This window comes from Pseudomonas sp. GW821-FHT02C04 (assembly GCF_059421845.1).
Window position 1 is genome coordinate 684659 of record NZ_JBWKVT010000002.1, and the last position, 56704, is coordinate 741362.

Annotated in this window: 53 protein-coding genes and 1 pseudogene (2 of these 54 cut by a window edge); 30 read left to right on the plus strand and 24 right to left on the minus strand. The window is 60.7% G+C overall.

Annotation, left to right across the window (positions count from 1 at the left end; translation table 11 throughout):
* From dnaN to dinD, 4 genes are all read left to right on the plus strand, one after another.
* Positions 1-539: the 3' portion of a DNA polymerase III subunit beta gene (gene dnaN, locus AC07VV_RS11280; RefSeq protein ID WP_096822384.1), read on the plus strand. Its footprint begins 565 nt before the window's first position; the window shows 539 of its 1104 coding nt (coding positions 566-1104); the start codon falls outside the window, past its left edge; the stop codon is at positions 537-539.
* A 14-nt stretch (positions 540-553) separates the two neighbouring features.
* The gene (recF, locus tag AC07VV_RS11285; protein ID WP_007911886.1) at positions 554-1657 is read left to right on the plus strand and encodes a DNA replication/repair protein RecF; all 1104 of its coding nucleotides are present in this window, start codon (positions 554-556) and stop codon (positions 1655-1657) included.
* A gap of 5 nt (positions 1658-1662) precedes the next feature.
* A complete protein-coding gene (gyrB, locus tag AC07VV_RS11290; RefSeq protein ID WP_007954129.1) occupies positions 1663-4080 on the plus strand; it encodes a DNA topoisomerase (ATP-hydrolyzing) subunit B in 2418 nt (805 codons plus the stop codon).
* Between the two features lie 155 nt (positions 4081-4235).
* Entirely contained in the window at positions 4236-5072 is an 837-nt protein-coding gene (gene dinD / locus AC07VV_RS11295; protein WP_495036262.1) for a DNA damage-inducible protein D, read from the plus strand.
* A gap of 38 nt (positions 5073-5110) precedes the next feature.
* Here dinD and AC07VV_RS11300 read toward each other — a convergent pair whose 3' ends face one another.
* On the minus strand, positions 5111-5830 hold the full coding sequence (locus AC07VV_RS11300; RefSeq protein ID WP_493065568.1) for a response regulator transcription factor: 720 nt from the start codon (positions 5828-5830) through the stop codon (positions 5111-5113).
* Between the two features lie 166 nt (positions 5831-5996).
* Here AC07VV_RS11300 and AC07VV_RS11305 point away from each other — a divergent pair, with 166 nt between their 5' ends.
* The gene (locus tag AC07VV_RS11305; RefSeq protein WP_495036263.1) at positions 5997-7538 is read left to right on the plus strand and encodes a sensor histidine kinase; all 1542 of its coding nucleotides are present in this window, start codon (positions 5997-5999) and stop codon (positions 7536-7538) included.
* A 158-nt stretch (positions 7539-7696) separates the two neighbouring features.
* On the opposite strand, the gene AC07VV_RS11310 is transcribed toward AC07VV_RS11305, so the two are convergent.
* The 4 genes from AC07VV_RS11310 to glyQ all read right to left on the minus strand — a co-directional run bounded on the left by AC07VV_RS11310 (position 7697) and on the right by glyQ (position 12107).
* A complete protein-coding gene (locus AC07VV_RS11310) occupies positions 7697-8476 on the minus strand; it encodes a lysophospholipid acyltransferase family protein (RefSeq protein ID WP_273539397.1) in 780 nt (259 codons plus the stop codon).
* 82 nt (positions 8477-8558) lie between these two features.
* Positions 8559-9098, minus strand: a complete 540-nt coding sequence (gene gmhB / locus AC07VV_RS11315) for a D-glycero-beta-D-manno-heptose 1,7-bisphosphate 7-phosphatase (RefSeq protein ID WP_495036264.1) — start codon at positions 9096-9098, stop codon at positions 8559-8561.
* A gap of 4 nt (positions 9099-9102) precedes the next feature.
* Positions 9103-11157 carry a glycine--tRNA ligase subunit beta gene (gene glyS, locus AC07VV_RS11320; protein WP_495036265.1) on the minus strand — a complete coding sequence of 685 codons (2055 nt, stop codon included), beginning with the start codon at positions 11155-11157 and terminating at the stop codon, positions 9103-9105.
* Positions 11154-12107, minus strand: coding sequence for a glycine--tRNA ligase subunit alpha (gene glyQ / locus AC07VV_RS11325; protein ID WP_003187265.1), 954 nt, complete (start codon positions 12105-12107; stop codon positions 11154-11156). The genes glyS and glyQ overlap by 4 nt, the downstream gene beginning before the upstream one ends.
* An 81-nt stretch (positions 12108-12188) precedes the next feature.
* Between glyQ and tag the strand changes: the two genes are divergently transcribed.
* Positions 12189-12746, plus strand: a complete 558-nt coding sequence (gene tag / locus AC07VV_RS11330; protein WP_064592405.1) for a DNA-3-methyladenine glycosylase I — start codon at positions 12189-12191, stop codon at positions 12744-12746.
* A 40-nt stretch (positions 12747-12786) separates the two neighbouring features.
* On the plus strand, positions 12787-13674 hold the full coding sequence (locus AC07VV_RS11335; RefSeq protein ID WP_085713088.1) for a lysophospholipid acyltransferase: 888 nt from the start codon (positions 12787-12789) through the stop codon (positions 13672-13674).
* 51 nt (positions 13675-13725) lie between these two features.
* Here the strand turns inward: AC07VV_RS11335 and AC07VV_RS11340 are convergent, their stop codons facing one another.
* The 5 genes from AC07VV_RS11340 to def are packed head-to-tail and all read right to left on the minus strand — an operon-like array spanning position 13726 to position 18289.
* A complete protein-coding gene (locus AC07VV_RS11340; protein WP_495036266.1) occupies positions 13726-14040 on the minus strand; it encodes a tetratricopeptide repeat protein in 315 nt (104 codons plus the stop codon).
* 20 nt (positions 14041-14060) lie between these two features.
* Positions 14061-15437, minus strand: a complete 1377-nt coding sequence (gene trkA, locus AC07VV_RS11345; RefSeq protein WP_085713086.1) for a Trk system potassium transporter TrkA — start codon at positions 15435-15437, stop codon at positions 14061-14063.
* A 22-nt stretch (positions 15438-15459) separates the two neighbouring features.
* A complete protein-coding gene (gene rsmB, locus AC07VV_RS11350; protein WP_495036267.1) occupies positions 15460-16770 on the minus strand; it encodes a 16S rRNA (cytosine(967)-C(5))-methyltransferase RsmB in 1311 nt (436 codons plus the stop codon).
* Positions 16767-17726 carry a methionyl-tRNA formyltransferase gene (fmt, locus tag AC07VV_RS11355; RefSeq protein ID WP_273540099.1) on the minus strand — a complete coding sequence of 320 codons (960 nt, stop codon included), beginning with the start codon at positions 17724-17726 and terminating at the stop codon, positions 16767-16769. The genes rsmB and fmt overlap by 4 nt, the downstream gene beginning before the upstream one ends.
* Positions 17727-17782: 56 nt before the next feature.
* Entirely contained in the window at positions 17783-18289 is a 507-nt protein-coding gene (gene def / locus AC07VV_RS11360) for a peptide deformylase (protein WP_085733888.1), read from the minus strand.
* A gap of 169 nt (positions 18290-18458) precedes the next feature.
* Between def and AC07VV_RS11365 the strand changes: the two genes are divergently transcribed.
* From AC07VV_RS11365 to AC07VV_RS11400, 8 genes are all read left to right on the plus strand, one after another.
* Complete coding sequence (locus tag AC07VV_RS11365; protein WP_495036268.1) at positions 18459-19484, plus strand: LysM peptidoglycan-binding domain-containing protein; 1026 nt, start codon at positions 18459-18461, stop codon at positions 19482-19484.
* Positions 19485-19563: 79 nt separating this feature from the next.
* Positions 19564-20664 (plus strand): DNA-processing protein DprA, encoded by a 1101-nt coding sequence (dprA, locus tag AC07VV_RS11370; RefSeq protein ID WP_495036269.1) that lies wholly within the window; start codon positions 19564-19566, stop codon positions 20662-20664.
* Positions 20665-20718: 54 nt separating this feature from the next.
* Positions 20719-21276 carry an L-threonylcarbamoyladenylate synthase type 1 TsaC gene (tsaC, locus tag AC07VV_RS11375; RefSeq protein WP_007954101.1) on the plus strand — a complete coding sequence of 186 codons (558 nt, stop codon included), beginning with the start codon at positions 20719-20721 and terminating at the stop codon, positions 21274-21276.
* A 272-nt stretch (positions 21277-21548) separates the two neighbouring features.
* Positions 21549-22220: a GNAT family N-acetyltransferase gene (locus tag AC07VV_RS11380; RefSeq protein WP_495036270.1), complete on the plus strand. Its 672-nt coding sequence runs from the start codon at positions 21549-21551 to the stop codon at positions 22218-22220.
* A complete protein-coding gene (locus AC07VV_RS11385) occupies positions 22198-22932 on the plus strand; it encodes an iron-containing redox enzyme family protein (RefSeq protein ID WP_495036271.1) in 735 nt (244 codons plus the stop codon). Before AC07VV_RS11380 ends, AC07VV_RS11385 begins: the two co-directional genes overlap by 23 nt.
* A gap of 42 nt (positions 22933-22974) precedes the next feature.
* The gene (locus tag AC07VV_RS11390) at positions 22975-24069 is read left to right on the plus strand and encodes a DUF3419 family protein (RefSeq protein WP_495036272.1); all 1095 of its coding nucleotides are present in this window, start codon (positions 22975-22977) and stop codon (positions 24067-24069) included.
* Complete coding sequence (locus AC07VV_RS11395) at positions 24066-25334, plus strand: aminotransferase class I/II-fold pyridoxal phosphate-dependent enzyme (protein ID WP_495036273.1); 1269 nt, start codon at positions 24066-24068, stop codon at positions 25332-25334. The genes AC07VV_RS11390 and AC07VV_RS11395 overlap by 4 nt, the downstream gene beginning before the upstream one ends.
* Entirely contained in the window at positions 25324-26622 is a 1299-nt protein-coding gene (locus tag AC07VV_RS11400; RefSeq protein WP_495036274.1) for a phenylacetate--CoA ligase family protein, read from the plus strand. The genes AC07VV_RS11395 and AC07VV_RS11400 overlap by 11 nt, the downstream gene beginning before the upstream one ends.
* A 23-nt stretch (positions 26623-26645) precedes the next feature.
* Here the strand turns inward: AC07VV_RS11400 and AC07VV_RS11405 are convergent, their stop codons facing one another.
* Positions 26646-27623, minus strand: a complete 978-nt coding sequence (locus AC07VV_RS11405) for an NADPH:quinone reductase (RefSeq protein WP_192559390.1) — start codon at positions 27621-27623, stop codon at positions 26646-26648.
* 148 nt (positions 27624-27771) lie between these two features.
* On the opposite strand from AC07VV_RS11405, the gene hemF reads away from it, so the two are divergent.
* Both hemF and aroE read left to right on the plus strand, forming a co-directional pair.
* Positions 27772-28686: an oxygen-dependent coproporphyrinogen oxidase gene (gene hemF, locus AC07VV_RS11410; RefSeq protein ID WP_495036275.1), complete on the plus strand. Its 915-nt coding sequence runs from the start codon at positions 27772-27774 to the stop codon at positions 28684-28686.
* 9 nt (positions 28687-28695) lie between these two features.
* Complete coding sequence (gene aroE, locus AC07VV_RS11415) at positions 28696-29517, plus strand: shikimate dehydrogenase (protein WP_495036276.1); 822 nt, start codon at positions 28696-28698, stop codon at positions 29515-29517.
* Between the two features lie 7 nt (positions 29518-29524).
* Here the strand turns inward: aroE and AC07VV_RS11420 are convergent, their stop codons facing one another.
* From AC07VV_RS11420 to betC, 3 genes are all read right to left on the minus strand, one after another.
* On the minus strand, positions 29525-31093 hold the full coding sequence (locus AC07VV_RS11420) for a SulP family inorganic anion transporter (RefSeq protein ID WP_096822397.1): 1569 nt from the start codon (positions 31091-31093) through the stop codon (positions 29525-29527).
* Between the two features lie 93 nt (positions 31094-31186).
* Positions 31187-32104 (minus strand): choline ABC transporter substrate-binding protein, encoded by a 918-nt coding sequence (gene choX, locus AC07VV_RS11425; protein WP_495036277.1) that lies wholly within the window; start codon positions 32102-32104, stop codon positions 31187-31189.
* A 16-nt stretch (positions 32105-32120) separates the two neighbouring features.
* Positions 32121-33635 (minus strand): choline-sulfatase, encoded by a 1515-nt coding sequence (gene betC, locus AC07VV_RS11430; RefSeq protein WP_495036278.1) that lies wholly within the window; start codon positions 33633-33635, stop codon positions 32121-32123.
* 114 nt (positions 33636-33749) lie between these two features.
* On the opposite strand from betC, the gene AC07VV_RS11435 reads away from it, so the two are divergent.
* Positions 33750-34700, plus strand: coding sequence for a choline sulfate utilization transcriptional regulator (locus AC07VV_RS11435; protein WP_495036279.1), 951 nt, complete (start codon positions 33750-33752; stop codon positions 34698-34700).
* 22 nt (positions 34701-34722) lie between these two features.
* On the opposite strand, the pseudogene AC07VV_RS11440 reads toward AC07VV_RS11435, so the two are convergent.
* Positions 34723-34827: pseudogene (locus AC07VV_RS11440) on the minus strand (NADH-flavin reductase); the annotation flags it as partial.
* Between the two features lie 73 nt (positions 34828-34900).
* On the opposite strand from AC07VV_RS11440, the gene AC07VV_RS11445 reads away from it, so the two are divergent.
* Positions 34901-35227, plus strand: a complete 327-nt coding sequence (locus AC07VV_RS11445) for a DOPA 4,5-dioxygenase family protein (protein WP_495036280.1) — start codon at positions 34901-34903, stop codon at positions 35225-35227.
* Here the strand turns inward: AC07VV_RS11445 and AC07VV_RS11450 are convergent, their stop codons facing one another.
* Positions 35228-35629, minus strand: coding sequence for a GFA family protein (locus AC07VV_RS11450; protein WP_495036281.1), 402 nt, complete (start codon positions 35627-35629; stop codon positions 35228-35230). It abuts the gene before it with no gap.
* A gap of 323 nt (positions 35630-35952) precedes the next feature.
* Between AC07VV_RS11450 and AC07VV_RS11455 the strand changes: the two genes are divergently transcribed.
* The 9 genes from AC07VV_RS11455 to AC07VV_RS11495 all read left to right on the plus strand — a co-directional run bounded on the left by AC07VV_RS11455 (position 35953) and on the right by AC07VV_RS11495 (position 46147).
* On the plus strand, positions 35953-37260 hold the full coding sequence (locus AC07VV_RS11455) for a CitMHS family transporter (RefSeq protein ID WP_096822403.1): 1308 nt from the start codon (positions 35953-35955) through the stop codon (positions 37258-37260).
* 70 nt (positions 37261-37330) lie between these two features.
* A complete protein-coding gene (locus AC07VV_RS11460; protein WP_096822404.1) occupies positions 37331-38098 on the plus strand; it encodes a TerC family protein in 768 nt (255 codons plus the stop codon).
* Between the two features lie 213 nt (positions 38099-38311).
* On the plus strand, positions 38312-39970 hold the full coding sequence (locus AC07VV_RS11465; RefSeq protein WP_495036282.1) for a Na/Pi cotransporter family protein: 1659 nt from the start codon (positions 38312-38314) through the stop codon (positions 39968-39970).
* A 94-nt stretch (positions 39971-40064) separates the two neighbouring features.
* On the plus strand, positions 40065-41453 hold the full coding sequence (locus AC07VV_RS11470; RefSeq protein WP_495036283.1) for a M16 family metallopeptidase: 1389 nt from the start codon (positions 40065-40067) through the stop codon (positions 41451-41453).
* Positions 41454-41548: 95 nt separating this feature from the next.
* Positions 41549-42577 carry a DUF5924 family protein gene (locus tag AC07VV_RS11475; RefSeq protein WP_096822407.1) on the plus strand — a complete coding sequence of 343 codons (1029 nt, stop codon included), beginning with the start codon at positions 41549-41551 and terminating at the stop codon, positions 42575-42577.
* Positions 42578-42632: 55 nt separating this feature from the next.
* Complete coding sequence (locus AC07VV_RS11480; RefSeq protein WP_096822408.1) at positions 42633-43781, plus strand: ABC transporter permease; 1149 nt, start codon at positions 42633-42635, stop codon at positions 43779-43781.
* Between the two features lie 14 nt (positions 43782-43795).
* Positions 43796-44581, plus strand: a complete 786-nt coding sequence (locus tag AC07VV_RS11485; protein WP_173861375.1) for an ABC transporter ATP-binding protein — start codon at positions 43796-43798, stop codon at positions 44579-44581.
* Position 44582: 1 nt separating this feature from the next.
* On the plus strand, positions 44583-45521 hold the full coding sequence (locus AC07VV_RS11490; RefSeq protein WP_249484364.1) for an MlaD family protein: 939 nt from the start codon (positions 44583-44585) through the stop codon (positions 45519-45521).
* Complete coding sequence (locus tag AC07VV_RS11495; protein WP_495036284.1) at positions 45518-46147, plus strand: ABC-type transport auxiliary lipoprotein family protein; 630 nt, start codon at positions 45518-45520, stop codon at positions 46145-46147. The genes AC07VV_RS11490 and AC07VV_RS11495 overlap by 4 nt, the downstream gene beginning before the upstream one ends.
* A 3-nt stretch (positions 46148-46150) precedes the next feature.
* Here AC07VV_RS11495 and AC07VV_RS11500 read toward each other — a convergent pair whose 3' ends face one another.
* The 5 genes from AC07VV_RS11500 to AC07VV_RS11520 all read right to left on the minus strand — a co-directional run bounded on the left by AC07VV_RS11500 (position 46151) and on the right by AC07VV_RS11520 (position 50492).
* Positions 46151-47380 (minus strand): nucleoside recognition domain-containing protein, encoded by a 1230-nt coding sequence (locus tag AC07VV_RS11500; protein ID WP_495036285.1) that lies wholly within the window; start codon positions 47378-47380, stop codon positions 46151-46153.
* A 102-nt stretch (positions 47381-47482) separates the two neighbouring features.
* Positions 47483-48814, minus strand: coding sequence for a glutamate/aspartate:proton symporter GltP (gene gltP, locus AC07VV_RS11505; RefSeq protein WP_011331769.1), 1332 nt, complete (start codon positions 48812-48814; stop codon positions 47483-47485).
* 697 nt (positions 48815-49511) lie between these two features.
* Positions 49512-49976 (minus strand): inhibitor of vertebrate lysozyme family protein, encoded by a 465-nt coding sequence (locus tag AC07VV_RS11510; protein WP_096822412.1) that lies wholly within the window; start codon positions 49974-49976, stop codon positions 49512-49514.
* 2 nt (positions 49977-49978) lie between these two features.
* Positions 49979-50143, minus strand: coding sequence for a DUF1328 domain-containing protein (locus AC07VV_RS11515; RefSeq protein ID WP_003177151.1), 165 nt, complete (start codon positions 50141-50143; stop codon positions 49979-49981).
* Between the two features lie 67 nt (positions 50144-50210).
* Positions 50211-50492, minus strand: a complete 282-nt coding sequence (locus AC07VV_RS11520; RefSeq protein ID WP_495036286.1) for a hypothetical protein — start codon at positions 50490-50492, stop codon at positions 50211-50213.
* A 427-nt stretch (positions 50493-50919) separates the two neighbouring features.
* Here AC07VV_RS11520 and algB point away from each other — a divergent pair, with 427 nt between their 5' ends.
* On the plus strand, positions 50920-52266 hold the full coding sequence (gene algB, locus AC07VV_RS11525; RefSeq protein WP_096822414.1) for a sigma-54-dependent response regulator transcription factor AlgB: 1347 nt from the start codon (positions 50920-50922) through the stop codon (positions 52264-52266).
* Between the two features lie 10 nt (positions 52267-52276).
* Positions 52277-54067 carry a KinB sensor domain-containing domain gene (locus AC07VV_RS11530; RefSeq protein ID WP_096822415.1) on the plus strand — a complete coding sequence of 597 codons (1791 nt, stop codon included), beginning with the start codon at positions 52277-52279 and terminating at the stop codon, positions 54065-54067.
* On the opposite strand, the gene AC07VV_RS11535 is transcribed toward AC07VV_RS11530, so the two are convergent.
* From AC07VV_RS11535 to AC07VV_RS11545, 3 genes are all read right to left on the minus strand, one after another.
* Complete coding sequence (locus AC07VV_RS11535; protein WP_495036287.1) at positions 54064-55677, minus strand: EAL domain-containing protein; 1614 nt, start codon at positions 55675-55677, stop codon at positions 54064-54066. The two genes, AC07VV_RS11530 and AC07VV_RS11535, sit on opposite strands and share 4 nt — an antisense overlap.
* 74 nt (positions 55678-55751) lie before the next feature.
* On the minus strand, positions 55752-56531 hold the full coding sequence (locus AC07VV_RS11540) for an N-acetylmuramoyl-L-alanine amidase (RefSeq protein WP_495036288.1): 780 nt from the start codon (positions 56529-56531) through the stop codon (positions 55752-55754).
* Between the two features lie 95 nt (positions 56532-56626).
* Positions 56627-56704, minus strand: the 3' end of a protein-coding gene (locus AC07VV_RS11545) for a GGDEF domain-containing protein (RefSeq protein WP_495036289.1). The gene runs 2025 nt beyond the window's last position; 78 of the gene's 2103 nt are visible here — the last part of the coding sequence; its start codon lies off the right edge, out of view — the gene reads right to left on this strand; its stop codon occupies positions 56627-56629.

Below are 56704 nucleotides of genomic sequence, written 5' to 3' on the forward strand. Positions count from 1 at the left end.
AGGATCGCCATCAAGTGATCGTGCCGCGCAAAGGTATTCTCGAACTGGCGCGTCTGCTCACCGAGCCGGACGGCAACGTCAGCATCGTGCTGGGTCAGCACCACATCCGCGCGACCACCGGCGAATTCACCTTCACCTCGAAACTGGTCGACGGCAAGTTCCCTGACTACGAGCGCGTTCTGCCGAAGGGCGGCGACAAGCTGGTACTGGGTGATCGTCAGGCGCTGCGCGAAGCGTTCAGCCGTACCGCGATTCTGTCCAACGAGAAGTACCGTGGTATCCGTCTGCAACTGGCCAACGGTCAGCTGAAGATCCAGGCGAACAACCCGGAACAGGAAGAAGCGGAAGAAGAAGTAGGCGTGGAATACAACGGCGGCTCCCTGGAAATCGGCTTCAACGTCAGCTATCTGCTCGACGTGCTGGGCGTGATGACCACCGAGCAGGTTCGCTTGATCCTGTCCGACTCCAACAGCAGTGCGCTGGTGCAAGAGTCCGACAATGACGATTCGGCTTACGTTGTCATGCCGATGCGTCTGTAATCAGCTGACTCTGGATGTCGCTAAGTCGCGTCTCGGTCACCGCGGTGCGCAATCTGCACCCGGTGACCTTCTCCCCCTCCCCCCGAATCAACATTCTTTACGGCGCCAACGGCAGCGGCAAAACCAGTGTTCTGGAAGCCATTCACCTGCTGGGGCTTGCCCGTTCGTTTCGCAGCACGCGGCTGTTGCCGGTCATCCAGTATGAGCAACTCGCCTGTACCGTATTCGGTCAGGTGGAGCTCGCCGAGGGCGGCCACAGTGCATTGGGGATCTCTCGCGACCGTCAGGGCGAGTTCCAGATCCGCATCGACGGCCAGAATGCCCGCAGCGCCGCGCAACTGGCGGAAATCCTGCCGCTGCAGTTGATCAACCCCGACAGTTTCCGTCTGCTGGAAGGTGCGCCGAAGATTCGCCGGCAGTTCCTCGACTGGGGCGTGTTCCACGTCGAACCGCGGTTCATGGCCACCTGGCAGCGTTTGCAGAAGGCCTTGCGCCAGAGAAACTCCTGGCTGCGGCATGGTACACTTGACGCCGTTTCGCAAGCGGTTTGGGACAGGGAACTGTGCCAGGCCAGCGCTGAAATCGATGAATACCGCCGCGCTTACATCAAAGCCTTGAAACCAGTCTTTGAACAAACCTTGAGCGAACTGGTTGAGCTCGAAGGTTTGACGCTCAGCTATTACCGAGGCTGGGACAAGGACCGGGAATTGAGTGCCGTACTTGCCGGATCCCTGCAGCGGGACCAGCAAATGGGTCATACCCAGGCCGGACCGCAACGCGCTGACTTGCGTCTTAGATTGGGCGCTCACAATGCCGCGGACATCTTGTCCCGGGGTCAGCAGAAGTTGGTGGTTTGTGCCCTGCGCATTGCCCAGGGGCATCTGGTGAGCCAGGCCCGACGCGGCCAGTGTATTTATCTGGTGGATGACTTGCCGTCCGAGCTGGACGAAAGCCACCGTCGCGCGCTGTGCCGCTTGCTGGAAGACTTACGCTGCCAGGTCTTTATCACCTGTGTAGATCACGAATTATTGAGGGAAGGCTGGCAGACGGAAACGCCAGTCGCTCTGTTCCACGTGGAACAGGGCCGTATCACCCAGACCCACGACCATCGGGAGTGAAGGCATTGAGCGAAGAAAATACGTACGACTCATCGAGCATTAAAGTGCTGAAAGGCCTGGATGCCGTGCGCAAACGTCCCGGTATGTACATTGGTGACACCGACGATGGCAGCGGTCTGCACCACATGGTGTTCGAGGTGGTCGACAACTCGATCGACGAAGCCCTCGCCGGCCATTGCGACGACATCAGCATCATCATCCACCCGGATGAGTCCATCACCGTTAAAGACAACGGCCGTGGCATCCCGGTAGACGTGCACAAAGAGGAAGGCGTTTCCGCCGCCGAGGTCATCATGACCGTCCTCCACGCCGGCGGTAAGTTCGATGACAACTCCTACAAAGTATCCGGCGGTCTGCACGGTGTAGGTGTTTCTGTTGTGAACGCGCTGTCCGAAGAACTGGTCCTGACCGTTCGCCGCAGCGGCAAAATCTGGGAACAGACCTACGTCCACGGCGTACCTCAGGCACCGATGGCGATCGTTGGCGACAGCGAAACTACCGGTACCCAGATTCACTTCAAGGCTTCCAGCGAAACCTTCAAGAACATTCACTTCAGCTGGGACATCCTGGCCAAGCGCATTCGTGAACTGTCCTTCCTCAACTCCGGTGTCGGTATCGTCCTCAAGGATGAGCGCAGCGGCAAGGAAGAGCTGTTCAAGTATGAAGGCGGCCTGCGTGCGTTCGTTGAATACCTGAACACCAACAAGACTGCGGTCAACCAGGTGTTTCACTTCAACATCCAGCGTGAAGACGGCATCGGCGTGGAAATCGCCCTGCAGTGGAACGACAGCTTCAACGAGAACCTGTTGTGCTTCACCAACAACATTCCGCAGCGCGACGGCGGCACCCACCTGGTGGGCTTCCGTTCCGCACTGACGCGTAACCTGAACAACTACATCGAGCAGGAAGGTCTGGCGAAGAAGCACAAAGTCGCCACCACCGGTGACGATGCCCGTGAAGGCCTGACCGCGATCATCTCGGTGAAAGTGCCGGATCCGAAGTTCAGCTCCCAGACCAAGGACAAGCTGGTGTCTTCCGAAGTGAAGACCGCGGTCGAACAGGAAATGGGCAAGTACTTCTCGGACTTCCTGCTGGAAAACCCGAACGAAGCCAAACTGGTTGTCGGCAAGATGATCGACGCCGCCCGTGCCCGTGAAGCGGCGCGCAAGGCCCGTGAGATGACCCGCCGCAAAGGCGCGCTGGACATCGCCGGCCTGCCGGGCAAACTGGCTGACTGCCAGGAAAAGGATCCTGCGCTGTCCGAACTGTACCTCGTGGAAGGTGACTCCGCGGGCGGCTCTGCCAAGCAGGGACGTAACCGCAAGACCCAGGCCATCCTGCCGCTGAAGGGCAAGATCCTCAACGTCGAGAAAGCACGTTTCGACAAGATGATCTCGTCCCAGGAAGTGGGCACCCTGATCACCGCACTGGGCTGCGGTATCGGACGCGAAGAGTACAACATCGACAAGTTGCGCTATCACAACATCATCATCATGACCGATGCTGACGTCGACGGTTCGCACATCCGTACCCTGCTGCTGACCTTCTTCTTCCGTCAGCTGCCTGAGTTGATCGAACGCGGCTACATCTACATTGCCCAGCCGCCGCTTTACAAGGTCAAGAAAGGCAAGCAAGAGCAATACATCAAAGACGACGACGCCATGGAAGAGTACATGACGCAGTCGGCCCTGGAAGATGCGAGCCTGCACCTGAACGAAGACGCCCCGGGCATTTCCGGCGAAGCGCTGGAACGTCTGGTGAACGATTTCCGCATGGTGATGAAGACCCTCAAGCGTCTGTCGCGTCTGTACCCGCAGGAGCTGACCGAGCACTTCATCTACCTGCCGGCCGTGAGCCTGGAAATGCTCGGCGACCACGCCAAGATGCAAGACTGGCTGGCCCAGTACGAAGTCCGTCTGCGTACCGTCGAGAAGTCCGGTCTGGTCTACAAGGCCAGCCTACGTGAAGACCGTGAACGTGGCGTGTGGCTGCCGGAGGTCGAACTGATCTCCCACGGCCTGTCGAACTACGTCACCTTCAACCGCGACTTCTTCGGCAGCAACGACTACAAGACCGTTGTCACCCTCGGCGCTCAACTGAGCACCCTGCTCGACGACGGCGCGTACATCCAGCGTGGCGAGCGCAAGAAAGCGGTTACAGAGTTCAAGGAAGCCTTGGACTGGCTGATGGCCGAAAGCACCAAGCGCCACACCATCCAGCGATACAAAGGTCTGGGCGAAATGAACCCGGATCAGCTGTGGGAAACCACCATGGACCCAAGCGTGCGCCGCATGCTGAAAGTCACCATCGAAGACGCCATTGGCGCAGACCAGATCTTCAACACCCTGATGGGTGATGCGGTCGAACCTCGCCGCGACTTCATCGAGAGCAATGCTCTGGCGGTGTCCAACCTGGATTTCTGATCCCTTTCAGATTTCGGATGGAATTGAAGCCCCTGCTGACAGAGCGTCAACAGGGGCTTTTTGTTAGCAGATAAGTCCCTACTGGCTGTGCAAAAGCAAAACAGTGACTATTGGAGTTGCACTCAATACTTAACGGCCAGCTGGGAGATTCTGAGATGAATGAGCGGCACGAGTCATTTGAAGAGCTGAAAATGACGGATCACCAAGGTGCGGAATATTGGTCTGCACGACGCTTGGCCAAGCTGCTTGAGTACTCAGAATATCGGCATTTTCTACCGGTTCTGGCTCGAGCCAAAGAAGCTTGCCAAAACAGTGGTCAGGAAGTCGAAGACCATTTCGAGGATTCGCTCGGAATGGTTTCTATTGGTTCTGGTGCTCAAAGGGAGTTACAGGATGTAAAGCTTTCGCGCTATGCCTGCTATCTAGTGGTCCAGAACGGAGATCCCTCCAAGCCGGTAATCGCTGCAGGGCAAACGTACTTCGCCGTTCAAACTCGTCGCCAGGAATTAGCTAACGATGGTTCGTTCCAGCAGTTGCGTGAAGACCAGAAACGGATTTTGTTACGTAATGAGCTAAGAGAACACAATAAACAGCTCGTGGAGGTCGCGCAGCAAGCAGGTGTCGAGTCGGGTCTGGATTTCGCCATCTTCCAGAATCACGGTTATAAAGGTCTTTATGGTGGACTCGATCAGAAAGCGATCCACCAGCGCAAAGGTTTGAAGAAAACCCAGAAAATTCTTGATCACATGGGATCTACGGAGCTCGCCGCCAATCTATTCCGAGCAACACAAGCTGAAGATAAATTGGTTCGTGACAACGTTCATGGAAAAGGAAATGCCAACCAAGTGCACTTTGAGGTTGGCAGGAAAGTCAGGGAAACCATTGCTGAGCTGGGGGGCACCATGCCTGAGGACCTCCCAGTCCCGGAAAGCAGCATCAAACAAATTGAATCAGCAGCGAAGAAGCTTAGAGATCCATCTTCGGATGAATGATTTAAAAATGAGAAGGTAAGGATCCCGCGGCCTCCTACTTATGGGGAGACTGCCGCCACACTCTCCAACCGATACCCATACCCATAAATCGTCAGCAACTGCCAACCCCGATCCGCCGTCAGCCCCAGCTTGTTCCGCAGCCGATAGATATGAGTATCCAGTGGTCGCGATGAAGCCATTTCTTCGTGGGGCCAGAACCTTTCGTATAGATAGTCCCGTGACAGTGGCCGGCCGAGGTTACTGAACAGGCAATGCGCAAGCCGGTACTCGCGCTCGGTCATCATGATCGGCTTGCCTTCGCGGGTGACGGTCAGTTCGGCGTCGTCGAACACCAGATCGTTGAAGCGCAGAACGTTGGCTACTGATGGGCGCTGATGGCTGTGCCGGCGCAGTACGGCGGTGACCCGGGCCTTCAACTCATTCGGCCGAAATGGCTTGCTCACATAATCATCGGCTCCTGCATTCAACGCCTGGACGATATCGCTCTCGCCGTCACGGCTGGTGAGCATGATGGCGGCCGGTGGCGCTTCCATGTGCTCTCGGGTCCAGCGCAGCAGCGCCAGGCCGGTGAGGTCGGGCAGTTGCCAGTCGAGGATCAGCAGGTCGAAGGTTTCCCGGCGCAGCTGCCGCAGCAGGTCTTCTCCGCGTTCGAAACTGTGCAGCGACCAGGGCTGTTCGCCGGCCTCGGCCATTTGTTGCAGGGTCTGCTCGACCCGGCGCAGTTCGGCGGGTTCATCGTCCAGTATCGCAACGCGCATACGCGGGATTCCTTGTCGCTTGGGTAATGGGTGGTCGACACCGGCGGTTCGACCAAAGCAGTGAAAGTAAGCGGCACGCCGTGGGGCGAGCCGCTATGATTCTTCGGGTCTACGTCCTCAGACCTGTCGCCTATGAAACCATTCAACCCGCCCTGCCCTGTTTTCCATGATTAACCGACGCCGCCACGAAAGCCGTGTGCAAAGTCAGGTTCAACGCCTGTTTCGGCAACTGGTGCGCGAGTGGGTGTGGATAAGTCTAGTGCTGTTGCCGCTGACTGCATTGTTGTCGTGGCGTGCGCAGGTCAATCTGCATGATCCGGCGCCAGTCGCCGGCGCGATGGTGTCGGTCGCTCTGGTGGCTTGCGTGCTCGGGTTGCTGTTGTGGCGACCGCGTCTGGCGATCTGGGTGACGCTCGGCGGGATTGCCTGCGTGCTGCTGACCAGTGCCGGCCTGGCTGAAGTGCGGCGTTGGTGGTCGCCGACGCCTGCGGCGCTGGGCATGCTGTTCGGCTATCTGATCTGGAACTGGCGGCGCCTGAGTGTGGTGCTCACTTACTTCGGCTGGGAGCTGTCGCGGCTGGACAGTGAACCGAAGGTGTTTCCCGAACGGCGTCGGGCGCAGTTCCCCAGCGCCGACCGTTTGCAGGGGCAGATCATGGCCCTTGAACAAGCCATGAGCCGCACCCGCGATACTCGCCGTTTCATCGCCGATGGGTTGGAGTATCTGCCGGTGGCAACGCTGATCAGTGATCCTCGAGGGCAGGTCTTGTTGGGCAATCGCAAGGCCCGGAGCCTGTTTGATCATAATCTGGTGGGCGAAGACGTCCTCGATCAACTGGCAAGCCTGGGTTATCCGGAGTTGTCCACAGAGCCACGCCCACCTCTGTCTGATCTGCCCCTGCTGGAATTCCGCGATCACAAGGAACGTAGCCTGCGCCTGGAACGCGCCGCATTGTTGCCGGTGGACGGTGACACGCCGATCGGCTGGTTGCTGAGCCTGACCGACCTGAGTGCCGAGCGCGCCGCCGAAGAACAGCGCGGCGTTTTGCTGCGCTTTCTGTCCCATGACCTGCGAGCGCCACATTCAGCGATCCTCGCCCTGCTCGACGTCCACCGGCATCAGGCCGGGACGGATTCACCGCTGTTCGAGCAGATCGAACGCCAGGTGCGTCGGGCGCTGGAACTGACCGATGGTTTCGTTTTACTGGCCCGGGCCGAATCCGAGGCGTATCAGTTCCAGCCGAGTCTGTTTGCGATGCTGGTGATGGACGTCCTGGACCAGGCACTGCCTATCGCCCAGCAAAAGCGTATCGAACTGCTGAACGATATGGATGAACAATCCCAGGAACGCCTGGTGCTGGCGGATCAGGGCCTGCTGACCCGGGCGCTGTTCAATCTGCTGGAAAACGCGATCAAGTACAGTCCGGTCGGGTCCACGGTCAGGTTGTGTGTTCGATGCCACGATGACTGGCTGCATTGTGAACTGACCGATCAGGGCAAAGGCATCGGGGCTGAAGACCTGCCCGACCTGTTCAGCCAGTACCGTCGTTTTTCTTCGGCTCAAGGCATCGATGGCGTGGGATTGGGGCTGTCGATGGTCAAGGCCGTGGTGGATCACCATGGTGGGCGGATCGAATGCATCAGCGTCATCGATCAGGGCACCACATTCCGTCTTGAGCTGCCGCTGATCGCTGAAGAGCAGGCATAAAAAAACCGGCTATATCAGCCGGTTTTCTTACTTCCGAAAAAAACTTATGCACCTTTTACGGTGATTTATCAGCTTCAGAAATATATAAATAAATCAGTCACTTAATCTTTGATTTCGACGCTTTTCCAACAATCCGTACACAGGTTATCCACAAAATTTCAGACAACCACCTGATCATTGGCAGCAGGTGCCTGCGGAGCCGGTGGCAGCGAACCCATTTCCCGCTGCGCCTGCTCGTTCCACGCTTGCACGCGGTCGTTCAGATCGGCGATGGCACGTGGGCCAGTGCCTTCGGCGTACATCGGCTGACCGATAACCACAGTGATCACACCCGGTTTTTTACCCCAACCGATTTTCGGCCAGAACTTGCCGGCATTGTGCGCAATCGGCAATACCGGAAGCGCCGCATTCACGGCCAATGCGCTGCCACTGCGGGAGAACTTGCCGATGGTGCCGTGGGGAACGCGAGTGCCTTCAGGGAAGATCAGCACCCAGACATTGTCCTTGAGCAGCTCATCACCCTTTGCCGCGACTTGCTTGAGCGCAGCTTTCGGGTTGTCGCGATCAATGGCGATCGGCCGCAGCATGGCCATGGCCCAGCCGAAGAACGGCACGTACAGCAATTCGCGCTTGAGCACCTGGCTCAAGGGCGAGAAATAGGCGGAGAGAAAGAACGTCTCCCAGGTGCTCTGGTGGTTCGACTGAATCACGCAGGGCCGGTCAGGCACGTTTTCCGCGCCTTTGACTTCGTAGCGGATACCGAGGAACACCTTGGTCAACCACAAGGCGCAACGGCACCAGTACACGTTGATAAAGCGATAGCGCGCCTTGAACGGCAGAAAGGGCGCGATAAAAAAGCTCAGGCTGCACCACAGCAGGGACGTGGTGCCCAGCAGCAGGTAAAAGAGGAAGATTCTGATGGCCTGCAGTATCGACATGGCGACGTTTACCGTTACGGGCGATGCCCGACTGTTCAAGCGCACTCCCGATCAATCCCTGGTCAGGAACTTCAGAAGTACTCTAGTTGTGGATAAGTTCTGCGGCAATCGCCGCCAGATCGTCAAAAATCAGGGTGCCGACCGGCAAGGTCTTGGCCTGAGTCTTTTCGCCTTTCCCGGTCTTTACCAAAACGGGCTGTGAATCGACGGCTTTGGCAGCCTCCAGGTCACCAAGGCTGTCGCCGACGAACCAGACATTCGTCAGTGCGACATCGTAATGCTGCGCAATGGTTTTCAGCATGCCGGGTTTCGGCTTGCGGCAATCGCAACCCTCGTCCGGCCCATGCGGGCAATACACGATCAACCCGACTTCACCGCCCTGCTCCGCCACCAGCGTGCGCAGGCGCGCGTGCATGGCATCGAGGGTAGCGAGATCGTAGTAGCCGCGAGCAATGCCCGACTGGTTGGTGGCGACCGCCACCGTCCAGCCGGCCTTGCTCAACTGCGCAATCGCTTCGATCGAGCCGGGCAGCGGAATCCACTCCTCCACCGACTTGATGTAAGCGTCGGAGTCGTAATTGATCACTCCGTCCCGATCGAGAATCAGCAGTTTCAACAGCAATCCCTCAACCCAGCAGCGAAATGTCGGCAACACCCAGGAACAGGCCACGCAGACGCGCCAGCAGCGCGTAACGGTTGGCCCGCACATTGGCGTCTTCGGCATTGACCATCACCGCGTCGAAGAACGCGTCTACTGGTTCGCGCAGTGCAGCCAGGCGTGCCAGCGATTCGTTGTACTGACGCGCCGCGGCCATTGGCTGTACAGCCTGGTCCGCTTGCTGGATCGCCGAGTACAGCGAAAACTCGTTGGCGTTGTCGAAGTACTTGGCCTGAACGTCGGTCGGCACGGAGCCTTCTACCTTGCTCAGCAGGTTCGACACACGCTTGTTCACCGCCGCCAGCGCCGCCGCTTCCGGCAGTTTGCGGAAGGCCTGAACCGCTTGCACACGCTGGTCGAAGTCCAGCGCCGAACCCGGCTTCAGGGCACGTACCGACAGGTAGGTGGCGACATCCACGCCTTCGTCTTCGTAACGCGCACGCAGACGGTCGAAGATGAATTCCAGCACCGCGTCGTTCAGGCCGGCAGCCTTGACCTTGGCACCGAACGCATTCACGGCGAAAGCCACGGCGTCGTTCAGGTCCAGATCCAGTTGTTTCTCGATCAGGATCCGCAGCACACCCAGTGCCGCACGGCGCAGGGCATACGGGTCTTTGCTGCCGGTCGGCAGCATGCCGATGCCGAAGATGCCGACCAGGGTGTCGAGCTTGTCGGCGATGGCCACGGCCGCACCGGTCAGGGTGGCAGGCAGTTCAGCGCCGGCGCCGCGTGGCATGTACTGCTCGTTCAGTGCCAGAGCGACGTCTTCCGGCTCGCCGTCATTGAGGGCGTAGTAGTAGCCGGCGACACCTTGCATCTCCGGGAACTCGCCGACCATTTCGGTGGCCAGGTCGCACTTGGACAGCAAACCTGCACGGGCAGCCCACGAAGCGTTGCCGCCGATGCGTGCGGCGATGTACGCGGCCAGTTTCGAAACGCGCTCGGCCTTGTCGTAGACGCTGCCGAGTTTTTCCTGGAACACCACGTTCTGCAGGCGATCGTTGAACGCTTCGAGCTTCTGCTTCTTGTCCTGCTTGAAGAAGAACTCGGCGTCGGTCAGACGTGGGCGAACCACCTTCTCGTTACCGGCGACGATCTGCTGCGGGTCTTTGGATTCGATGTTGGCCACAGTGATGAAACGTGGCAGCAACTTGCCGTCGGCATCCAGCAGGCAGAAGTACTTCTGGTTGTCCTGCATGGTGGTGATCAGCGCTTCCTGCGGCACGTCGAGGAAACGTTCCTCGAACGAGCACACCAGCGGCACTGGCCATTCGACCAGCGCAGTCACTTCGTCGAGCAGCGCCGGCGGCACGATCGCGGTGCCTTCCTGACGGGTCGCCAGCTCTTCGGTGCGCTTGCTGATGATCTCGCGACGCTCGTTGGCGTCGGCCAGCACGTAAGCGGCGCGCAGGTCGGCCAGGTAGCTCGACGGCGAACCGATGCGCACGTTTTCCGGGTGGTGGAAACGGTGGCCACGGGATTCACGGCCAGCCTTCTGCGCGAGGATCGTGCAGTCGATGACCTGGTCGCCGAGCAGCATCACCAGCCACTGGGTCGGACGTACGAACTCTTCCTTGCGTGCACCCCAACGCATGCGTTTCGGGATCGGCAGGTCGTTCAGCGAGTCTTCGACGATGGTCGGCAGCAGGCTCGAAGTCGGCTTGCCGGCGATGTTCTGGCTGTAGCGCAGTTTCGGACCGCTCTGGTCGATTTCGCTCAGCTCGACGCCGCACTTCTTGGCGAAGCCCAGTGCCGCTTGAGTCGGATTGCCGTCGGCATCGAATGCAGCCTGACGTGGCGGGCCGTCGAGGTTGATGCTGCGATCCGGTTGCTGGGTGGCCAGCGCGGTGATCAGCACAGCCAGACGACGCGGCGCGGCGTAGACAGTTTTGGTCTCGTAGCTCAGGCCGGCGGCTTGCAGGCCCTTGTCGATACCGGCCAGGAACGCTTCGGCCAAGGTGTTCAGGGCTTTGGGTGGCAGTTCTTCGGTGCCCAGTTCAACCAGAAAATCTTGAGCACTCATTGTGCAGCCTCCAGCTTGGCCAGTACTTCGTCACGCAGGTCCGGGGTTGCCATCGGGAAGCCCAGCTTGGCGCGGGCCAGCAGGTAGGCTTGGGCGACGGAACGCGCCAGGGTGCGCACGCGCAGAATGTATTGCTGACGCGCAGTCACCGAGATCGCCCGGCGCGCATCCAGCAGGTTGAAGGTGTGCGAGGCCTTCAGGACCATTTCATAGCTTGGCAACGGCAGCGGCTGGTCGAGTTCGATCAGGCGCTTGGCTTCGCTTTCATAGAAGTCGAACAGTTCGAACAGCTTGTCGACGTTGGCGTGTTCGAAGTTGTAGGTGGATTGCTCCACTTCGTTCTGGTGGAACACGTCGCCGTAGGTCACTTTGCCGAACGGACCGTCAGCCCAGACCAGGTCGTAGACCGAGTCCACGCCTTGCAGGTACATGGCCAGACGCTCGAGACCGTAGGTGATCTCGCCGGTCACCGGGTAGCACTCGATGCCGCCCGCCTGCTGGAAGTAAGTGAACTGGGTCACTTCCATGCCGTTCAGCCAGACTTCCCAGCCCAGACCCCAGGCGCCGAGGGTCGGCGATTCCCAGTTGTCTTCGACGAAGCGGATGTCGTGGACCAGTGGGTCCAGGCCGACATGCTTGAGGGAGCCCAGGTACAGTTCCTGGAAGTTGTCCGGGTTCGGCTTCAGGACTACCTGGAACTGGTAGTAGTGCTGCAGACGGTTCGGGTTTTCGCCGTAACGGCCGTCAGTCGGACGGCGGCTTGGCTGTACGTAAGCGGCGTTCCAGGTTTCCGGGCCGATGGCACGCAGGAATGTCGCGGTGTGGAAAGTGCCGGCGCCTACTTCCATATCGTAGGGCTGAAGTACCACACAACCTTGCTCGGCCCAGTATTGCTGGAGCGCGAGGATCAAGTCTTGGAAGGTACGCACGGCTGGCGTAGGCTGGCTCACGAAATTCACCTGTTTCTTGGGCTGCGATTTAAAGAGCGGGAGTATACCCGATTCAGTCGCACCTCCACCCCCTGGAGCCTTATGCCACGCTGCTTTTGGTGCAACGAAGATCCGCTGTACATGGCTTACCACGATCAGGAGTGGGGTACGCCGCTACGCGATGCGCAGGGTTTGTTCGAGTTGCTTTTGCTCGAAGGGTTCCAGGCCGGGCTTTCGTGGATCACCGTGCTGCGCAAACGCGAGCGGTATCGCGAGGTGTTGTTCGGCTTCGACGTACAGCGCGTGGCGCAGATGAGCGACGCTGAAATCGATGAATTGATGCTCGATCCGGGGATCATCCGCAACCGCCTCAAGCTCAATGCCGCCCGGCGCAATGCCCAGGCGTGGCTGGCGCTGGAGGATCCGGTGGCCTTCCTCTGGTCGTTTGTGGATAACCGGCCGGTGATCAATCATTTCAAGGATCGCAGCGAAGTCCCGGCCATCACCCCGCAAGCCGTGGCCATGAGCAAAGGCCTGAAAAAGGCCGGTTTCACCTTCGTCGGTCCGACCATCTGCTATGCGCTGATGCAGGCCTCGGGCATGGTCATGGATCACACGCAGGACTGCGACCGCTACGCGCAGCTCGTCAACGGCGGTTAGAATGGCCGCCTCGCGCACAGCACAAGATCAGGAGTGACCTGTGGAAAAGTTTAAAGGCGCCATGCTGGTTGGCGCTCTGCGGCTGTTTGCCCTGCTACCGTGGCGGGCCGTGCAGGCCGTGGGTTCGGCGATCGGCTGGATCATGTGGAAAACCCCCAACCGCTCCCGCGATGTGGTGCGGATCAACCTGGCCAAATGTTTTCCACAGATGGACCCGGCTGAACGTGAGCGTCTGGTCGGGCAGAGTCTGAAAGACATCGGCAAGTCCCTGACTGAAAGCGCCTGCGCCTGGATCTGGCCGGCCCAGCGTTCCATCGACCTGGTGCGCGAAGTCGAGGGCCTCGACATCCTCAAGGACGCATTGGCGTCCGGCAAAGGCGTGGTCGGCATCACCAGCCACCTGGGCAACTGGGAAGTGCTCAACCACTTCTATTGCAGCCAGTGCAAACCGATCATTTTCTACCGTCCGCCGAAGCTCAAGGCTGTGGATGAATTGCTGCGCAAGCAGCGGGTGCAACTGGGCAACCGCGTGGCGGCGTCGACCAAGGAAGGCATCCTCAGTGTCATCAAGGAAGTGCGCAAGGGCGGTCAGGTGGGGATTCCTGCGGACCCGGAACCGGCCGAATCCGCCGGGATCTTCGTGCCGTTCTTCGCCACCCAGGCCCTGACCAGCAAGTTCGTGCCGAACATGCTCGCCGGTGGCAAAGCCGTCGGGGTGTTCCTGCATGCGCTGCGTTTGCCGGACGGTTCCGGCTACAAGGTAATCCTGGAAGCGGCGCCGGAAGCGATGTACAGCACCGACACCGAAACCTCCTGCGCAGCGATGAGTCAGGTGGTCGAGCGTTATGTGGCGGCTTATCCGAGCCAGTACATGTGGAGCATGAAGCGCTTCAAGAAGCGTCCGCCGGGTGAGGCGCGCTGGTACTGATCGGCGATGTGCAATTGTGGATAACCTGACCAAACGGGTTATCCACAGCCGTCACGGCTTCTGACGTTCAAGCTTCTTCAAAAACACCGTCATTTCCTTCTCCGCCTGCTTGTCTCCATGGGCCCGGGCCGCTTCCAGCCCCTGTTCCCACGCCTGCCGCGCAGCCGCCAGATCACCCAGCGCCAGTTGCGCCTTGCCCAACAGTTTCCACGCTGCCGAGTATTTCGGATCGAACCCGACGCAACGCTGGAAATGCTCGGCCGCCTTCGCGTTCTCCCCCAGATCCAGATAGCCCTTGCCCAAACCGAAGCGCAGTAAAGAGTTATCCACACCCTTGGCGAGCATTTTTTCCAGGGATTCGAGCATCGGTCTCGCCTCTTGGTCGGTCAGAAGAAACTCAGTCCCACGTGGAACAGCTTCTCCACATCGCGAATGTGTTTTTTATCCACAAGGAACAGAATCACGTGGTCACCCGCGGCGATCACCGTGTCGTCGTGGGCGATGATCACTTCTTCATCGCGGATAATCGCGCCAATGGTGGTGCCTGGCGGCAGGGCGATGTTTTCGATGGCCTTGCCGATGACCTTGCTCGACTTCGAATCACCATGGGCCACCGCTTCGATGGCTTCCGCCGCGCCCCGGCGCAATGAGTGCACGCTGACGATATCGCCACGCCGCACGTGGGCCAGCAAGGTGCCAATGGTCGCCAGTTGCGGGCTGATGGCGATGTCGATGTCACCGCCCTGGATCAGGTCGACGTAGGCCGGGTTGTTGATGATTGTCATCACCTTCTTCGCGCCCAGACGCTTGGCCAGCAGCGAGGACATGATGTTGGCTTCGTCATCGTTGGTCAGCGCGAGGAAGATGTCCGCGTCGGCGATGTTCTCTTCCAGCAGCAAGTCGCGATCTGAAGCGCTGCCCTGCAACACCACGGTGCTGTCGAGGGTATCGGAGAGATAACGGCAGCGCGCCGGGTTCATCTCGATGATCTTCACCTGATAACGGCTTTCGATGGCCTCGGCCAGCCGCTCGCCGATCTGCCCGCCGCCGGCGATGACGATGCGCTTGTAGGTTTCGTCGAGGCGGCGCATTTCGCTCATCACGGCGCGAATGTTCTCACGGGCGGCGATGAAGAAGACTTCGTCGTCGGCCTCGATCACCGTGTCGCCCTGAGGAAGAATCGGTCGGTCACGGCGGAAAATCGCCGCCACTCGCGTTTCCACATTCGGCATGTGTTCGCGCAACTGGCGCAGTTGCTGACCCACCAGCGGCCCGCCGTAATAGGCGCGCACCGCCACCAGTTGTGCCTGGCCTTCGGCGAAGTCGATTACCTGCAAGGCGCCGGGATGCTGGATCAGGCGCTTGATGTAGTTGGTGACCACTTGCTCGGGGCTGATCAGCACGTCGACCGGGATCGCTTCGTTCTGGAACAGTTGCTCCTCGCGGGTCAGGTACGACGCCTCGCGTACCCGGGCGATCTTGGTCGGGGTGTGGAACAGGGTATGGGCAACCTGGCAGGCGACCATGTTGGTTTCGTCGCTGTTGGTCACCGCCACCAGCATGTCGGCGTCGTCGGCACCAGCCTGACGCAGCACGGTCGGTAGCGAACCACGGCCCTGCACGGTGCGGATATCGAGACGGTCGCCGAGGTCGCGCAGACGGTCGCCATCGGTGTCGACCACGGTGATGTCGTTGGCTTCGCTCGCCAGATGTTCAGCCAGCGAACCGCCGACCTGCCCTGCACCGAGGATGATGATTTTCAACCCGTCACTCCATTGAATCCGTTTAGCCGCGTGCGGCAGCGATCTTGATCAGCTTGGCGTAGTAGAACCCGTCATGCCCGCCCTGCTGGGCCAGCAATTGGCGACCATGGGGCTGCTTGATCCCGGCGGCGGTGGCCAGATCCAGCTCCCGGGCACCTGGTGTGCGCTCAAGGAATGCGCCGATGACTTCGGTGTTCTCGGTCGGCAAGGTCGAGCAGGTGGCGTACAGCAGGATGCCGCCCACTTCGAGGGTTTTCCACATCGCGTCGAGCAACTCGCCTTGCAGTTGTGCGAGGGCGGCGATGTCGTCGGCCTGACGGGTCAGCTTGATGTCCGGATGGCGGCGGATCACCCCGGTGGCCGAGCACGGCGCGTCGAGCAGGATGCGCTGGAACGGTTTGCCGTCCCACCACGCTGCCGTGTCGCGACCGTCGGCGGCGATCAGTTCGGCGTTCAGGCCGAGGCGTTCGAGGTTTTCCTTCACCCGCACCAGACGCTTGGCTTCCAGGTCCACCGCCACCACGCCGGCCAGTGCCGGTTCGGCTTCGAGGATGTGGCAGGTCTTGCCGCCCGGCGCGCAGCAGGCGTCCAGCACTCGCTGACCCGGCGCGAGGTCGAGCAGGTCGGCGGCCAGTTGCGCGGCTTCGTCCTGCACGCTGATCCAGCCTTCAGCGAAACCCGGCAGGCTGCGCACATCGGCGGCAGCGTCGAGGATGATGCCGTCGCGGCTGAAGGTGCACGGCTGCGCGGCGATGCCCGCTTCAGTCAGCAGACCGAGGTAGGCGTCACGGCTGTGATGACGGCGGTTGACCCGCAGGATCATCGGCGGATGCGCGTTGTTGGCTTCGCAGATGGCTTCCCACTGTTCAGGCCAGAAGGCCTTCAGGGATTTTTGCAGCCAGCGCGGGTGGGCGGTGCGCACTACCGGATCGCGCTCCAGTTCGGCGAAGATCGCCTCATGTTCGCGTTGGGCGTTGCGCAGTACGGCGTTGAGCAGACCTTTGGCCCACGGCTTTTTCAGCTTGTCGGCGCAACCGACGGTTTCGCCGATGGCGGCGTGCGGCGGGACTCGGGTGTAGAGCAACTGATAGAGACCGACCAGCAACAGCGCCTCGACATCGGCGTCCGCCGCCTTGAACGGCTTCTGCAGCAGTTTCTCCGCCAGCGCCGACAAACGTGGCTGCCAGCGGGCGGTGCCGAACGCCAGATCCTGAGTGAAACCGCGATCGCGATCCTCGACCTTGTCCAGTTGCGTCGGCAGGGAGCTGTTGAGCGAAGCCTTGCCGCTCAGGACGGCGGCGAGTGCCTTGGCGGCGGCCAGACGCGGGTTCATTGCGCGTCCACCGCTGCGCCAAGCACCGTGCCGGTGGCGAATTTTTCACGACGGCTGTTGAACAGATCGCTGAAGTTCAGCGCCTTGCCGCCGGGCAATTGCAGGCGGGTCAGGCACAGCGCCTGTTCGCCACAGGCGACGAGCAGGCCGTCCTTGCTGGCGCCGAGGATGGTGCCCGGTGCGCCCTTACCTTCGGCCAGCGTCGCCGCCAGCACTTTCAGGGCTTCGCCGTTGAGCGTGCTGTGGGTGATCGGCCATGGATTGAAGGCGCGAACCAGACGTTCCAGCTCGATAGCCGGACGGCTCCAGTCGATGCGTGCTTCGTCCTTGTTCAGTTTGTGCGCGTAGGTGGCGAGTTCATCGTTCTGCACTTCGCCTTCCAGGGTGCCAGCGGCCAGACCGGCAATTGCCTGCACCACGGCAGGCGGGCCCATTTCGGCAAGGCGATCGTGGAGGCTGCCGCCGGTGTCTTCGGCGCTGATCGGGGTCACGACTTTAAGCAGCATCGGCCCGGTATCGAGGCCCGCTTCCATGCGCATCACGGTCACGCCGCTTTCGGCGTCGCCTGCTTCGACGGCGCGCTGGATCGGCGCCGCACCGCGCCAGCGTGGCAGCAGGGAGGCATGGCTGTTGATGCAGCCCAGGCGCGGAATATCCAGCACCACTTGCGGCAGGATCAGGCCGTAGGCGACCACCACCATCAAGTCAGGCTTGAGCGCTGCGAGCTCGGCCTGAGCGTCAGCGTTGCGCAGAGTTGGCGGCTGCAACACCTGGATATTGTTTTCCAGGGCGAGCTGTTTGACCGGGCTCGGCATCAGCTTTTGCCCACGACCGGCCGGACGATCCGGTTGGGTGTAGACCGCAACGATCTCGTAAGGGCTGTCCAGCAGGGCCTTGAGGTGTTCGGCGGCGAATTCCGGGGTGCCGGCAAAAACGATGCGCAGTGGCTCAGTCATGGGGGAGTCTCATAAAAAGAAAAAGGCTTGCCGCAGCAAGCCTTTGGAGAGGGGCATCAAGCGTTCTGGCGGTGCTGCTTTTCCAGTTTCTTCTTGATCCGGTCGCGTTTGAGCGTGGACAGGTAATCGACGAACAACTTGCCGTTGAGGTGGTCGCATTCGTGCTGGATGCACACGGCGAGCAGGCCTTCGGCGATCAGTTCGTAAGGCTGGCCGTCACGATCAAGCGCCTTGATCTTGACCTTTTGCGGGCGGTCGACGTTTTCGTAGAAGCCCGGCACCGAGAGGCAGCCTTCCTGGTATTGCTCCATTTCGTCGGTCAGCGATTCGAACTCGGGGTTGATGAACACCCGGGGTTCGGTGCGGTCTTCGGAAAGGTCCATCACGACGATACGTTTGTGCACGTTGACCTGGGTCGCGGCAAGGCCGATGCCCGGCGCTTCATACATTGTTTCAAACATGTCATCGACCAGTTGACGCACTTCGTCGTCCACTACAGCCACAGGTTTGGCGATAGTGCGCAGACGCGGGTCCGGAAATTCGAGGATGTTCAAAATGGCCATAAGCTTGATTGCTGCACGTGTGAGGTAAAGTCGGGCGATGGCCTGGCGGGTCCGAAGATGCAGGCTACCGTTGTGAAACGTAGCTCCTTGCTTTTCAGCATAGAGCAGGGAGCGAGCCACGGGGGCTCTGGCGTTTCACGCGAACGCACATAATAAAGGGATTCACCGCATGAGGAAATCACTACTCGCCCTGCTGTTTCTGGCCTCGGCCGGCGCCGCGCACGGGCAAGTGCAACTCAAGGAAGGTTTTCCACAGCAATACACGGTGGTTTCGGGGGATACGCTCTGGGACATCTCCGGTAAATATTTGCGCGAACCCTGGCAGTGGCCGCAGCTGTGGCGGGCCAATCCGCAGATCGAAAACCCCAACCTGATCTATCCGGGCGACACGCTGACCCTCAGTTACGTCAACGGCCAGCCACGCCTGACCCTCAATCGCGGGGCGTCGCGCGGCACCATCAAGCTGTCGCCACGGATTCGCAGCAGCCCGGTGGCCGAAGCGATTCCGAGCATTCCGCTGAAATCCATCAACAGCTTTCTGCTAAGCAACCGCATCGTCGACAAGGTCGAGGACTTCGACAAGGCGCCGTACATCGTTGCCGGTGATGCCGAGCGCGTGCTCAGCGGCACTGGCGACCGGATCTTCGCCCGAGGCCATTTCGATCCGAACCAGCCGGTCTACGGCATCTTCCGCCAAGGCAAGGTCTACACCGATCCGCAGAGCAAGGAGTTTCTGGGGATCAACGCCGACGACATCGGCGGCGGTGAGATCGTCGCCACCGAAGGCGACGTCGCCACCCTCGCCCTGCAACGCACGACCCAGGAAGTGCGCCTCGGCGACCGTTTGTTCAGCGGCGAAGAGCGTTCCATCAATTCGACCTTCATGCCCAGCGCTCCCACCACCGACATCAACGGCCTGATCATTGATGTGCCGCGCGGTGTGACGCAGATCGGCGCGATGGACGTGGTGACACTGAACAAGGGCAAACGCGACGGTCTGGCCGAGGGCAACGTGCTGGTGGTGATGAAAACCGGGGAAACCGTGCGCGACCGGATCACTGGCCAGCCGTTGAAGATTCCCGATGAACGCGCCGGATTGCTGATGGTGTTCCGCACCTACGACAAACTCAGTTACGGCCTTGTACTCAACGCATCGCGCTCGCTGGCGGTGCTGGACAAGGTGCGAAATCCTTAGCTGGCTTCACAAGTTACCAACAGACTTATCCACAGCTTGTTCCGAAAGGTTCGGGGCTTATAACGATCAAGGATGATCCATGATGATGCCTGTCTGTACGCCGGTTTCCCCTGCGGAACTGGAAGCGCGTATGCGCCTGCACCGTTTGCCGGAAATCGGCCCGAAACGTTTTGCCCGGTTGCTCGAAGCGTTCGGCTCCGCCTCCAAGGCCATCAGTGCGCCGGCCAGTGCCTGGCGTTCGCTGGGCTTGCCGGTGGCGAGCGCCGAAGCTCGTCGTTGTCCTGAAGTGCGTGACGGCGCGAGCCGCGCATTGGCCTGGCTAGAGCGCCCGGGCCAGCATTTGCTGATGCTCGACCAGCCGGACTACCCGGCATTGCTGGCGCAGATTGCCGATCCCCCACCGCTGCTGTTTGTTGCCGGTGACCCGCTGATCCTGGAAAAACCGCAGCTGGCGATGGTCGGCAGTCGCCGCGCCTCACGTCCGGGCATGGACACCGCCACGGCGTTTGCCCGCAGCCTGGCCGGAGCCGGTTTCGTCATCACCAGTGGTCTGGCGTTGGGCATCGATGCCGCCGTGCATCAAGCCGCGCTCGACGTTGGCGGGCAAACCGTCGGTGTGCTGGGCACCGGCCTGGAAAAATTTTATCCACAGCGCAATCGGCGAGTGGCGGACACGATGATTGCCTCTGGCAGTGCGGTGATTTCGGAGTTTCCACTGGACGCCGGGCCGACGGCGAGCAACTTCCCCAGGCGCAACCGGATCATCAGCGGTTTGTCCCTCGGCGTACTGGTGGTCGAGGCCAGTGTGGCCAGTGGTTCGTTGATCACCGCGCGACTGGCGGCGGAACAGGGGCGCGAGGTGTACGCGATTCCGGGCTCGATCCACCACCCCGGCGCGCGCGGTTGCCATCAACTGATCCGCGATGGCGCGGTGCTGGTGGAAACCATCGAGCACATCCTTGAGGCCCTGCGTGGCTGGCAGCACTTGCCGGTATCCACCACTGCACCGGCTACGGACAATCCGTTATTGCGCCTGCTGCATGCCGCGCCGCACACAAGCGAGGGCCTGGCCGACAGCAGTGGCTGGGCGTTGCCCAAAGTCTTGGCTGCGTTGACCGAACTGGAGATGGATGGCCGCGCGGTGTGCGAAAACGGCCGCTGGTTTGCGCGGGTAAGCTAGGTTTTACATTGAAGATCGGTAAACTGCGCGAAACCTGTTTGCGGAGAGTTTTTCATGGTCAACAGTTGGCGTGTGCAACAAGCCGCACGAGAGATTCGCGCCGGGGCGGTGATTGCCTATCCAACCGAAGCCGTCTGGGGGCTGGGGTGCGATCCGTGGAATGAAGAAGCGGTGGATCGCCTGTTGGCGATCAAGAACCGTTCGGTGGACAAGGGGTTGATCCTGGTCGCCGACAACATTCGTCAGTTCGATTTCCTGTTCGAGGATTTCCCCCAGGACTGGATCGATCGCATGGCCAGTACCTGGCCAGGGCCGAACACTTGGCTGGTGCCGCATCAGAACCTGTTGCCGGAATGGGTGACCGGGGTGCATGACACCGTGGCTCTGCGGGTCAGTGATCATCCGCAGGTGCGGGACTTGTGCTCGCTGGTGGGACCGTTGATTTCGACCTCGGCGAATCCGCAGGGGCGTCCGGCGGCGAAGAGTCGCTTGCGGGTCGAGCAGTATTTCCGTGGTCAGGTCGATCTGGTACTCGGCGGAGCGCTTGGCGGTCGCAAGAACCCGAGTCTGATTCGGGATCTGGCCACCGGCAATATTGTGCGTCCGGCCTGATATCACCCTTGTTTAATTCTTTGAGTACTCCTCGGCTTCCATAGCGAGGAGTACTACGCATGCCTGCGATTTTTCCTTCATGTAACTGAAAATACAACCCGGTTTTTCGGCTTAAATTTTTCCTTTCTATGTCAGATGAATCGGTAAGTATTCATTTGTTGTAATTTTTCCGACGTAATTCTCAGAAGTCGCGCAGTGGCGATTTTTCTAAAAACATTCATTATTTCAATGCGCTCAGAAAACTTCGACAAGTTAACGGCTGCGGAGAAGAAATGGATATCAGGGATTTGCAATTAACGGACTGTCTGCAGGCACTACAGGCGACCTTGAAAAGTCGTTATGAAAGTTATCGTATCGTTACTCTTGAAGCAGGATCAGATACGCGAGAGTTTGAACAGTTTGTTGCTCGCCATTTTCGACTGCGATTGCAGCACTACATGTTGACACCCAAAGCCAGGTTGTTTGAGACACGACTGGCTATTACCTCGCGCAGCACCCACTTTTTGCTTTATCTGCACGATAAACCCATGGCGGTATTGAGAGTGACCCCGTCGCCGTTCGAATGGGCATCTCTGGCGCAGCAGCATGTTTCTCCTACCGTGGCACTGTCGCGCCATGTCGAGTTCAGCCGCCTGATCAGCCACTCGCTAAATCAATTCCCGATGTCGGTCAACGGCCTGCTGGCGGCCGCCACCGAATGGGCGATCAAGCACGGTTATGAAGGCGTTACCGCCCTCTGCCGATCACCGCAACGGCGATTCTTCCAGCGCTTCGGCCTGACACCGATCACTACCGACGCTCTACACATCGAACATCGCAAACGCGGTGATTACTGGCTGCTGTCAGCTCAATGGCAGCAGATTTTCGCCGCGCTTGAACAACCCACCCACCTGCTCGCCAACCCATTGGAGAAACACGTTGATGAATGCGCCCCTCAGTTTTAACCAACATTTGAGCTTGCTCGATGAGCGAATCGAAAAAACATGGGCCGATATTCTGGAGAATTCGCGGCTGGTAAAAGCCATTCGCGAGGGCTGTGTTTCCAGAGCGTTATATGCGATCTACATGATCGAAACCTTTCACTACACGGCACACAATGCGCGAAATCAGGGATTGGTGGGTGTTCGACATGCGGATAATCCGGTGTATGCAAAGTTCTGTTTTGAACATGCAGCGCAGGAAGTCGGTCATGAAAAAATGGCATTGCACGATGTCATGAGCCTTGGTCTGAAGAATGAAGTGTTCGATATTCCACCTGCACTTCCAGAGACTGAAGTGTTGATTGCCTATTTGTACTGGATTTCCTTTACCGGTAATCCACTACAGCGGCTGGGTTATAGTTATTGGGCAGAAAATGCCTACCAGTTCATCACCCCGCTTATTGACAGTCTGAGTGAAACGCTGGAGCTGAAATCCTCTCAGTTGACATTCTTCGTTGCACATTCCGATATCGATATCGAGCACTTCAACGAAATCAAACTCATGCTGCAGCGCACCTGCAAGCGTCAGGAAGACTGGGATGCCATTGCCACGGTGATGGAAACCAGTCTGCGCCTGACCGGGAACATGCTTGAGGCCGTTTATGAGCAGTACGAGGCCTGGCAAAACGGGCTGGCGCCCCGCTATGACTTCCTCCACGCCTTGGGCAAGCAATGAAGACCTCACGCCCATGTTCATATCAGGTGGCTGGAGGCAGACATGGCTGACTATTTCGACCAGCTCAACTACACGCTGGGGGATGAGGACACAGCGCTTGAGTACGCGATCCTGCCCAGGCATGCCAGACACGTGCTGGGGATTGCCGGATGCGGCGGGCGCCTGTTGCCGCTGCTGGCCGCGACCCCGTCACGCATGACCTGTACCGATATCAGTGCACCGCAACTGGCGTTCACCCGGTTGCGCCTGGCGCTGCTGGAACAGACCGATCACGAGTCGTTCATGGAATTCATGGGCTATCGGATGGAAAGTCTGAGGGCACGGCGCCGATCCATTTTTCAGCAATTGATTTTGCCGCCCGCGGATCGTCGCTGGTTGTCCGGGTTGTTCCAGTCCCGGCACTGGGAAGCGCCGATCTACATGGGCGCATTCGAGCAGACCCTGAAGCGGTTGGCGAAGATCACCGGGCTGTTTACCGGCAAAGCGGGCCGGGGCATTTTTCAGTACGGCTGCCTTGAAGAACAAACGGAATACTACCGAAAGCGCTTTCCACTCACGCGCTGGAAGGCCGTGATCGCTTTGCTGGGCAACGCAGCAGTACTCAATTCGCTGCTGTACAAAGGCTCGTTTCCACCCAACAACCTCGGTATCAGTTCCCGCGCGGCCTATCTGGAAATTTTCCAAAGGCTGTTCACCTCTCACGTGGTCCGCGAGAGCTTTTTCCTGCAAATGCTGTTTTTCGGTGAGCTGCGCTATCCGCAAGGCTTCCCGCTGGAGTGCAATCCGGAGGTTTTCCAGCGTGCCCGTGAGGGGCTTCAGCAATGCGAGTTACGCGTGGTGCAGGCTGACATCCTCGACTGTGTTGCAGGGGAGACCGCGATCGATTTCGTGTCGCTGTCGGATGTGCCTTCCTTCATGCCTGAAACGGCCGGTACCCATGTTCTGCAACGACTGGCCCCGGCGCTCTCGGACGACGCGCGGGTGGTCATACGCGGCCATTTGCATGTGGTTCAACCCGATTGTGCGGGCTTCTGCGATATCACCCATCAGTATCAGACAGAGATCGCACGAGAAAAAACCCAGCTCTGGCGTGTGCAGGTCTATCGCCGGACAGCCGCCTTGCAGGTATCCCGATGAGCACCTTTCAACCGACCGTCAATTGGGTCAAAAACCGTGTCCGGCAATCTCGTGACGATCAGCAGCAGTTATTCGATGCCGGGTTGAACGGTCTGAAGCTGGTCAAGCGAGAAGGCAAAGAGATCGAACTCGACAGCGGCGAACGGCTGACCGAATTTCTCTCATGCTCTTATCTGGGGCTGGAATGTGATCCACGCTTGATTCACGGTGCCGTGAGCACCGCTGTAGCCTTCGGCGTGCAATTCGCTGCCGCGCGAACCCGAGTCCTGTTGCCTCCCATGCGTGAGCTGGATGAACTACTGAACCGGATATTTCAGGGGTATACGGTCACCTTCAACTCGGTGGGCAGTGCGCATCTCGGCTGCCTGCCACTGCTAGGCTCCGGTGAGATGCCCTCCTACCCCATGCGTCGCAGCCCCTGCTGGATTGTCGACCGCGCGGCGCATGCCTCGATGCAGGTGCTGCAAGGCATTCTCTGGCAGTTCGGCCCGGTACAGCGCTGCGATTGCAGCGATGTGGCGCAAGTGGAAGAAGCGTGTTCGACGGCAGTCGCAGCGGGTAACACGCCCGTCATCCTGACCGACAGCATTGGCTCGATGCGTGGTCTGTATCCGGTCAACCGCCTGCTGCAACTGGCGGAGCGTTTCGAGGGGTATCTCTATGCGGATGACGCTCACGGTACCTCGATCCATGGCGTGGCCGGGGGTGGATACGCGCTGGTCGCGGCGGATGAACGACAGCGCGGCCGGCTGATCCTCCTGTCGTCGCTGTCCAAGGCGTTCGGTGCAACCGGTGGCGCGATCACTGTGCGCACGGCGGCCGATGCCGAGCTGATACGCAGCCACGCCTCGACTTATACGTTTGGCGGGCCACTTTCCATGGCTGGAGTGGGCGCGGCAGTCGCCTCCGGGAAAATCCACCTGTCGCCGGAACTGGGTCAATTGCAGGCTGGCCTGTGGCGAAATATCGCCGTGATCGACGGTCTGCTTGGGCCGGTGCTGGGCAATCATCAGGTCGAGTCCCCCATTCGTTTTGTCCGCGTCGGGGCCGAGAGAGACGCGATCTGTCTGGCGCAGCATTTGCGCCGGCAGGGCATGGCGGTTACTACTGCGCTGTTTCCGGTGGTGGCCAAGGGTGAGGCGATTCTGCGCCTGGCCATCAGCGCGAGCCACAGTCAGCTCCAGCTGGAAACTCTGGCGAACGCCGTCCGTAGCGGATTCGATGAGCTGGGCATTCGTCAGGGAGGTCGGGGCAATGAGCAATGAACACATAACGGATGTATCGGCCGCGGCCCTCGCACAAAAATTGGCTCACGCGCGCTCATTGCCATGGTTTCGTGCGCTGTACCCCCGGATCATGGAGGTGCAGACATTGGCTGATCTGCATCGACTGCCGGTTCTGGCAGTGGAAGACGAGTCTGGCGGCGTGCTGTTTTCCGCGCTGGGTGAAGCCTCGCACCGAACGCCCGGTGGCGGGCTGACCCTGACCTCGGGAGGCAGCACCGGCAATCGCAAACAGATCACCCACTCCTGGGCGTTCAACGCTGCAATAGTGCACCTTGGGGCACGGATGTTCGGTGAGACGGACGAGCGCCCAGAGGTGGTCATCAACGGCCTGACGGCCGGGGAAATGCAGGGTGCGTTTCAATACGCGACAGCCCTCGTCCAGCACATTGGTGCACGTTTGTTGCCCGCAGGCTCACAGATGGGGGTTCAGCGCATTGCCGAGCTGATTCAATCGCAAGCGGTCGATGCCCTGATATGCACCCCCTCCTTTGCCGCAGCGCTGTTCAATCATGAGAACGTCGGCCCTGAGCAGTTGGGCAGCCTGAAGTGGCTTTACTACATCGGGGAACCCTGCGGTAAAACATTGCGCGACCAATTGGCCCGGGATTGGCCGAAGCTGAAAATTCGCTCGTTAGGCTACAGCTCGACGGAAACGGGCCCCATCGGCTTTCAGTGTGCATACCTTGAGCACGGTTTTTATCATCTGCATGCCGACGCCATGCTGCTCGAAGTGGTTGATCCTTTGACCCTGCAAGCTGTCGCTGAAGAGCAAACCGGTGAATTCCTGCTGACGCCCCTGCTGCCCGATCATGCGCCGCTGTTTCGCTACAGGATCGGGGATCGTGGGCGAATCCTGCGTACGGTCACGAAATGTGCGTGTGGCAGTTCCATGCCGGTCCTGGCGCTCGAGGGGCGGGTCGAAACATCGATCAAACTGGGTGGCGCGATCATCACTCAGCGGCAGGTAATGCACGCACTCCGACAGCTCTTGCCTGATCTGAACCCTGCAGATGTCCAGGTGCAGATTGATCGACAGCCACGTGGTGCACGCCTACGTCTGGCTATCGCTGAGGACAGACTGTCAGCCGTCACGCAAACCTTCATCGAAGGTGCGTTGCAGGTCGAAGGCCAGGCAAGTGCACTGCTCAGGCTGCCCGGCGTGTTGGGGCTGGAGGTGAAGCGTCTTGCCCGTCAGGCGTTTGAAACGACCCTGACCGGCAAGACACCGTTTTTTGCAGAGTTGCCGCAGGCTCCGAGCACGTCATGAAGATTTGCCGGAGAAGTCTGTGGTCAGGGCAGCAGAACGGTGGAGCCGGTGGTGCGCCGCGCCGACAACTCGGTCTGCGCCTTCGCCGCATCCGCCAGCGCGTAACGCTGGCTGATATCCACTTTCAGCTTGCCGCTGGTGATCATCCCGAACAGCTCATCGGCCATGCGTTGCAGGTTTTCGGCGTTGTTGGCGTAGGTCGCCAGCGTTGGCCGGGTCACGTACAGCGAACCTTTCGCCGCCAGAATCCCAAGGTTCACGCCGTCCACGGCGCCGGACGCATTGCCGAAGCTCACCACCAGGCCACGGGGTGCTGCGCTGTCCAGGGAGGCCGGCCAGGTGTCCTTGCCGACGCCGTCGTAGACCACCGGGACTTTTTTCCCGTCGGTCAATTCCAGCACCCGCTGGGCGACGTTTTCATGGCTGTAATCGATGGTTGCCCAGGCGCCATGGGCCTTGGCCAGTTCGGCTTTCGCTGGCGAGCTGACGGTGCCGATCAGCTTCACCCCCAGCGCTTTCGCCCATTGGCAGGCCAGCAAACCGACGCCGCCGGCCGCTGCGTGGAACAGAATGGTTTCGCCGCCCTGCAGTTCATAGGTCTGACGCAGCAGGTACTGCACGGTCAGGCCCTTGAGCATCACCCCGGCAGCGGTTTCGAAGCTGATGGCGTCCGGCAGGTGCACCAGATTTGCCTCGGGCAAGACATGCACGTCGCTATAGGCGCCCAGCGGGCCGCTGCCATAAGCCACACGGTCACCGACCTTGAACCGGGTGACAGCGCTGCCCACCGCCTCGACGATGCCGGCGCCTTCCGAGCCTACGCCCGACGGCAATGCCGGTGGCGCGTACAGACCGCTGCGGTAGTAGGTGTCGATGAAGTTCAGGCCGATGGCCTTGTTGCTCACACGAACCTGCTGCGGGCCGGGCTCGGCGGGTTGATAGTCAACATACTCGAGCACTTCGGGGCCGCCATGGGCGCGGAACTGGATTCGCTTGGCCATCTGCCTACTCCTTGGGATGTTCTGAAAGGCCCCTATCGAACTCCCATGCTTGATCTTCGTCAACTGCGGCGTGCCGGCCTGCGATGGTATGCTACGCGCCCATTTGCGCGGGGCGCCGCGCAGTTACGCCCCGATCCAAGGTGATGCCATGACGACCCGCACCGACGCCGTAAAGGCCTATCTGCTCGACCTGCAAGACCGCATCTGCGCCGCGCTGGAAACTGAAGACAGCGGCACGCGCTTCGTCGAAGACGCCTGGAACCGTCCGGCCGGCGGTGGCGGTCGCACCCGGGTGATCGAGAACGGCACGGTCATCGAAAAGGGCGGCGTCAACTTTTCCCACGTCTTCGGCAGTGGCCTGCCACCGTCCGCCAGCGCCCATCGACCAGAACTGGCCGGCCGCGGTTTCGAAGCCCTCGGCGTGTCGCTGGTGATCCACCCGCACAACCCGCATGTGCCGACGTCCCACGCCAACGTGCGCTTTTTCATCGCCGAGAAGGACGGTGAAGAGCCGGTCTGGTGGTTCGGTGGCGGTTTCGACCTGACGCCGTACTACGGCAATGAAGAAGACTGCATCCACTGGCACCGCGTCGCCGAGCAGGCCTGCGCGCCGTTCGGCCCGGACGTCTATCCGCGCTACAAGGCCTGGTGCGACACCTATTTCCACATCAAGCACCGCCACGAACCACGGGGCATCGGCGGTCTGTTCTTCGATGACCTGAACGAGTGGGACTTCGACACCAGTTTCGCCTTCATGCGCGCCATCGGTGATGCGTACATCGACGCTTACCTGCCGATCGTGCAGCGCCGCAAGAACGATGCTTTCACCGCCAAGCAGCGCGAGTTCCAGGAATTCCGTCGCGGCCGCTACGTCGAGTTCAACCTGGTTTACGACCGTGGCACCCTGTTCGGCCTGCAATCGGGCGGGCGCACCGAGTCGATCCTGATGTCGCTGCCGCCGCAAGTGCGCTGGGCCTACGACTGGAAAGCCGAGCCGGGCAGCGAAGAAGCGCGGCTGACCGACTACTTCCTGCAAGATCGCGACTGGTTGGCCCAGGCCTGAGGATTTCTGATGGATCGTTATGTCGTTTTCGGTAACCCGATCGGCCACAGCAAATCGCCGATGATTCACAAGCTGTTCGCCGAACAGACCGGGCAGAGCCTCGACTACAGCACCCTTCTGGCACCGCTCGACGATTTTTCTGGCTGCGCCACGGCGTTTTTCCAGGAAGGTCGCGGCGCCAACGTGACCGTGCCGTTCAAGGAAGACGCCTATCGCCTGGCCAACAGCCTGACCGCCCGTGCCCAGCGCGCGGGCGCGGTGAACACCTTGAGCAAACTCGCCGACGGCAGCCTGCTCGGCGATAACACCGACGGTGCCGGGCTGGTGCGGGACCTGACGGTCAACGCCGGGTTCAGCCTCACCGGCAAACGCATTTTGCTGCTCGGCGCCGGTGGCGCGGTGCGCGGTGCACTAGAGCCGTTGCTGGCGGAGAAACCGGCCTCGGTGATCATCGCCAACCGCACGGTGGACAAGGCTGAGCTGCTGGCCGAACTGTTCTGCGACCTGGGGCCTGTCTCGGCCAGTGGTTTCGACTGGTTGCGTGAGCCGGTGGACGTGATCATCAACGCCACCTCCGCCAGCCTCACCGGCGACGTGCCGCCGATTGCCGCGAGCCTGATCGAGCCGGGCAAGACCCTTTGCTACGACATGATGTACGGCAAGGAACCGACCGCGTTCTGCCGCTGGGCCAGCGAGCATGGTGCGGGTGTGGTGATGGATGGCTTGGGCATGCTGGCGGAACAGGCGGCGGAAGCCTTCTTCCTGTGGCGCGGCGTTCGTCCGGATACGACGCCGGTTCTGGCTGAATTGCGTCGGCAGTTGGCGCTGTAAGGCGCCTTCAGTCCTCGAAGCGGATCGGGCATTTCTCCGGCCCTTCGAGTTTGCGCAATTCCTCCACCACCTGCGGTCGCGCCTGACGCAAGGTCAGGCTGCGATCCTGGCGCAGCAGGCGCCGGGCTTCCTGATGGAGCATTTCCACACCTGAATAGTCGATGAAGTTGATCTGCTGCGCCTCGATCACCACCCGCGCGCCGTGCATCCGTTGCAGGCGCACTTGCAGGTAGTGGCTGGCGCCGAAAAAGATCGAGCCGCCGACCCGCAGCACATCATCTTCGCCATCGCGCCAATGCTGCACTCTCGGCTGCGAAGTGCGCTTGAGGTAGAAAAACAGCGAGGCCAGCACACCGGCGTAAATCGCCGTCTGCAATTCCAGCAGCAACGTGGCGACGCAGGTCAGCCCCATCACCACGAACTCGGCCCGGCTGACCCGCAGCAATGCACGAATGCCGCGATGATCCACCAGCCCCCAGGCGATCAACAGAATGCTGCCGGCCATGGCCGGAATCGGAATGTGCGCAATCAACCCCGCACCGAAAATCGCGAACAGCGCCACCCACAACGCCGAAAACACTCCGGCCAGCGGCGAACAGGCCCCGGCCTCATAGCTCAGCCCGGAACGGGTGAACGAACCGGCGGACAACGATCCCGAAAAAAACGCCCCGACAATGTTCGAAAGCCCCTGTGCACGGACTTCCTGATTGGCATCCAGCAACTGTTGCGAGCGTGCGGCAATCGAGCGGGCAATCGACAGGCTGGTGACCAGCCCGAGCATGCCCACCGCCACGGCGCTGGGCAGCAGGCGCAGAACCAGATCCATATCCAGCGGTAATCCACTGAACGGCGGCAAGCGCCCGACAAAAGCGCTGACCAACTGAACATGGCCGAACATCGCCGGCCACAGCCACACCACCAGGCTGCCGAGTACCAGGGTCATCAACAGCGTCGGCCAACGCGGCAGCCATTGTTTGAGCAGCGCACCGATCACTACTGTGGCGACACCGAGGGCCAGCGACGGTTTATCCACAGCCCCGAGATGACGCAGCAAGTCCATCAGGCTGGCCAGCGCCGTCGCCTTGGCCGGCAGATCCAGCCCCAGCAGGTTCGGCAACTGGCCGATGGCAATCACCACCGCCGCCCCGAGGGTGAAGCCCAGCACCACCGAGTGCGAGACGAAATTCACCAGCGCGCCGAAGCGCAACAGGCCGAGCAACCACTGGAAAATCCCCGCGAGGAACGTCAGCAGCAGAATCAGGGTGATGTAGTCCTGCGATGCCGGCACGGCCAGTGGGCTGACACTGGCGAACAGCACAATCGAAATCGCCGCCGTCGGCCCGCAGATCAGGTGCCACGACGAGCCCCACAGGCAGGCGATCAGTACCGGGATGATCGCAGCATAGAGGCCGTATTCGGGTGGGAGGCCGGCGATCAGGGCGTAGGCAATCGATTGGGGCAACGCGAGAATCGCGCCGCTGAGTCCGACAACCAGGTCCCGCCCGACGCTGGCGCGGGTCTGCCGGGGCAGCCAGGTCAGGAAGGGAAACAGTGAGCGGCGGCTGGGGAGGGCCATGGATCCTCTCGGGTGAAATTTTGCGCATTGTACGCAGATCGTTCCCACGTCGAGACGTCGAACGCGCCTGTGTGGGAACGACCCGTGTGAGGGCTAGAGTTTCGCCTTGACGGCCGGCAATGCGTCTTTTCCATCCACGGTTTTCACACCATCGAGCCACTTATCCAACACCGCCGGATTCGCCTTGATCCACGCCTTCACCGCCTCCGCATTGCTGACCTTCTTGTTCACCACCTCGGCCATGATGCTGTTCTCCATCTCCTGAGTGAACGAAAGATTGGTCAGCAATTTACCCACATTCGGGCAGGCCTCGGCGTAGCCCTTGCGGGTCAGGGTGTAGACGCTGCCGGTGTCGCCGAAGTATTTCTCGCCGCCCTTGAGGTAATGCATTTTCAGCTGCACGTTCATCGGGTGCGGGGTCCAGCCGAGGAAGGTGACGAATTTCTGCTTTTTCACTGCCCGCGAGACTTCGGCCAGCATCGCCTGTTCGCTGGACTCGATCAGCTTCCACTGGCCGAGGTCGAAGTCGTTCTTCTTGATGATCTCTTGCAGCGAGATGTTCGCCGGCGCGCCAGAGCCGATGCCGTAGATCTTCTTATCGAACTTGTCCGCGAATTTGTTCAGGTCGGAAAAGTTATGCACACCCGCATCCCACACGTAATCCGGCACGGCCAGGGTGAATTCGGTGCCGTCGAGGTTCTTCGCCAGTTGCGTGACGTCGCCGGTGGCCACGAACTTGTCGTAGAAGCCCTGCTGCGCCGGCATCCAGTTGCCGAGGAACACGTCGACCTGGCCATCCTTCAAGCCGCCGAAGGTGATCGGCACCGCGAGCGTGTCGACCTTGGCCTTATAGCCCATGCCATCCAGCAGAAACCCGGTGATGGCGTTGGTCGCGGCGATGTCGCTCCAGCCGGGGTCGGCCATTTTCACTGTGTCGCAGCTCTCGGCGAACGCGGATGCGCTGCCCAGTGCCACCAGGCTGACCGTCACGATTGTGGATAACTTGACCATGGACTTCCCCTTAACGTTATTGGTTTTGGCAGGGTTGTGGATAACGGGCTTTGCGCTCCAGGTCATCGAGGTCGATGTGGTTGCGCATGTACTGCTGACTGGCGTCCACCAGGGGCTGGTGGTCCCAGCTCTTCAGCTTGCCGAGGGTCAGCGCCTCGGCGACGAAACGCCGGCGTCGCTGGCTTTCGAGCACATCGCGGTGGATCGCCGGGATGTCCCACTTGGCCCGCGCTTCGGCGAGAAAATCGTCGAACAGCTGGCGATGTTGCGGTGATTGGCTGAGTTCTTCTTGCTCCCGTGGGTCGTTATCCACATCGAAGAGTAGGCAAGGGTCGGTTTCGCTGTAGATAAATTTGAAGGTGCCACGCCGGATCATCATCAGCGGGCTGACGGTGCCTTCGGCCATGTATTCGCCGAACACTTCGTCATGACCGCCCTGCCCTTGCAGGTGCGACACCAGCGAGCGGCCGTCCAGCGGCAGGTTCGGCTCCAGGCTGCCGCCCGCCAGTTCCACGAAGGTCGGCAACAGGTCGGCGGTGGACACGGCGGCGCTGACGCGGCCCGAAGTGAACTGACCGGGCGCACTTATCAACAGGGGCACCCGGGCGGCCATTTCGAACCAGTGCATTTTGTACCAGAGCCCACGCTCGCCGAGCATGTCGCCATGGTCGCCGGAGAACACGATGATGGTGTCGTCCGTCAGCCCGCAATCGTCGAGGGTTTGCAGGAGTTTGCCGACGTTGGCGTCGATATAGCTGCACGCACCGAAATACGCCCGACGGGCATCGCGAATCTTATCCACAGGCAGCGGTTTGTCCCACAGGTCGTAGACCTTGAGCAAACGCTGGGAGTGCGGGTCGAGTGCATGCGGATCCGGCGTTGTCGGAAGCGGGATATCCGCATCGTCGTACAAATCCCAGAACGCCTTGGGAATTGTGTACGGGTCGTGTGGGTGAGTCATCGACACGGTCAGGCAGAACGGCTGGTCGCCGTCCTCGCGAATGTGATCGAACAGGTATTGCTGCGCCTTGAACACCACCTCTTCGTCGAAATCGAGCTGGTTGGTGCGTACGCAGGGTCCGGCCTGCAACACCGAAGACATGTTGTGATACCAACTCGGCCGCACGTCCGGCTCGTCCCAGTTCACCGCCCAGCCGTAATCGGCCGGATAGATGTCGCTGGTCAGGCGTTCTTCGTAGCCGTGCAGTTGATCCGGCCCGCAGAAGTGCATCTTGCCCGACAGCGCGGTGCGGTAACCGAGGCGGCGGAGATAATGGGCGTAGGTCGGAATGTCGGCGGGGAAATCGGCGGCGTTGTCGTAGGCGCCGATCTTGCTCGGCAATTGGCCGCTGACCAGGGTGAAACGCGACGGCGCACACAGCGGGCTATTGCAGTACGCGGCATCGAACACCACGCCTTGTTCGGCGAGGCGGCTGAGGTTCGGCAGTTTGATCGGCGACGGGCCGTAGAACGGCAACATTGGCGCGGCCATTTGATCGGCCATGATGAAGAGAATGTTCTTGCGCTTCATGTGATCGCGGCATTCCATAGTGAATATTTATGCGACATTGCTGCGATCGAGCATGGATTCCCCGCAATATCCGGTAAAGCCCGCGCCGGACAATGACTAGGATAAGCACAGCTTATGTATGACGCCCTCGGTGATTTGTCGCTCGACCTGCTGCGCGCCTTCGAGGCGGCGGCCCGTCATCGCAGTTTTACTGCGGCGGCGGTGGAGCTCGGGACCACCCAACCGGCCATCAGTCAGCAAATCAAACGGCTGGAGGAACAGCTCGGGACGCGGCTGTTCGACCGGATCTACCGAGGCATTGAGCTGACCGAGGTCGGTTCAATTCTTTTCGAGCAAGTCACTCTCGGTTTGCAGAATATCGACGCAGGATTGAGCGCGATCAGCGCACAACAGCAACATGAAGTGCTGCAGGTCGCCACCGATTTCGCCTTCGCTGCGTACTGGCTGATGCCGCGTCTGCATCGTTTTCACGAAGCCAATCCGCAGGTCGATGTCAGCCTGGTCACCAGCGAGCGCAATCACAATATGCTGCGCCCGGATATCGACGTTGCCGTGCTGTTCGGCGACGGTCGCTTCAAACAGGGCGAAAGTCACTGGCTGTTCAGCGAAGAAGTGTTCCCGGTATGCAGCCCGCAATTGCTCAAGGATCGCGCCCGGCCCTTGCCGGCCCAGGCCTTGCTGGAGTTTCCGCTGCTGCATCTGCGTGGCGAGAACAGCAGCAACTGGTTCGACTGGAGCGGCCTGTTCCGCGAGCTCGGCATCAATACGCCGCCGGCGCCGGGGCAACTGCGTTTCGATAACTACACCTTGCTGATCCAGGCGGCGATTGGCGGTCAGGGTGTGGCCATCGGCTGGCGGCACCTTGTGGATAACTTGCTGGCGCAAGGTTTGTTGTGCCGGCCGATTGCCGAGACCACTCTCTCCCGCCTCGGTTATTACGTGGTGCTGCCGCAGCGCAAACGCCGAGGGGCATTGATTCAGCAGTTTGTCGATTGGTTGATGGCCGAGCAGGCCAGCAGCGCGCAGTCGCTGACGGGAATGGGGTTGCCTTCGATCGCGGTGTGATCAGGCGTCCGACGCTGCAACAAAGCTCACGTGTTCGCCCAGCACGTTCAGCCATCAACGCACTGCCCAGGCTACTCATGGCACCATAGAGCACCACTTTCACCACTGGGGTTTCGGCATTTTTCATGGCTGAGGTCCCTTTGTTTTCCCTTGTAGGGCGTGTGACATACGAGGGTTCGAACCGATTCAGAGGGTTTGCGATGCAGACGATCAAGGGTTATCACGCCCACGTTTATTACGACGCCAGCACGATCGAACAGGCGCGGGCGCTGTGTGAGCAGGCGGCGGCGTTGTTTCCATTGAAGATGGGCCGTGTGCATGAACGCCCGGTCGGCCCGCACCCGGACTGGAGCTGCCAACTGGCCTTCGGCCCGGAGCTGATCGGCGACGTGCTGCCGTGGCTGGCGCTCAATCGCAAGGGATTGGTGGTGTTTCTGCACCCGGACACCGGCGATGACTTGCTCGATCACACCGAGTATGCGATCTGGATGGGCGCGATGCGGCCGCTGGATCTGTCTATTTTTTAATCAGATGGTTTCTTCAGGCTCGCCAGGTAAATGCTCGTCCAGATGCAGCCACGGCAACTGGCTGTCAGTCCAGATGTGCCGCTCGGCGGCGGCTTGTTCCGGGTGATCCAGGGTGGCGATCGTCAGATCGATGCTCTCGGGGCTGAGCAACGTCACCAGCGCCAGTTGTGCGCCGCAATTCGGGCAGAAGAACCGTGCGCAACTCGTCGAGGAGTCGTAGCGCGAAGGTGTCCCGGCCAGCCACTGGAAGTTCGCCGCCGGCAGCGTGATCCAGGTGGTGACGATGCCACCGCTGACCCGCCGGCAAATCGAGCAATGACAGTGGGCGATGTCCTGCAGCGCTCCGCTGAACTGATAGCGGATATGTCCGCAATGGCAGCCGCCGCTGTGCAATTCACTCATCGTCTCGCCCTCCCGTTCCCGTGTTCATTGACTCTAGTCGTATCCGACGGCCGGTTGACCATTCGCCCAAAGCTTTCAGCGGCGAAAGGTAGCTGAAAGGTTCCCCGATTAGGATCGCCGCCACTACCGGCAACAGACCGGTTGGCCAACGTGTGTGATTGCTCGCACGTCAGGCCCAATTAACAACAACAATGGTGATTCTGATGTCCTCTGTTACCCGCCTCCTCGCTCCAACTCCGCCCGTACGTCTCGTGCTTCCCGTTCTGCGCTGATCTCGCCCGATCCGCTCACTTACCTAGCCGCGCTACGCCTGGAGTATTCCCATGCTGACTTTCCTTGGCTTTGCCATGGTCATCACGTTCATGTTCCTGATCATGACCAAGCGCCTGTCTGCGCTGATCGCTCTGATCATCATCCCGATCCTGTTCGCCCTGTTCGGTGGTTTCGCGCCGAAGATCGGCCCGATGATGCTCGAAGGTATTACCAAGCTTGCGCCGACCGGCGTGATGCTGATGTTCGCCATTCTGTATTTCGCCCTGATGATCGACTCCGGCCTGTTCGACCCGGCCGTGCGCAAGATCCTCAAACTGGTCAAGGGCGACCCGCTGAAAGTTTCGGTCGGCACCGCCGTACTGGCGCTCGTCGTTTCCCTCGATGGTGACGGCGCGACCACTTACATGATCTGCGTGGCCGCCATGCTGCCGCTCTACAGCCGCATCGGCATGAGCCCGCGGATCATGGCCGGTCTGATCATCCTCGCCGGCGGCGTGATGAACATGACCCCCTGGGGCGGCCCGACCGCCCGTGCCGCCAGTGCGCTGCACGTGGACCCGTCGGACATCTTCGTGCCAATGATCCCGGCGATGGCTGCCGGTGTGGTGGCGATCCTGATCATTGCCTACTTCTACGGCAAACGTGAACGTGCGCGTCTGGGTGAACTGCACCTGATCGGCGACGAAATCGATCACAGCGAAATCAGCGTGTCGCAATTCCCGGATGCCCGTCGTCCGAAGCTGATCTGGTTCAACGGCCTGCTGACCCTGGCGCTGATGTGCACTCTGATCGCCGGCCTGCTGCCGCTGCCTGTGCTGTTCATGGTGGCGTTCAGTATTGCAATGATCGTCAACTACCCTTGCCTGCAACAGCAGAAAGACCGCGTCGCGGCTCACGCCGGCAGCGTGCTGTCGGTGGTCAGTCTGATCTTCGCGGCGGGCATCTTCACCGGTATCCTGTCGGGCACCGGCATGGTCGATGCCATGTCGAAAAGCCTGCTGGCGGTGATCCCTGATTTCCTCGGCCCGTACCTGGCGGTGATCACGGCGCTGGTGAGCATGCCGTTCACGTTCTTCATGTCGAACGACGCGTTCTACTACGGCGTGTTGCCGGTGTTGTCCGAAGCGGCCAGCCATTACGGCATCACTGCGGTGGAAATGGCCCGTGCCTCGATTGTCGGCCAGCCGGTTCACCTGCTGAGCCCACTGGTGCCGTCGACGTATCTGCTGGTCGCACTGGCCGGGATCGAGTTCGGCGATCACCAACGTTTCACCCTGAAGTGGGCAGTGCTGGTTTGCCTGTGCATACTGGTCGCAGCCTTGCTGTTGGGGACTTTCCCGCTGTTCAGCACTTTGTAACGGCATCAACTCAACCAAACGCCAGCTGTCTGCTGGCGTCTTGGTTTAACACACGCTCAAAGGAATACACATGGAATGGCTGACCAACCCTGAGATCTGGGTTGCCTTCTTTACCCTGACCGCCCTGGAAATCGTTCTGGGCATCGATAACATCATCATGATTTCGATCCTGGTCAGCCGCATGCCCAAACACATGCAGCAGCGCACCCGGATCTTCGGTCTTGGCCTGGCCATGATCACGCGGATCCTGTTGCTGCTGTCGATCACCTGGGTCATGCGCCTGACCGCCGACCTGTTCGTGGTGTTCGGCCAGGGCATTTCCGGACGTGACCTGATCCTGTTCTTCGGTGGCCTGTTCCTGCTGTGGAAAAGCTCCCAGGAGATGTACCACGCGCTGGAAGGTGAAGACGAAAGCGACGACACGCCTGGCGGCAAGGGCGGTAACTTCCTCTACACCATCATCCAGATCGCGATCATCGACATCGTGTTCTCGCTGGACTCGGTGATCACCGCTGTCGGCATGGTGTCCCATGTGCCGGTCATGGTCGCGGCAATCATCGTGGCGGTGCTGGTGATGATGCTGGCCTCGGGCAAGATCAGCGAGTTCATCGACAAGCACCCGTCGCTGAAAATGCTCGCGCTGTCGTTCCTGCTGGTGGTCGGCACCGTGCTGATCGCCGAAGCGTTCGACGTGCATGTACCGAAGGGCTACGTCTACTTCGCCATGGCGTTCTCGCTGGCGGTCGAAGCGATCAACATCAAGCTGCGCGGCGCGATGGCCAAGAAGAAACAACAGCAGGATCCGGTGAAACTGCGCAAGGATATCCCGGGTCAGTAACCCGAACGCTGCGCAAAAGATCAAAGGGCCTTCGGGCCCTTTTTTCATGGCCGCATGAAGCTGTTTTCATGACGCTTTTGTTTCAATCCGCACTTTAGCTGTGCAATGCTGGCGCCCGGACCGTTAGCCAACTACAGCTTAAGAACAACACGTAGAAACTGCGCGGTATCGTCAACTTGCCCCTTTGGGGCGCTGCAACTACAGGGGGTCTGCATGCTCACCCTGCTCAATTTGCTTTCTGCCGTGGCCCTGCTGATCTGGGGCACGCACATCGTTCGAACCGGCATCCTGCGGGTGTACGGCACCAATCTGCGCCATGTGATCGGCCAGAACATGTCCAGGCGCTGGCTGGCCTTCATCGCCGGTATCCTCGTGACCGCGATGGTGCAGAGCAGCAACGCCACCGCCATGCTCGTGACCTCCTTCGTCGGCCAGGGCCTGATGGCGTTGACCCCGGCCCTGGTGACCATGCTCGGGGCCGACGTCGGTACGGCGCTGATGGCGCGGGTGCTGACGTTCGATCTGTCATGGCTGTCGCCGCTGCTGATTTTCCTCGGGGTGATTTTCTTTCTGTCGCGCAAACAGACGCGGCTCGGGCAGATGGGCCGCGTGGCCATCGGGCTGGGGCTGATCATTCTGGCGCTGCAATTGATCGTCGAGGCCGCCGGGCCGATCACGCACGCAAAAGGCGTGAAGGTGATCTTCGCTTCGCTGACCGGCGACATCCTGCTCGACGCCCTGGTCGGCGCGTTGTTCGCGATGATTTCCTACTCAAGCCTCGCCGCCGTGCTGCTGACCGCGACGCTGGCCGGCGCCAATGTGATCAGCCTGCCGGTGGCGATCGGTCTGGTGATTGGCGCCAACATCGGCAGCGGCGTGCTGGCGTTCATGAGCACCAGCATGCAGAACGCCGCCGGCCGGCAAGTGGCGCTGGGCAGTCTGTTGTACAAGTTGATCGGCCTGTTGCTGATCATTCCGGTGCTCGACCCACTGGTGCACTGGATCGACAGCCTGGATTTCAGTCCGCAGGAAATGGTCATCGGCTTCCACCTGCTCTACAACACCGTGCGCTGCCTGATCCTGGTGCCAACCGTCGCGCCCATGGCGCGGCTGTGCGCCTGGCTGCTGCCGGAGCGGCCGGAAATCAACGGCACCGCCAAGCCACGTCATCTCGACCCGACAGCGCTGGTCACACCGAGCCTGGCGCTGGCCAACGCCGCCCGGGAAACCCTGCGCATGGGTGATCTGATCGACAACATGCTCGACGCGACCCTCGATGTACTGCGCGGCAAACAGACTGCCGTCACCATGGAAATGCGCAAGCTGACCGATGACGTCGAAGCGCTGTACAGCGCGATCAAGCTGTATCTGGCGCAAATGCCCCGTGAAGATCTTGGCGAGCAGGACAGTCGGCGCTGGGCGGAAATCATCGAGCTGGCGATCAACCTCAAACTTGCCAGCGACCTGATCGAACGCATGCTGCGCAAGGTGCAGCAGCAGAAGACCTCCCAGCGCCGCTCGTTTTCCGAGGACGGGCTGGAAGAACTGGCCGGGCTGCACAGCCAGTTGATCTCCAATCTGCGGCTGGGGCTGTCGGTGTTCCTCAGCGGTGACAAGGAAAGCGCCCGCCAGTTGCTGCGCGAGAAACGCCGCTTTCGCGCGCAGGAGCGGCGTCTGGCCCATGCGCATGTCAGCCGTTTGCAACGCAAGATCGTGCAAAGTATCGAGACCAGTTCGCTGCACCTGGAGTTGATTGCCGACATGAAACGCTTGAACTCGCTGTTCTGCAGCAGCGCCTACGCGGTGCTGGAAACCGCCGATACCGGAGCGCTCGAGACCGACGATATGGCGGACATCACGCATTCGCCTTGAACGTCTGGGGCTGTGGTCAGTCAGTAACTCAAGGTTCAGCCTCACGGCCGGACTGACAACACGGATCTCCAATTCAGCTGTATGGAAGCTCGTTATGCGTTGCCTGTTGTTCGCTTGTCTGTTGCTCGGTTCCCTGCCTGCCCTCGCCCTGGATCGCTTTCAGGTCGAAGGCTATGCCCTGCCCAACGGCCTGCAATTGCTGCTCAAGCCCGGCACCGAACGCGGGCACGTGGCGATCAGGCTGGTGGTGGGCGTCGGTCTCGACGATTTCGACTGCAATGAGAAAGAGCTGCCGCACCTGCTCGAACACCTGTTGTTCAGCGGCATCGACGCCACTGGCGAAGGTGGCCTCGAAGAGCGCATGCAGGCTCTCGGTGGCGACTGGAACGCCTTCACCAGCAACGCCGACACCACATTCGTGATCGAAGCCCCGGCGAAAAACCAGCGCAAGGTCCTCGACCTGCTGCTGGATCTGCTGACCCAGACCCGCTTCGACGACAACGCGATCAACGCCGCCAAACGTGTGGTCGAGCGCGAGGACGGCGGGCATTACACCCGTCTGCAACGCTTTCTCGACCGGCAGGACCTGGGCCACACCGCGAGCAATCAACTGGCGGTCGAGCTGGGCCTGAAATGTCCGCAACGGGCCGAGGTCGACGGCCTGACCCGCGCGCAACTGGAGAAGGTGCGCAAAGCCTGGTATGCACCGAACAACATGACCCTGATCGTCGTCGGCGACCTCGACAAGTTGCTGCCGGCCTATCTGGAACGGGCTTGGGGCGCGCTGGAAGCGGTCGACCCGAGCGAACACCGACCCTTGCCGGACATCCGCGCCAGCGCCGCCCATGAGCGCACAATCACTCGCGGCTTCATCGGCAACAGCGCCAAGCTGCACTGGCTGGTGCCGGAGCCGGTGCTGGACGATCAGTACGACCAGACCTTCGACCTGCTCAAGGAGTACCTGGAGTGGGCGCTCTACCGCCAACTGCGCCTGAACCATGGTCTGTCCTACGGGCCGTGGGCCGAGCGCGAGGTGTTCGGCGGCGTCGGTTTCATGAGCCTGAATGCCGATCTGGATCGCGGTGATATCGCCGAAGCCGAGCAGGTGCTGGAAGACCTCAAGGCCGACCTGCTGAAAAACGGCCTCGACGCCGACACCTTCAATCGCCTCAAACAGGCGGCTATCGCCCATCAGGCCTGGGCCGTGCAGGGCAACAGCGCCATGGCCGACTATTACTGGAGCGCCCTGGGCGACTACGAGGACGGCCGATTCGCCGACCCTGCCCTGGAACTGCAAGGCGTGACGCTGGAAGCGGCGAACAAGGCCATGCGCGAGTTGCTGCTGCAGCCGGGATACCTGCGGATCGAGAAGCCGTTGCTCAGTGATGACGAGGTGTTGTGGCTGGTTGCGGGTGGGCTGGGTGTTCTGCTGCTGGTCCTGCTGGGCTGGCGGCTGCATCGTCGTCCCCCGGCCAAGCCGTGATCCCGTGGGCTTTTACTGATCGGCAGCCTCGCCACGGGGCCCGGCGGGCGGTACTCTGTCGAGGTTTTTTTCCTCGACTGTCGTGAACCGCCCAAATGCTCAAATTGACCCTCCTGATCCAGCGCATTCTCGAACTGATGAAGCGCTACCCCGGGGTCATTGCGCTCGGTGGTTTCATCTCCGGGGTCGGCAGTTTCATCCTGGTCGACCGGCAACAGGGGTTGGCGAGCTGGATCACCACGATCATGCTGCTGAGCTGGATCTGGCTGATGCTGGAAAACAGCCTGACCGAGCTGTTCACCCGGGTCTTCAAACGGGAAATTCCCCAGCCACTGCTGCGTTACGCGACGCAGATGATCCACCAGGAAAGCCTGTTTTTCGTCCTGCCGTTCTTCTTCATCACCACCACCTGGAACAGCGGCCAACTGGTGTTCACCGGTCTGCTGTGCATCGCCGCGCTGATCTCGATCGTCGACCCGCTCTACTACAAATGGCTGGCGCCCCGGCGCTGGGCGTTCCTCGCGCTGCACACCCTGACCCTGTTCGCCGCCCTGCTCACCGCCTTGCCGGTGATCATGCACCTGACCACGTCGCAGAGCTTCAAATGGGCGCTGGGGACAGCCGTGGTGCTGTCGTTCCCGAGCCTGGCATCGATCTTCCCGATCCGCACGGTGCGCAACGCGCTGGCGATCCTCAGCATCACCATCGGTATCGGCGGCGTCGGTTGGGTCCTGCGGTCGTGGGTGCCGCCGGCAACGCTGTGGATGACTGACGTGGCGATCAGCACCCAGTTGCAGGATCGCACCCCCGGCGCCAGCCTCGAACAAGTCAGCGCCGAGCAGATCCGTGGCGGCGGGCTCTACGCCTACACCGCGATCAACGCACCACGCGGGCTCGATGAGCGGATCTATCACGTGTGGCAGTTCAACGGCAAAGAGGTCGACCGGATCGCCCTCGACATCCATGGCGGGCGCAAGGAAGGCTACCGGGCGTGGACCCATAAGCAGGTTTTCCCTGGCAACCCGGTCGGTGACTGGCAGGTGCGAGTGCTGACCGAAGACGGCCAGGTGATCGGCGTTCTGCGTTTCGAAGTCACGGACAGCACACCGACCAAAGAAAAGTAATCCGGTTCGTGCTATTACGTAGGTTCGCGAATTTAGCCGAACAAGCACGGAGCTTATGACCAGCAGCTCGATGACCGGTAATGCCCGACTGGACACCTCGATCACCCCTGCCCGCCTGCGGGTCACCGGGGACTGGACGCTTGCTCATTACGCCGAGCTCAAGCACCTGAGCGAAACGCTCCGCGGTCAGTACGACGCCAGCACCCCCATCGACCTCAACGGCCTCGGCGCCCTCGATACCGCTGGCGCCTCGCTGCTGGTGGAGCTGCTCGGCTCCGAGCGCCTGGGCAAATCCGCCGAACACCCCGATTGCACGATTTCCACTGCCGACCGCGCGTTGCTGCAAACCGTGTATCGCTCGCTGACCGATTTCTGCGTACCGATCAAGGAACCGGAAATCAGCGTCAGCGTGCAGCTGCTGACGCGTATCGGCCGGGCTGTCGATACGGTCTGGCAAGACACCCTGCAACTGCTCGGCTTCGTCGGCCTGATCCTCGAAACCATCGCCCGCAGCCTGTTCCGGCCCAAGCGCTGGCGGATCACGCCGATGATCGCGCACATCGAACAGACCGGCCTCGACGCCGCACCCATCGTGGCGCTGCTGACCTTTCTGGTCGGCGCGGTGGTGGCGTTCCTCGGGGCGACGGTGCTGGCCAGTTTCGGCGCCAGCGTGTTTACCGTGGATCTGGTGGGATTCGCCTTTCTGCGCGAATTCGGCGTGTTGCTCACGGCGATCCTGATGGCCGGCCGCACCGCCAGTGCCTTTACCGCACAGATCGGCTCAATGAAGGCCAACGAGGAAATCGACGCCATCCGCACCCTCGGCCTCGACCCCATGGAGCTGCTGGTAGTGCCGCGCGTGCTGGCCTTGCTGGTGGCGCTGCCGATGCTGACCTTTCTGGCGATGATCTGCGGGATCATCGGTGGCGCCGTGGTCTGTGCGGTGTCGCTGGATATCTCGCCGGCGATGTTCCTGTCGCTGCTGCAAAGCGACATAGGGATTCAACATTTCCTGGTTGGCCTGGTCAAAGCTCCGATCTTCGCCTTCCTGATCGCCGCCATCGGCTGTCTGGAAGGCTTCAAAGTCAGCGGCAGCGCCGAATCGGTCGGCGCCCACACCACCTCCAGCGTGGTGCAATCGATCTTCGTGGTGATCGTGCTCGATGCGGTCGCCGCGCTGTTTTTCATGGAGATGGGCTGGTGAGTCGTCTACCCCGTATGCCGTCCGAGGCGGTGATCGAAGTCCGTGGCCTGTGCAATCGCTTTGGCAGCCAGAGCGTGCACGAGAACCTCGACCTGGACCTGTACAAAGGCGAGATCCTGGCCGTGGTCGGTGGTTCCGGCAGCGGCAAATCGGTGTTGCTGCGCAGCATCGTCGGTCTGCGTCGGCCCAGCGAAGGCAACGTGAAAGTGTTCGGTCAGAACCTGCCGAGCCTTTCCGAGCACGAGCGGTCGTTGGTCGAACGGCGGTTCGGTGTGCTGTTCCAGAAAGGCGCGCTGTTTTCGTCGCTGACGGTCACCGAGAACGTCGCCCTGCCCCTGATCGAACACGCCGGCCTGAGCCGCGAAGACGCCGAGCATCTGGCGGCGGTGAAACTGGCGCTGGCCGGGTTGCCGTTGTCGGCGGCGGACAAATACCCATCGTCGCTGTCCGGCGGCATGATCAAGCGTGCGGCACTGGCCCGGGCGCTGGCGCTGGACCCGGACATCCTGTTTCTCGACGAACCCACCGCCGGCCTCGATCCGATTGGCGCGGCGCAGTTCGATCAATTGATCCTGACCCTGCGCGATGCGCTGGGCTTGAGCGTGTTTCTGGTGACCCACGACCTCGACACGCTCTACACCATCACCGACCGGGTGGCGGTGCTGGCACAGAAGAAAGTGCTGGTGGCCGGTCCCATCGACGTGGTCTCGGAAACCGATGACGCGTGGATTCACGAATATTTCCACGGCCCTCGCGGCCGCTCGGCGCTGGACGCCGCCAAACTGCTCAACGAGGTCTGACATGGAAACCCGAGCCCATCATGTGTTGATCGGCCTGTTCACGGTGATTGTGGTGGCCGGTGCCCTGCTCTTCGGTCTGTGGCTGGCCAAATCCAGCGTCGACACCGAGTTCAAGGATTACGAAATCGTCTTCAACGAGGCGGTCAGCGGCCTGTCCCGGGGCAGTCCGGTGCAGTACAGCGGGATCAAGGTCGGCGATGTGGTCAGTCTGCGGCTCGATCCGCAGGACCCGCGCCGGGTGCTGGCGCGGATTCGCCTCGGTGGCGACACGCCGGTCAAGGAAGACACCCTGGCCAAACTGGCGCTGGCCGGGATCACCGGGACTTCGATCATCCAGCTCAGCGGCGGCACGCCAGAGAGCCCGAAACTGCGCGGCAAGGACGGCAACCTGCCGACCATTGTCGCCTCGCCCTCGCCTATCTCGCGGCTGCTCAATGACAGTAACGATCTGATGAGCGGGATCAGTACCCTGCTCAGCAACGCCAACCAGATGTTCTCCAGCGAAAACATCGAGCGCGTGAGCCAGACCCTGGCCCATCTGGAACAGACCACCGGTTCGATCAACGATCAGCGCGGCGATTTGCGCCAGGCCATGCAGCAACTGGCGACCGTCGGCAAACAGGCCGGCAGCATGCTCGAACAAACGTCGCTGCTGATGCGCAACGCCAACGGCCTGCTCAACGATCAGGGCAAGCAGGCTCTGGGCAGCGCCGAGCAGGCGATGAAGTCGCTGGAACAGAGCAGCGCCACCATCAACGGCTTGCTCAGCAAGAATCAGAATTCCCTCGACAGCGGCATGCAGGGCCTCAACGGCCTGGCGCCGGCCGTGCGTGAACTGCGTGAAACCCTGTCCTCGCTGCGGGCCATTTCTCAACGTCTGGAGGCCAACCCCAGCGGTTACCTGCTGGGCAGTGACAAGAACAAGGAGTTCACGCCATGAAGCTGACTCGCCTCGCCCTCCTCCTCGCTGGCCTTTCGCTGATCGGCGCGTGCTCGATCCTGCCCAAGTCCGAACCGCTGGACGTCTACCGCTTGCCGGCAGCACAGGCGCCCGCCTCGGCCAGTTCGACGGCGACTCAGCACTGGTCGCTGCGTCTGAACAAATTGCAGGCCAGCGAAGCGCTAAACCGGCCGGGCATCGCGGTGATTCCTCAGGGTGACGTGATCAGCACCTATAAGGCCTCGCGCTGGAGCGATCCGGCGCCAGTGCTGGTGCGTAATCGGTTGCTCGATGGTTTCCAGCGTGACGGCCGGGTGTCGCTGTTGAGTACCGATGACAGCAACTTCCAGGCGGACCTGGAACTGGGCGGCAGCCTGCAGGCGTTTCAGACCGAGTATCAAGGCACCCAGGCCAGCGTCGTGGTGCGGGTGGATGCGTTGCTGGTGCGCGGTTATGACCAGCGCATTCTCGCGAGCCGCCGCTTTGAAGAGCGCCAGCCATTGAGTGATGTGAAAGTCCCGGCGGTGGTGGCCGGATTCGGTCAGGCCAGTGACCGGCTGACGGCGAAGGTGGTGGCGTGGGCGGTGGAACAAGGCCAGAAGGTCGTGCCGACCGCCCGGCCCTGAGTCTCAGCCGAAGAACCAGTAGCAGACGCCGATAGCGCCGAGCACACCGGCCAGTTCGGCCAGCAGCGCGCAACCGACGGCATGCCGGGCGCGCTGGATGCCCACGGCGCCGAAGTACACCGCCAGCACGTAGAACGTGGTCTCGGTGCTGCCCTGGATCGTCGCGGCCACCAGCGCCGGGAAGCTGTCCACGCCCGAGGTCTTCATCGTTTCGATGAGCATCGCCCGGGCGGCGCTGCCGGAGAACGGTTTGACCATCGCGGTCGGCAGCGCATCGACGAAGCGCGTGTCCCACCCTGCCCACTCCACCAGATGGCGAATGCCGTCGAGGCCGAAGTCCAGCGCGCCCGATGCGCGCAATACGCCCACCGCGCAGAGCATCGCCACCAGATACGGCAGCAGGTTCTTGGCGACGTCGAAACCTTCCTTCGCGCCTTCGACAAAGGCCTCGTAGACCTTCACCTTGCGCAATGCGCCGATCAACAGGAACAGCATGATCAGACCGAACAGCGTCAGGTTGCCAAGGATCGACGACAGCCCCGCCAGTGCCGTGGCCGACATCGTCGCCAGCAGCGCCATGAAGCCGCCGAGGATCAGCGCGCCGGGAATCAGGTAAGCCAGCACCACCGGGTCCCAGACCCGCAGGCGCTGCATGAACGCCACCGACAGGAAGCCGACGATGGTCGAGCAACTGGTGGCCAGCAGGATCGGCAGGAACACCAGCGTCGGGTCCGGCGCGCCTTGCTGGGCGCGGTACATGAATATCGTCACCGGCAGCAGGGTCAGGGACGAGGCGTTGAGCACCAGGAACAGGATCTGCGCGTTGCTGGCGATGGTCGAGCTGGGGTTGAGTTCCTGTAGCGCCTTCATGGCTTTGAGGCCAATTGGCGTGGCGGCGTTGTCCAGGCCCAGGCCATTGGCAGCAAAGTTCAGGGTGATCAGGCCGATTGCAGGATGCCCCGCCGGCACTTCCGGCATCAGTCGCAGGAACAGCGGGCCCAGCGCTTTGGCCAGCCATTCAACGATGCCGGCCTTCTCGGCGATGCGCAGGAAGCCCAGCCACAGGGTCAGCGTGCCGAACAGCAGCACCATGACTTCGACCGACAGCTTGGCCATGGCAAAGATGCTTTCCACCATCGCCGCGAAGATCCCGGCGTTGCCGCCGATCAGCCATTGCCCCAGCGCCGAAACGGCTGCCACGATGAAGAAGCCAAGCCACAGGCCATTAAGCATCAGTCAAATCCCCCGGAAGATGCGGCGAATGATAGCGGGGTCGCCAGAAACGACAAACCCCGGATTTCTCCGGGGTTTGTCAGGGTGCCTTGCGGGCGGGGATCAGTTCTTGGAAACGTCACCGGCCGGCAGTTTTTCCTTGCTGCGCCAGTGCGGCAGCGAGTTCCAGTAGCGCTGGCCTTTCGCGTCGTCGTACATGCCTTCCCAACGGGCGATGACCAGTACCGCCAGGGCGTTGCCGATCACGTTCAGGGCGGTACGCGCCATGTCCATCACACGGTCGACACCGGCGATGAACGCCAGGCCTTCCAGCGGAATACCGACGCTGCCCAGAGTGGCCAGCAGGACCACGAAGGACACGCCCGGTACGCCGGCGATGCCTTTGGAGGTAACCATCAGGGTCAGGACCAGCAGCAGTTGCTGGCTGATCGACAGGTCGATGCCGTACAGCTGGGCAATGAAGATCGCCGCGATGGACTGGTACAGGGTCGAACCGTCGAGGTTGAACGAGTAACCGGTCGGCACCACGAAGCTGCAGATGGCTTTCGGTGCGCCGTAGGCTTCCATCTTCTCGATCACGCGTGGCAGCACGGTTTCCGAGGAAGCGGTGGAGTAAGCCAGGACCAGCTCATCCTTGAAGATGCGCATCAGCTTGATCACCGAGAAACCGAACATCTTGGCGATCAGGCCCAGAATCACGAAGGCGAAGAAGGCGATGGCGACGTAAACCAGGATCACCAGTTTGGCCAGCGGCAGCAGCGAGGCGAAACCGAAGTTGGCTACGGTCACCGCGATCAGAGCGAACACACCAATTGGCGCGTAGTTCATGATCATGTGGGTGACTTTGAACATGCTTTCCGAGACGCCCTGGAACATCTTCACCAGCGGCTCGCGCAGGTCCGACTGCAGGCTCGACAGACCGAGGCCGAACAGCACGGAGAAGAAGATGATCGGCAGCATTTCGCCGCGGGCCATGGCCGCGAAGATGTTCGACGGGATCAGGTTGAGGATGGTCTCGATGAACGCGTGTTCATGCTGTACTTCGGCGGCGGTCGCCTGGTACTTGGAGATATCCACAGTGCCCAGGGTGCTCATGTCGATGCCGGCACCCGGATGGAACAGGTTGGCCAGCAGCAGGCCGACGACGATGGCGATGGTGGTGACGATTTCGAAGTAGATGATGGTCTTCAGGCCGATGCGCCCGAGCTTCTTGGCGTCGCCCACGCCGGCGATGCCGACGATCAGGGAAGAGATGACGATCGGGATCACGATCATCTTGATCAGACGGATAAAGATATCGCCTGCCGGTTGCAGGACGTTGCTGATCCACCAGGCCTTCTCGGCACTGAAATGGTTGAGCAACGCACCGATTGCAATCCCCAATACCAGACCGATGAGGATCTGCCAGGCGAGGCTAAGCTTTGCCTTCTTCATTATCTTTACCCTTACTTGCGTTTGACTCAGGCACATGCAGGAACTGGAACGCTCTTTAGCGGAAAAGTTTGTGCATCTGCCTCCGTATAAGGTGCCCCGGGCCGCGTGTTTACGGCTCTCCGGCAGGCGAAAAAAGGCGCAACTATTCCGATGCAAGGTTGCGCCGTCTAATGCCGTAAACGCCTACCCTATGCCGAATCGGCATGAGCTTTTTTAAATGAAACTGGCGTCCCAACCGGTTCGAATACGACATTTCAGCAGGCATAAGTGCCGTGAACCGGCCATTACAGCGTAGGTTGGTTATTTTTTGAACGAGTGATTTCGACGAAAAATTTAGGAAAAAGCCTACGTTTGGAAACTAAAAGTCCGACTGGCTCAATCGACTCTTTCTCGATATACGGTCGCGACGAAACACCGCGAAACGCTTTTCGCGCGCAGTGTGAGCGATAAAAAGATGAGCAGAACGCTCTGGATCAATGTTTTGTCACTTTGAAAGCTCAGCGCAAGCCCGTCGAACCACCCCGGGTTGGCGAACTTGCGTCGCAGCTTTTACCCTGACCCGGCCCTCATCGCAGGCACTCCCTGTACCCGTAGGTCACTCCGACCCTGCAACAGTCAGAACGTCCCGGCCCCCTGGTCATGCGCCGGCCTTCCTCGGGCGGGCGCAATGGAAGGCAGCGCGTTGCTGCCCTCATGTTCAATACCAGTTCGGATCTTTCTTCAGCGTTTCCATCAACAGATCCTGCATGCCCTGATCGGGTTTTCCGAGGAAGCGGTAGGTCGCATGTCGCGTTGGCGACTTGTCGGCCGGCAGTCCTTCGGGCACATCGACCAGCATGGCGTAAGCGTGTTTCTTGTCGAAGCTGAACGCGACGATCAAGCGGTGGTTGAGGCACTTGTCCTGCGATTCGCAGAGCGGCCCGACCAGGTACTTGTCGCCGTCTTCAGTGACGGCATTCATCTGTTGGTCCGGCGTACCGGAAAGGTTCATCACCCATTCCGGCAGGCGTTCTTCCTTCTTCACCACGCCTTCCCAGGTTTCCCTGTAGTGCGGGTCGGAACTCAACAGTTCGTTGACCCGCGCCTGGCCATCATTGGCCGCCATCGCCATGGCACTGCCGCCCAGGAGCAGGGCGGCTGCCAGTGTCTTTAAAGCACTCATGGTCAACCTCGGCCGCGACGGCCAAAGAAGAACGAGGCGATGAACATCACCAGGAACACGACAAAGAGAATCTTGGCGATACCCGTGGCGGTGCCCGCGATACCACCGAAGCCCAGTACTGCAGCGATGATGGCAATGATCAGGAATGTGATTGCCCAGCTCAACATGGTGATTCTCCTTGTTTCTATTTAGGGGTGTTGCCGGTCTCGGCGCGGGGGCGCCCAGATTCGTTGATCAGAAAACCCAGCGTTCTTCGCGTGGTATGTCGCCCAGGGGTTGTGGCTGGTCGACATCCATCATGCGCATCGCGCCGCTATCGGCCTGGCTGCTGACGGCGCTGAAGTGCGTTTGTGTCGCGTGCTGCATCGAAATCAGGGGCTCAGGTTGCTGACTCTGTTCCCAGCGCAGGTATTGCTGGCAGGCGATCAGAGTGATCAGCAGCGCAAGTGCGCCAAACAAGGCCTGCTGCAGATGCAGTGGCGAAATACGCATTTGGGCGGCACGTTGGCGAGTCATCCTGGGTTCCTCACTCTTATTCGGTTAGGGCAGTGCATATCTGCCCGGGCTGAGAGAGGTATTGCAGCCTGCATGCCAGCTTTTTTGTTTAAAAAAAACTAATAAAATCAGATAGTTATAGATGTCGTGAAAAATCCTGACGACGCATCCTGCACGATGGCTCCGCCAAGGTCGTGCGTAATGCACGATTGTTTCGTAGGAGAAATCATTCTTTTTGAATTGAGGGCAGGGTGCGGATGTCAGAAAAGGATGCAGGCAAATGCCTGAAAAACGCTGATTGTTTAAAAATTCAACAAATTCAGTGGATTAGCCGTGAGGGCAGGAGAGAGCTACCCTGCTATGACTGGAATCGATCAGAATCAACCATGCAACTTGCCCGATTTTTCCGGGACTAAACCAAGACATTCACTTATGGAGCGTAGGAAAAATGGAATCAGCCACTGAGCACCAAGGCCGCATTCTGCTGGTGGACGATGAATCCGCCATCCTGCGAACCTTCCGTTACTGCCTCGAAGACGAGGGTTATACCGTCGCCACCGCCAACAGCGCGGCCCAGGCTGACGCGTTGTTGCAGCGTCAGGTGTTCGATCTGTGCTTCCTTGATCTGCGTCTGGGTGAAGACAACGGTCTCGACGTGCTGGCGCAGATGCGCATTCAGGCGCCGTGGATGCGGGTGGTGATCGTCACCGCTCATTCGGCCGTCGACACGGCGGTGGACGCGATTCAGGCGGGCGCCGCCGACTATCTGGTCAAGCCGTGCAGCCCTGACCAGTTGCGTCTGGCCACCGCCAAGCAGCTCGAAGTACGTCAGCTTTCGGCGCGTCTGGAAGCCCTCGAAGGCGAGATCCGCAAACCCAGGGACGGTCTCGATTCCCACAGCCCGGCGATGAAAGTCGTACTGGAAACGGCGCGGCAAGTGGCGAGCACCGACGCTAATATCCTGATTCTCGGCGAGTCCGGCACCGGTAAAGGTGAACTGGCCCGGGCCATTCACGGCTGGAGCAAGCGCGAGAAAAAATCCTGCGTCACCATCAATTGCCCGTCGCTGACCGCCGAACTGATGGAAAGCGAGCTGTTCGGTCACAGTCGCGGCGCGTTCACCGGGGCCAGTGAAAGTACGTTGGGCCGGGTCAACCAGGCAGACGGCGGAACACTGTTTCTCGACGAGATCGGCGATTTTCCGCTGACATTGCAACCCAAGTTGCTGCGTTTCATCCAGGACAAGGAATACGAGCGGGTAGGGGATCCGGTCACCCGGCGCGCCGATGTGCGCATCCTTGCAGCCACCAACCTCAATCTTGAAGACATGGTGCGCGACGGACGTTTCCGCGAAGACCTGCTTTATCGACTGAACGTCATCACCCTGCATCTGCCGCCGCTGCGCGAACGGGCCGAAGACATCCTGACCCTGGCCGACCGTTTCCTTGCCCGTTTCGTGAAGGAATATGCGCGTCCGGCCCGGGGTTTCAGCGATGAAGCCCGGGAAGCCCTGCTGGGTTATCGCTGGCCCGGCAACATCCGCGAGCTGCGCAACGTGGTCGAGCGGGCGAGCATCATTTGCCCGCAGGAGCGCGTGGAAATCAGCCACCTCGGCATGGCCGAACAGCCTGCCAACAATGCGCCCCGGGTCGGCGCGGCCCTAAGCCTCGACGAGTTGGAAAAGGCTCACATCGGCGCAGTGCTGGCGACCGCCGGTACTCTCGACCAGGCGGCCAAGACTCTGGGGATCGACGCCTCGACCCTGTATCGCAAGCGCAAGCAGTACAACTTGTGAGCGTGCGCCGATGAAACTGGCGATGAAGTTGCGGACCCGCTTGTTCCTGAGCATTTCCGCGCTGATCACCGTGGCCTTGCTCGGGCTGATGCTCGGGCTGGTCAGCGTGATGCAAATGGCCGGGACTCAGGAGGCGTTGATCCGCAACAACTTCGTCACCCTCGATCTGGGGCTCAAGCTGCGCCAGACCCTGGGCGATCAACTGATCATGATGCTCGCCGAGAAGCCCGATCCAGCCGCCTTCGAAGCGTCGAAGCAGCATTACTTCGAGCTGCTCGACGAAGGCATCGCCCAAGAGCAGAAAGACGACGACCGCCAATACGGATTCAGTCAGGCCAAGGCCGATTACCTGAGCTTCCTTCAGGCGTTCGACGTGTCGCGCAATCCGGGCGCAGCCCTGAGTGGCGGTGGCGACTTGCGCGAGCGCTTCAACACCCTGCGCAACGGTCTGATCGCCGAGCACAAGCACGCACTGGATAACATCAACGCCGTGCAACACGCCGCCCGCGACCGGGCGCTGCTGATCGCCGGCCTGCTGGGGTTGGTGGGGCTGGCTGTACTGATCATCGGCTTCATCACTGCCCAGGGGATCGCTCGTCGGTTCGGTGCGCCGATCGAGGCACTGGCGAAAGCGGCGGACAACATCGGCCAGGGCAACTTCGAAGTGACCCTGCCGGTGTCCTCGGCCATGGAAATCAACCTGCTGACCCGGCGTTTCGGGCTGATGGCCGAAGCGCTGCGTGAACATCAGGCGACCAATGTCGATGAGTTGCTGGCCGGACAGCAACGATTGCAGGCCGTGCTCGACAGTATCGATGACGGCTTGCTGATGATCGACCGCCAGGGGCATCTGGAGCACTTGAACCCGGTGGCCCAGCGACAATTGGGCTGGGACAGCGACCGTTTCGGCGAAGGCTTGGGCACGGCGCTCCAGCGTCCGGAACTGGATGCGCAGCTGCAACTGGTGCTGCGCGGCGGCACTCTAGAGCGCGCGCCGGAAGATTTGAGCATCGAAGTCGATGGCGAGTCGCGACTGCTGACCTACAGCCTGACCCCGGTCAGCCACACTCAGGGGCATATCCTCGGCGCGGTGATGGTGTTGCACGACGTCACCGAGCAGCGGGCCTTCGAGCGGGTGCGCAGCGAATTCGTGTTGCGTGCATCACACGAACTGCGCACGCCCGTGACCGGCATGCATATGGCGTTCGGGCTGTTTCGCGAGCGGGCGAAGTTTCCGGCGGAGTCCCGTGAGTCCGATCTGCTCGACACCGTCAATGAAGAGATGCAGCGCTTGATGCAGCTGATCAACGATCTGCTGAATTTTTCGCGCTACCAGAGCGGCCTGCAGAAACTCGCGCTGGCGCCGTGTTCCATCGAGGATTTGCTGGCCCAGGCGCAATCGCGTTTCGCCGACTCGGCAGCGCAGAAGGGCGTTGCGTTGAACATTGAGGTGCAAGGCCCGTTGCCGCGCCTGCAGGCCGATCAGGCCCAGCTGGATCGAGTCCTGGACAACCTCATCGACAACGCCTTGCGCCATACCGCCCGCGACGGGCTGATCCGTTTGCAGGCGCGTCGGCATGGCGAGCGGGTGATCATCAGCGTCGAGGACAATGGCGAAGGTATTGCCTACGGCCAGCAAGGGCGGATCTTCGAACCGTTCGTTCAGGTCGGGCGCAAGAAGGGCGGAGCCGGGCTCGGGCTGGCGCTGTGCAAGGAAATCGTTCAGTTGCACGGCGGGCGGATGGGCGTCTATTCGCGGCCGGGGCAGGGCACGCAGTTCTACATGGCGTTGGCGGTCTAGGCCTCGTCATCCATTCGGCGGCCGGCGAGACGCCGTCCACGGGTGATCAGCTCGATGAATTGCACGGCGCTCAAGGCGTGAGCGAACAGCCAGCCCTGGCCGAACTTCACGCCTTCGCTGCTGAGCAGCGCCGCCTGGGATTCATATTCGATACCTTCGGCGATCACTTTCAGATCCAGTGCCTGAGCCATGTGAATGATGTGCGGCGCCACGCCGCTGCTGGCGGCGTCATGGCCGAGCGCATCGATGAACGCCTTGTCGATTTTCAGGCAATCCACCGGCAGGGTTTGCAGGTAGGCGAGGCTGCAATAGCCGGTGCCGAAATCGTCGATCAGCACTTGGTGGCCGACATCGCGCAGCGCTTGCAGGTTTTCCCGAGCCACCACCACATCGATCAGGCCGCGCTCGGTCACTTCAAAGGCTATCTGTCGCGCCGCCACCCGGTGTAGCGTCAGCAGCCGCGCCATGACTTGGCCGATACGCGGAACCATCACGTCGCACGCGGCCAGGTTCACCGAGATGTACAACTGCGGATTGGCTCGCAGCAATTGACCCAGTTGCTCCAGCAGTCGCTGGAGGACGAAATCGGTCATCTGGCGGATTTGCCCGGTGTTTTCCGCCATCGGGATAAACAGGTCGGGACTGGTCAGCGTACCGTCCGGCCGGCGCCAGCGCAGCAAGGCTTCGGCGCCGACGCAGTTGCGGCTGTCGAGGTCGAAGATCGGCTGGTACAGCACCTGTAATTCGCCGCGGCGGATCGCACCGTGCAGTTCGGCATCCAGTGATTGATGCTGACGCACCAGCCAGAACACCGTGAGCCCGACCAGCACGCCCAGCAGCAGACAGACCGGCACCATCCACCACCAGAGCTCGGGGATGTGCATGCCGGTGCGCGGGGTAATCAGCACCAGCTGGTATTCCGGGTTGTCGGTGGGCATGCGATAGATCAGATGGCTCTGGGTGACTTGCAGGGCGTCCAGACTCTTTGGAGGCCATGGCTCGGTGGGCGGCCATGTCTGTGGCACGCCGAGCACCGGAATCGCCCGGCTGCCATGGTCCAGCACCACCAGCAGGCTGCTGCCGGGGGACAGATCGACCATATCGGTCAGATGCCCGCGTGAGGTGGCCACGCGAAAGTTGCCGCGCCCGAGCATCAGCGCCGCGCGATTTTCATCGGGTTCGGTGGTGGTGTTCAGCCAGTAGCTGTAGGTCGGGCCCTTGATGTCGGGAGGGCGTGCGCCTGAAAGGCCTTCCTGGCGCGGACGGTTGGAGCAGATCCGCGAGGCGTCCATGTAGGCGGCTTCATAGACGAAGCGATAGTTGAAGGTCACTTGCTGCAGCGTGGCGATCATCTCTTCGTCGCAGCTGCGCAGGGGTTGGGCCTCGAGGTCGTCGAGGCTTTCACGCAACTGGCCGAACAATTGTTCAAGGCGGGCGAGGAAGCGCTCGCCCTGGGCGTTCATTTCCTGGCTTTCGTTTTGTTCGACCTGATGCATGGCGACGAACAGTCCGCCGGTGATCAGCAGGCCCGCACTGAGGACAGCCGCCAGCATCGCCAGAAACCACGGACGATAAAACCAGCTACGCAGCGTCTCTCGGGTAGCAACCATATGGATATCCGAAGAATTACCAATGAGTTATAGCTGCTGATTGCACTTTCGCCCTGACCGTCGGGCGGGCGTCATTATTTTGTCTGATTCAGCACCAACAGCAAGGCTGCCGTTTGCGCATCCGGAGTACCGTCGAAGCGGGAAGGGCGGAAGTGCATCTGGAAGGCTGCGAGTACATGGCGGGTCGCCACGTCCAGCTCACCGTTCTGCGGCGTTGCGTAGCCCAGGCGTGCCAGTTGCGCCTGGAACCAGCTGATGCTTGGTAGCTCCACTTCAAATCGCACTTGCTGGCGGGCTACCGCTTGCTCATCGGGCCACAGCCCAAGACCTTCGGCGGCCAGGCGCTTCCACGGGAACAACGGGCCCGGATCAAGCTTGCGCAACGGTGCGATATCGCTGTGACCGATGATGTGGTCCGGGCTGATGCCGTTGCGTTTGCTGATGTCTTTGAGCAACACGATCAGCGACTGCACCTGGGCTTCACTGTACGGGTACCAAATGCGCCCGGTCGGAGTGTCCTTGAAGCCGGGGTTCACAATTTCGATGCCGATCGAGCTTGAGTTGAGCCAGGTACGACCTTGCCATTCGCTTTCGCCGGCATGCCAGGCACGCAGATTTTCATCCATCAGCTTGTAGATCGTGCCGTTCTTGTCGTCGCCGATCAGGTAGTGGCTGCTGACTTCACCGTGGGTCAGCAGTTGCAGCGAACGCTCGAGGGAGGCGGAGGTGTAATGCACGATCACGAACTGCGCGCGGCTGTCGTGATTGGCGGAAGGGTGGCTGGTGTCGTAGCGCGGGCCGCTGGCACAACCGGCCAGAACGAGCAGCGACGCGATGAGAGCAAGGAATTTCATGGCAGTACACGCAAGTCGATAATGCAACAGTGTAACGTACTGACTTGCACGCGAACGGCAAAAGGGCTGATTTAAATGAAATGGAACAATTGTCTTCAGCCCAGCTCCACTCGGTTGCGACCCGCGTTTTTGGCCCGATACAGCGCCTGATCGGCTCTTTTGAGCACCAGATC

Excerpts from the sequence above, each read along its gene's own strand:
- AC07VV_RS11515 (WP_003177151.1), bottom strand. The coding sequence starts at position 50,143 with ATGTTGAGCTGGGCAATCACATTCCTGATCATTGCCATCATCGCTGCA.
- def (WP_085733888.1), bottom strand. The coding sequence starts at position 18,289 with ATGGCCATTTTGAACATCCTCGAATTTCCGGACCCGCGTCTGCGCACT.
- AC07VV_RS11510 (WP_096822412.1), bottom strand. The coding sequence starts at position 49,976 with ATGAGTGCTTTAAAGACACTGGCAGCCGCCCTGCTCCTGGGCGGCAGT.
- recF (WP_007911886.1), top strand. The coding sequence starts at position 554 with ATGTCGCTAAGTCGCGTCTCGGTCACCGCGGTGCGCAATCTGCACCCG.
- algB (WP_096822414.1), top strand. The coding sequence starts at position 50,920 with ATGGAATCAGCCACTGAGCACCAAGGCCGCATTCTGCTGGTGGACGAT.
- AC07VV_RS11390 (WP_495036272.1), top strand. The coding sequence starts at position 22,975 with ATGGCTGACTATTTCGACCAGCTCAACTACACGCTGGGGGATGAGGAC.
- choX (WP_495036277.1), bottom strand. The coding sequence starts at position 32,104 with ATGGTCAAGTTATCCACAATCGTGACGGTCAGCCTGGTGGCACTGGGC.
- aroE (WP_495036276.1), top strand. The coding sequence starts at position 28,696 with ATGGATCGTTATGTCGTTTTCGGTAACCCGATCGGCCACAGCAAATCG.
- AC07VV_RS11460 (WP_096822404.1), top strand. The coding sequence starts at position 37,331 with ATGGAATGGCTGACCAACCCTGAGATCTGGGTTGCCTTCTTTACCCTG.
- AC07VV_RS11520 (WP_495036286.1), bottom strand. The coding sequence starts at position 50,492 with ATGACTCGCCAACGTGCCGCCCAAATGCGTATTTCGCCACTGCATCTG.
- AC07VV_RS11420 (WP_096822397.1), bottom strand. The coding sequence starts at position 31,093 with ATGGCCCTCCCCAGCCGCCGCTCACTGTTTCCCTTCCTGACCTGGCTG.
- tsaC (WP_007954101.1), top strand. The coding sequence starts at position 20,719 with ATGGTCAACAGTTGGCGTGTGCAACAAGCCGCACGAGAGATTCGCGCC.
- AC07VV_RS11480 (WP_096822408.1), top strand. The coding sequence starts at position 42,633 with ATGACCAGCAGCTCGATGACCGGTAATGCCCGACTGGACACCTCGATC.
- AC07VV_RS11485 (WP_173861375.1), top strand. The coding sequence starts at position 43,796 with ATGCCGTCCGAGGCGGTGATCGAAGTCCGTGGCCTGTGCAATCGCTTT.
- AC07VV_RS11405 (WP_192559390.1), bottom strand. The coding sequence starts at position 27,623 with ATGGCCAAGCGAATCCAGTTCCGCGCCCATGGCGGCCCCGAAGTGCTC.
- AC07VV_RS11340 (WP_495036266.1), bottom strand. The coding sequence starts at position 14,040 with ATGCTCGAATCCCTGGAAAAAATGCTCGCCAAGGGTGTGGATAACTCT.
- AC07VV_RS11395 (WP_495036273.1), top strand. The coding sequence starts at position 24,066 with ATGAGCACCTTTCAACCGACCGTCAATTGGGTCAAAAACCGTGTCCGG.
- AC07VV_RS11455 (WP_096822403.1), top strand. The coding sequence starts at position 35,953 with ATGCTGACTTTCCTTGGCTTTGCCATGGTCATCACGTTCATGTTCCTG.
- AC07VV_RS11500 (WP_495036285.1), bottom strand. The coding sequence starts at position 47,380 with ATGCTTAATGGCCTGTGGCTTGGCTTCTTCATCGTGGCAGCCGTTTCG.
- AC07VV_RS11400 (WP_495036274.1), top strand. The coding sequence starts at position 25,324 with ATGAGCAATGAACACATAACGGATGTATCGGCCGCGGCCCTCGCACAA.
- AC07VV_RS11475 (WP_096822407.1), top strand. The coding sequence starts at position 41,549 with ATGCTCAAATTGACCCTCCTGATCCAGCGCATTCTCGAACTGATGAAG.
- AC07VV_RS11300 (WP_493065568.1), bottom strand. The coding sequence starts at position 5,830 with ATGCGCGTTGCGATACTGGACGATGAACCCGCCGAACTGCGCCGGGTC.
- AC07VV_RS11465 (WP_495036282.1), top strand. The coding sequence starts at position 38,312 with ATGCTCACCCTGCTCAATTTGCTTTCTGCCGTGGCCCTGCTGATCTGG.
- AC07VV_RS11540 (WP_495036288.1), bottom strand. The coding sequence starts at position 56,531 with ATGAAATTCCTTGCTCTCATCGCGTCGCTGCTCGTTCTGGCCGGTTGT.
- glyS (WP_495036265.1), bottom strand. The coding sequence starts at position 11,157 with ATGAGTGCTCAAGATTTTCTGGTTGAACTGGGCACCGAAGAACTGCCA.
- AC07VV_RS11385 (WP_495036271.1), top strand. The coding sequence starts at position 22,198 with ATGAATGCGCCCCTCAGTTTTAACCAACATTTGAGCTTGCTCGATGAG.
- dinD (WP_495036262.1), top strand. The coding sequence starts at position 4,236 with ATGAATGAGCGGCACGAGTCATTTGAAGAGCTGAAAATGACGGATCAC.
- AC07VV_RS11445 (WP_495036280.1), top strand. The coding sequence starts at position 34,901 with ATGCAGACGATCAAGGGTTATCACGCCCACGTTTATTACGACGCCAGC.
- AC07VV_RS11435 (WP_495036279.1), top strand. The coding sequence starts at position 33,750 with ATGTATGACGCCCTCGGTGATTTGTCGCTCGACCTGCTGCGCGCCTTC.
- AC07VV_RS11310 (WP_273539397.1), bottom strand. The coding sequence starts at position 8,476 with ATGTCGATACTGCAGGCCATCAGAATCTTCCTCTTTTACCTGCTGCTG.
- dprA (WP_495036269.1), top strand. The coding sequence starts at position 19,564 with ATGATGATGCCTGTCTGTACGCCGGTTTCCCCTGCGGAACTGGAAGCG.
- AC07VV_RS11305 (WP_495036263.1), top strand. The coding sequence starts at position 5,997 with ATGATTAACCGACGCCGCCACGAAAGCCGTGTGCAAAGTCAGGTTCAA.
- AC07VV_RS11470 (WP_495036283.1), top strand. The coding sequence starts at position 40,065 with ATGCGTTGCCTGTTGTTCGCTTGTCTGTTGCTCGGTTCCCTGCCTGCC.
- betC (WP_495036278.1), bottom strand. The coding sequence starts at position 33,635 with ATGAAGCGCAAGAACATTCTCTTCATCATGGCCGATCAAATGGCCGCG.
- AC07VV_RS11530 (WP_096822415.1), top strand. The coding sequence starts at position 52,277 with ATGAAACTGGCGATGAAGTTGCGGACCCGCTTGTTCCTGAGCATTTCC.
- AC07VV_RS11380 (WP_495036270.1), top strand. The coding sequence starts at position 21,549 with ATGGATATCAGGGATTTGCAATTAACGGACTGTCTGCAGGCACTACAG.
- AC07VV_RS11535 (WP_495036287.1), bottom strand. The coding sequence starts at position 55,677 with ATGGTTGCTACCCGAGAGACGCTGCGTAGCTGGTTTTATCGTCCGTGG.
- AC07VV_RS11365 (WP_495036268.1), top strand. The coding sequence starts at position 18,459 with ATGAGGAAATCACTACTCGCCCTGCTGTTTCTGGCCTCGGCCGGCGCC.
- AC07VV_RS11490 (WP_249484364.1), top strand. The coding sequence starts at position 44,583 with ATGGAAACCCGAGCCCATCATGTGTTGATCGGCCTGTTCACGGTGATT.
- tag (WP_064592405.1), top strand. The coding sequence starts at position 12,189 with ATGCCACGCTGCTTTTGGTGCAACGAAGATCCGCTGTACATGGCTTAC.
- AC07VV_RS11450 (WP_495036281.1), bottom strand. The coding sequence starts at position 35,629 with ATGAGTGAATTGCACAGCGGCGGCTGCCATTGCGGACATATCCGCTAT.
- fmt (WP_273540099.1), bottom strand. The coding sequence starts at position 17,726 with ATGACTGAGCCACTGCGCATCGTTTTTGCCGGCACCCCGGAATTCGCC.
- hemF (WP_495036275.1), top strand. The coding sequence starts at position 27,772 with ATGACGACCCGCACCGACGCCGTAAAGGCCTATCTGCTCGACCTGCAA.
- gltP (WP_011331769.1), bottom strand. The coding sequence starts at position 48,814 with ATGAAGAAGGCAAAGCTTAGCCTCGCCTGGCAGATCCTCATCGGTCTG.
- rsmB (WP_495036267.1), bottom strand. The coding sequence starts at position 16,770 with ATGAACCCGCGTCTGGCCGCCGCCAAGGCACTCGCCGCCGTCCTGAGC.
- AC07VV_RS11495 (WP_495036284.1), top strand. The coding sequence starts at position 45,518 with ATGAAGCTGACTCGCCTCGCCCTCCTCCTCGCTGGCCTTTCGCTGATC.